Source organism: Aeromonas popoffii (assembly GCF_000820025.1).
GTDB classification, from domain to species: domain Bacteria; phylum Pseudomonadota; class Gammaproteobacteria; order Enterobacterales; family Aeromonadaceae; genus Aeromonas; species Aeromonas popoffii.
The window spans coordinates 344941-399379 of sequence record NZ_CDBI01000014.1; the positions used below are offsets into that span (position 1 = coordinate 344941).

At 60.1% G+C, this 54439-nt stretch carries 51 protein-coding genes, 2 pseudogenes and 1 riboswitch; of the genes and pseudogenes, 16 read left to right on the forward strand and 37 right to left on the reverse strand.

Going from position 1 to position 54439, the window contains the following annotated elements; translation table 11 throughout:
* The first annotated feature begins 111 nt into the window (after positions 1 to 111).
* A complete protein-coding gene (pepT, locus tag BN1129_RS03830; RefSeq protein ID WP_042034585.1) occupies positions 112 to 1335 on the forward strand; it encodes a peptidase T in 1224 nt (407 codons plus the stop codon).
* A gap of 114 nt (positions 1336 to 1449) precedes the next feature.
* On the opposite strand, the gene BN1129_RS03835 is transcribed toward pepT, so the two are convergent.
* The 4 genes from BN1129_RS03835 to BN1129_RS03850 all read right to left on the reverse strand — a co-directional run bounded on the left by BN1129_RS03835 (position 1450) and on the right by BN1129_RS03850 (position 4454).
* Entirely contained in the window at positions 1450 to 1758 is a 309-nt protein-coding gene (locus tag BN1129_RS03835) for an Rdx family protein (protein ID WP_042034586.1), read from the reverse strand.
* An 88-nt stretch (positions 1759 to 1846) separates the two neighbouring features.
* On the reverse strand, positions 1847 to 2968 hold the full coding sequence (locus BN1129_RS03840) for an adenosylhomocysteinase (protein WP_042034587.1): 1122 nt from the start codon (positions 2966 to 2968) through the stop codon (positions 1847 to 1849).
* A 188-nt stretch (positions 2969 to 3156) separates the two neighbouring features.
* Complete coding sequence (locus BN1129_RS03845) at positions 3157 to 3894, reverse strand: hypothetical protein (protein WP_042034588.1); 738 nt, start codon at positions 3892 to 3894, stop codon at positions 3157 to 3159.
* On the reverse strand, positions 3894 to 4454 hold the full coding sequence (locus BN1129_RS03850) for a YceI family protein (RefSeq protein ID WP_042034589.1): 561 nt from the start codon (positions 4452 to 4454) through the stop codon (positions 3894 to 3896). The genes BN1129_RS03845 and BN1129_RS03850 overlap by 1 nt, the downstream gene beginning before the upstream one ends.
* A 110-nt stretch (positions 4455 to 4564) precedes the next feature.
* On the opposite strand from BN1129_RS03850, the gene BN1129_RS03855 reads away from it, so the two are divergent.
* Positions 4565 to 5467, forward strand: a complete 903-nt coding sequence (locus BN1129_RS03855) for a LysR family transcriptional regulator (RefSeq protein ID WP_042034591.1) — start codon at positions 4565 to 4567, stop codon at positions 5465 to 5467.
* 14 nt (positions 5468 to 5481) lie between these two features.
* Here BN1129_RS03855 and BN1129_RS03860 read toward each other — a convergent pair whose 3' ends face one another.
* A complete protein-coding gene (locus BN1129_RS03860; protein ID WP_042034594.1) occupies positions 5482 to 5919 on the reverse strand; it encodes a hypothetical protein in 438 nt (145 codons plus the stop codon).
* A 66-nt stretch (positions 5920 to 5985) separates the two neighbouring features.
* On the opposite strand from BN1129_RS03860, the gene BN1129_RS03865 reads away from it, so the two are divergent.
* On the forward strand, positions 5986 to 7716 hold the full coding sequence (locus BN1129_RS03865; protein WP_042034595.1) for a formate--tetrahydrofolate ligase: 1731 nt from the start codon (positions 5986 to 5988) through the stop codon (positions 7714 to 7716).
* A gap of 326 nt (positions 7717 to 8042) precedes the next feature.
* On the opposite strand, the gene folE is transcribed toward BN1129_RS03865, so the two are convergent.
* The gene (gene folE, locus BN1129_RS03870) at positions 8043 to 8699 is read right to left on the reverse strand and encodes a GTP cyclohydrolase I FolE (protein WP_042034596.1); all 657 of its coding nucleotides are present in this window, start codon (positions 8697 to 8699) and stop codon (positions 8043 to 8045) included.
* 308 nt (positions 8700 to 9007) lie between these two features.
* Here folE and moeA point away from each other — a divergent pair, with 308 nt between their 5' ends.
* Together moeA and moeB are read left to right on the forward strand one after the other, a co-directional pair.
* Positions 9008 to 10234, forward strand: coding sequence for a molybdopterin molybdotransferase MoeA (gene moeA, locus BN1129_RS03875; RefSeq protein WP_042034597.1), 1227 nt, complete (start codon positions 9008 to 9010; stop codon positions 10232 to 10234).
* Positions 10231 to 10986, forward strand: a complete 756-nt coding sequence (gene moeB, locus BN1129_RS03880; protein WP_042034598.1) for a molybdopterin-synthase adenylyltransferase MoeB — start codon at positions 10231 to 10233, stop codon at positions 10984 to 10986. Before moeA ends, moeB begins: the two co-directional genes overlap by 4 nt.
* Before the next feature lie 66 nt (positions 10987 to 11052).
* On the opposite strand, the gene BN1129_RS03885 is transcribed toward moeB, so the two are convergent.
* The 17 genes and pseudogenes from BN1129_RS03885 to moaA form a co-directional block, all read right to left on the reverse strand.
* Positions 11053 to 11829, reverse strand: coding sequence for an alpha/beta fold hydrolase (locus BN1129_RS03885; protein WP_042034599.1), 777 nt, complete (start codon positions 11827 to 11829; stop codon positions 11053 to 11055).
* Positions 11830 to 11958: 129 nt separating this feature from the next.
* Complete coding sequence (gene modC / locus BN1129_RS03890; protein WP_042034601.1) at positions 11959 to 13044, reverse strand: molybdenum ABC transporter ATP-binding protein; 1086 nt, start codon at positions 13042 to 13044, stop codon at positions 11959 to 11961.
* A complete protein-coding gene (gene modB, locus BN1129_RS03895) occupies positions 13041 to 13721 on the reverse strand; it encodes a molybdate ABC transporter permease subunit (protein ID WP_042034602.1) in 681 nt (226 codons plus the stop codon). Before modB ends, modC begins: the two co-directional genes overlap by 4 nt.
* A 223-nt stretch (positions 13722 to 13944) precedes the next feature.
* Positions 13945 to 14673: a molybdate ABC transporter substrate-binding protein gene (gene modA, locus BN1129_RS03900; protein WP_042034604.1), complete on the reverse strand. Its 729-nt coding sequence runs from the start codon at positions 14671 to 14673 to the stop codon at positions 13945 to 13947.
* Between the two features lie 87 nt (positions 14674 to 14760).
* Positions 14761 to 15234 carry a molybdopterin synthase catalytic subunit MoaE gene (gene moaE / locus BN1129_RS03905; protein ID WP_042034606.1) on the reverse strand — a complete coding sequence of 158 codons (474 nt, stop codon included), beginning with the start codon at positions 15232 to 15234 and terminating at the stop codon, positions 14761 to 14763.
* A 100-nt stretch (positions 15235 to 15334) separates the two neighbouring features.
* The gene (gene moaD / locus BN1129_RS03910) at positions 15335 to 15580 is read right to left on the reverse strand and encodes a molybdopterin synthase sulfur carrier subunit (RefSeq protein ID WP_042034607.1); all 246 of its coding nucleotides are present in this window, start codon (positions 15578 to 15580) and stop codon (positions 15335 to 15337) included.
* A complete protein-coding gene (gene moaC / locus BN1129_RS03915) occupies positions 15577 to 16071 on the reverse strand; it encodes a cyclic pyranopterin monophosphate synthase MoaC (protein WP_042034608.1) in 495 nt (164 codons plus the stop codon). The genes moaD and moaC overlap by 4 nt, the downstream gene beginning before the upstream one ends.
* Before the next feature lie 50 nt (positions 16072 to 16121).
* Positions 16122 to 16628: a molybdenum cofactor biosynthesis protein B gene (moaB, locus tag BN1129_RS03920; RefSeq protein WP_042034609.1), complete on the reverse strand. Its 507-nt coding sequence runs from the start codon at positions 16626 to 16628 to the stop codon at positions 16122 to 16124.
* A gap of 250 nt (positions 16629 to 16878) precedes the next feature.
* On the reverse strand, positions 16879 to 17469 hold the full coding sequence (locus BN1129_RS03925; protein WP_042034610.1) for a cytochrome c3 family protein: 591 nt from the start codon (positions 17467 to 17469) through the stop codon (positions 16879 to 16881).
* Between the two features lie 11 nt (positions 17470 to 17480).
* Positions 17481 to 17936, reverse strand: coding sequence for a nitrate reductase cytochrome c-type subunit (locus tag BN1129_RS03930; protein WP_042034611.1), 456 nt, complete (start codon positions 17934 to 17936; stop codon positions 17481 to 17483).
* Entirely contained in the window at positions 17936 to 18811 is an 876-nt protein-coding gene (napH, locus tag BN1129_RS03935; RefSeq protein WP_042034612.1) for a quinol dehydrogenase ferredoxin subunit NapH, read from the reverse strand. Before napH ends, BN1129_RS03930 begins: the two co-directional genes overlap by 1 nt.
* Positions 18808 to 19542: a ferredoxin-type protein NapG gene (napG, locus tag BN1129_RS03940; RefSeq protein ID WP_042034613.1), complete on the reverse strand. Its 735-nt coding sequence runs from the start codon at positions 19540 to 19542 to the stop codon at positions 18808 to 18810. Before napG ends, napH begins: the two co-directional genes overlap by 4 nt.
* Before the next feature lie 16 nt (positions 19543 to 19558).
* Complete coding sequence (napA, locus tag BN1129_RS03945; RefSeq protein WP_042034614.1) at positions 19559 to 22048, reverse strand: nitrate reductase catalytic subunit NapA; 2490 nt, start codon at positions 22046 to 22048, stop codon at positions 19559 to 19561.
* A 76-nt stretch (positions 22049 to 22124) separates the two neighbouring features.
* Positions 22125 to 22223: pseudogene (locus tag BN1129_RS03950) on the reverse strand (chaperone NapD); the annotation flags it as partial.
* Positions 22224 to 22258: 35 nt separating this feature from the next.
* Positions 22259 to 22522: a chaperone NapD gene (locus BN1129_RS03955; protein ID WP_042034615.1), complete on the reverse strand. Its 264-nt coding sequence runs from the start codon at positions 22520 to 22522 to the stop codon at positions 22259 to 22261.
* A 29-nt stretch (positions 22523 to 22551) separates the two neighbouring features.
* Positions 22552 to 23094: a ferredoxin-type protein NapF gene (gene napF / locus BN1129_RS03960; RefSeq protein ID WP_042034616.1), complete on the reverse strand. Its 543-nt coding sequence runs from the start codon at positions 23092 to 23094 to the stop codon at positions 22552 to 22554.
* A gap of 239 nt (positions 23095 to 23333) precedes the next feature.
* The gene (gene moaA, locus BN1129_RS03965) at positions 23334 to 24329 is read right to left on the reverse strand and encodes a GTP 3',8-cyclase MoaA (RefSeq protein ID WP_042034657.1); all 996 of its coding nucleotides are present in this window, start codon (positions 24327 to 24329) and stop codon (positions 23334 to 23336) included.
* Positions 24317 to 24456, reverse strand: a riboswitch (molybdenum cofactor riboswitch). It overlaps the preceding gene by 13 nt.
* A 79-nt stretch (positions 24457 to 24535) precedes the next feature.
* On the opposite strand from moaA, the gene narQ reads away from it, so the two are divergent.
* From narQ to BN1129_RS03980, 3 genes are all read left to right on the forward strand, one after another.
* A complete protein-coding gene (gene narQ, locus BN1129_RS03970; protein WP_042034617.1) occupies positions 24536 to 26248 on the forward strand; it encodes a nitrate/nitrite two-component system sensor histidine kinase NarQ in 1713 nt (570 codons plus the stop codon).
* Positions 26248 to 26886 (forward strand): two-component system response regulator NarL, encoded by a 639-nt coding sequence (narL, locus tag BN1129_RS03975; protein WP_042034618.1) that lies wholly within the window; start codon positions 26248 to 26250, stop codon positions 26884 to 26886. Before narQ ends, narL begins: the two co-directional genes overlap by 1 nt.
* Positions 26887 to 27525: 639 nt before the next feature.
* Positions 27526 to 28101 carry an LON peptidase substrate-binding domain-containing protein gene (locus BN1129_RS03980; protein WP_042034619.1) on the forward strand — a complete coding sequence of 192 codons (576 nt, stop codon included), beginning with the start codon at positions 27526 to 27528 and terminating at the stop codon, positions 28099 to 28101.
* Between the two features lie 228 nt (positions 28102 to 28329).
* On the opposite strand, the gene BN1129_RS03985 is transcribed toward BN1129_RS03980, so the two are convergent.
* Entirely contained in the window at positions 28330 to 30426 is a 2097-nt protein-coding gene (locus BN1129_RS03985; protein ID WP_042034620.1) for a hybrid sensor histidine kinase/response regulator, read from the reverse strand.
* Between the two features lie 20 nt (positions 30427 to 30446).
* Positions 30447 to 31631, reverse strand: coding sequence for an FIST signal transduction protein (locus BN1129_RS03990; RefSeq protein ID WP_042034621.1), 1185 nt, complete (start codon positions 31629 to 31631; stop codon positions 30447 to 30449).
* Positions 31632 to 31744: 113 nt separating this feature from the next.
* Between BN1129_RS03990 and BN1129_RS03995 the strand changes: the two genes are divergently transcribed.
* On the forward strand, positions 31745 to 32656 hold the full coding sequence (locus BN1129_RS03995; RefSeq protein ID WP_042034622.1) for a gluconeogenesis factor YvcK family protein: 912 nt from the start codon (positions 31745 to 31747) through the stop codon (positions 32654 to 32656).
* 49 nt (positions 32657 to 32705) lie between these two features.
* On the opposite strand, the gene BN1129_RS04000 is transcribed toward BN1129_RS03995, so the two are convergent.
* From BN1129_RS04000 to lpcA, 3 genes are all read right to left on the reverse strand, one after another.
* The gene (locus BN1129_RS04000; protein WP_042034623.1) at positions 32706 to 33041 is read right to left on the reverse strand and encodes an Hpt domain-containing protein; all 336 of its coding nucleotides are present in this window, start codon (positions 33039 to 33041) and stop codon (positions 32706 to 32708) included.
* Between the two features lie 322 nt (positions 33042 to 33363).
* Positions 33364 to 34146 carry a class II glutamine amidotransferase gene (locus BN1129_RS04005; protein WP_042034624.1) on the reverse strand — a complete coding sequence of 261 codons (783 nt, stop codon included), beginning with the start codon at positions 34144 to 34146 and terminating at the stop codon, positions 33364 to 33366.
* Positions 34147 to 34294: 148 nt separating this feature from the next.
* Positions 34295 to 34873, reverse strand: a complete 579-nt coding sequence (gene lpcA / locus BN1129_RS04010) for a D-sedoheptulose 7-phosphate isomerase (protein WP_005309841.1) — start codon at positions 34871 to 34873, stop codon at positions 34295 to 34297.
* Between the two features lie 245 nt (positions 34874 to 35118).
* Between lpcA and fadE the strand changes: the two genes are divergently transcribed.
* Together fadE and BN1129_RS04020 are read left to right on the forward strand one after the other, a co-directional pair.
* Positions 35119 to 37575 (forward strand): acyl-CoA dehydrogenase FadE, encoded by a 2457-nt coding sequence (fadE, locus tag BN1129_RS04015; protein WP_042034625.1) that lies wholly within the window; start codon positions 35119 to 35121, stop codon positions 37573 to 37575.
* Between the two features lie 165 nt (positions 37576 to 37740).
* Positions 37741 to 39258: an HD domain-containing phosphohydrolase gene (locus tag BN1129_RS04020; protein WP_042034626.1), complete on the forward strand. Its 1518-nt coding sequence runs from the start codon at positions 37741 to 37743 to the stop codon at positions 39256 to 39258.
* A gap of 81 nt (positions 39259 to 39339) precedes the next feature.
* Here the strand turns inward: BN1129_RS04020 and BN1129_RS04025 are convergent, their stop codons facing one another.
* Both BN1129_RS04025 and dnaQ read right to left on the reverse strand, forming a co-directional pair.
* On the reverse strand, positions 39340 to 40596 hold the full coding sequence (locus tag BN1129_RS04025) for a TIGR03503 family protein (RefSeq protein WP_042034627.1): 1257 nt from the start codon (positions 40594 to 40596) through the stop codon (positions 39340 to 39342).
* Positions 40593 to 41327 (reverse strand): DNA polymerase III subunit epsilon, encoded by a 735-nt coding sequence (gene dnaQ, locus BN1129_RS04030; RefSeq protein ID WP_042034628.1) that lies wholly within the window; start codon positions 41325 to 41327, stop codon positions 40593 to 40595. Before dnaQ ends, BN1129_RS04025 begins: the two co-directional genes overlap by 4 nt.
* A gap of 75 nt (positions 41328 to 41402) precedes the next feature.
* Here dnaQ and rnhA point away from each other — a divergent pair, with 75 nt between their 5' ends.
* The gene (gene rnhA / locus BN1129_RS04035) at positions 41403 to 41867 is read left to right on the forward strand and encodes a ribonuclease HI (protein ID WP_042034629.1); all 465 of its coding nucleotides are present in this window, start codon (positions 41403 to 41405) and stop codon (positions 41865 to 41867) included.
* Positions 41868 to 41935: 68 nt separating this feature from the next.
* On the opposite strand, the gene BN1129_RS04040 is transcribed toward rnhA, so the two are convergent.
* Positions 41936 to 42658 carry a class I SAM-dependent methyltransferase gene (locus BN1129_RS04040; RefSeq protein ID WP_042034630.1) on the reverse strand — a complete coding sequence of 241 codons (723 nt, stop codon included), beginning with the start codon at positions 42656 to 42658 and terminating at the stop codon, positions 41936 to 41938.
* Positions 42659 to 42729: 71 nt separating this feature from the next.
* Between BN1129_RS04040 and gloB the strand changes: the two genes are divergently transcribed.
* Positions 42730 to 43494, forward strand: coding sequence for a hydroxyacylglutathione hydrolase (gloB, locus tag BN1129_RS04045; protein ID WP_042034631.1), 765 nt, complete (start codon positions 42730 to 42732; stop codon positions 43492 to 43494).
* 69 nt (positions 43495 to 43563) lie between these two features.
* A pseudogene (locus BN1129_RS04050) lies at positions 43564 to 45115 on the forward strand (lytic transglycosylase).
* Between the two features lie 68 nt (positions 45116 to 45183).
* Here the strand turns inward: BN1129_RS04050 and BN1129_RS04055 are convergent.
* On the reverse strand, positions 45184 to 46029 hold the full coding sequence (locus BN1129_RS04055; RefSeq protein WP_042034632.1) for an endonuclease/exonuclease/phosphatase family protein: 846 nt from the start codon (positions 46027 to 46029) through the stop codon (positions 45184 to 45186).
* Positions 46030 to 46139: 110 nt separating this feature from the next.
* Between BN1129_RS04055 and BN1129_RS04060 the strand changes: the two genes are divergently transcribed.
* On the forward strand, positions 46140 to 46364 hold the full coding sequence (locus BN1129_RS04060; RefSeq protein ID WP_042034633.1) for a hypothetical protein: 225 nt from the start codon (positions 46140 to 46142) through the stop codon (positions 46362 to 46364).
* A gap of 6 nt (positions 46365 to 46370) precedes the next feature.
* Here the strand turns inward: BN1129_RS04060 and yciA are convergent, their stop codons facing one another.
* The 5 genes from yciA to BN1129_RS04085 form a co-directional block, all read right to left on the reverse strand.
* The gene (gene yciA / locus BN1129_RS04065) at positions 46371 to 46769 is read right to left on the reverse strand and encodes an acyl-CoA thioester hydrolase YciA (protein ID WP_084204563.1); all 399 of its coding nucleotides are present in this window, start codon (positions 46767 to 46769) and stop codon (positions 46371 to 46373) included.
* A 137-nt stretch (positions 46770 to 46906) separates the two neighbouring features.
* Positions 46907 to 47719, reverse strand: coding sequence for an NAD-dependent epimerase/dehydratase family protein (locus tag BN1129_RS04070; protein WP_042034636.1), 813 nt, complete (start codon positions 47717 to 47719; stop codon positions 46907 to 46909).
* A 260-nt stretch (positions 47720 to 47979) separates the two neighbouring features.
* On the reverse strand, positions 47980 to 48978 hold the full coding sequence (locus tag BN1129_RS04075; protein WP_042034637.1) for a LacI family DNA-binding transcriptional regulator: 999 nt from the start codon (positions 48976 to 48978) through the stop codon (positions 47980 to 47982).
* Between the two features lie 179 nt (positions 48979 to 49157).
* Positions 49158 to 51074, reverse strand: a complete 1917-nt coding sequence (locus tag BN1129_RS04080) for a transglycosylase SLT domain-containing protein (RefSeq protein WP_042034658.1) — start codon at positions 51072 to 51074, stop codon at positions 49158 to 49160.
* Positions 51075 to 51156: 82 nt separating this feature from the next.
* The gene (locus BN1129_RS04085) at positions 51157 to 53664 is read right to left on the reverse strand and encodes a putative bifunctional diguanylate cyclase/phosphodiesterase (protein WP_042034638.1); all 2508 of its coding nucleotides are present in this window, start codon (positions 53662 to 53664) and stop codon (positions 51157 to 51159) included.
* Positions 53665 to 54035: 371 nt separating this feature from the next.
* Here BN1129_RS04085 and hpf point away from each other — a divergent pair, with 371 nt between their 5' ends.
* Positions 54036 to 54377 carry a ribosome hibernation-promoting factor, HPF/YfiA family gene (gene hpf, locus BN1129_RS04090; RefSeq protein ID WP_042034639.1) on the forward strand — a complete coding sequence of 114 codons (342 nt, stop codon included), beginning with the start codon at positions 54036 to 54038 and terminating at the stop codon, positions 54375 to 54377.
* The last annotated feature ends 62 nt before the right edge of the window (positions 54378 to 54439 follow it).

Here is a 54439-nt window from a genome sequence, read left to right on the forward strand (position 1 = left end):
CGCTTCACACCACATCTTCGCCAAAAAATGTGACAAAAACTGCGCTGACGCAATAAGCGCCCCGGCAAGATTGACCACAATGGTCCTTCATCACAGGTTTGAGGCTTGCCAATGGATACCCTGCTTGAGCGCTTTTTGCGTTACGTGACGTTTCATACCCGCTCCGATGCGACCAATCCCGCCTGCCCCAGCAGCGAAGGCCAGCTGATCTTCGCCCGTGCCCTGCAAGATGAGATGCAGCAGATGGGGCTGACCCGGGTCACCCTGGACGAGCACGGCTACCTCACCGGCTGCCTGCCGGGCAACCAGCCGGATGCCCCCGCCATCGGCCTGATTGCCCACATGGATACCGCCGACTACGAAGCCGAGCAGGTGGTCCCCCAGCTTATCGAGCACTATCAGGGAGGGGACATTTGTCTGGGCAAGGGGGATGAGGTGCTCGCCATCCGTGACTACCGTTTCCTGAAAAATTACCTGGGCCAGGATCTCATCACCACCGACGGCACCACACTGCTGGGCGCCGATGACAAGGCGGGCATCGCCGAGATCCTCAGCGCCATCGCCCATCTGCAGGCCCACCCCGAGATCCCCCGTGGCGACGTCTGGGTCGGCTTCACTCCGGACGAAGAGATCGGCCGCGGCGCAGATCGCTTCCCGCTGGACCGCTTCCCGGCTCGCTGGGCCTATACCGTCGACGGCGGTGAGCTGGGGGAGCTGGAGTATGAAAATTTCAACGCCGCCAGCGCCAACCTGCGCTTTGTCGGCAACAACGTCCACCCCGGCACCGCCAAGGGCAGCATGATCAACAGCCAGACCCTGGCCGCCCGCTTCCACGCCGCCATGCCCGCCGAGCAGACCCCTGAGTGCACCGACGGGTATGAGGGCTTCTTCCATCTGGCCCAGATGAGCGGCACCGTGGAGGAGAGCACCCTGCACTACATCATCCGTGACTTCGACGACGAACATTTCGCCGCGCGCAAGGCCGAGATGCAGAGCCGGGTCGCCGCCATGCAGGCCGAGTATCCCAAGGCCCGCATCGAGCTGACCCTGACTGACAGCTACCGCAATATGCGCAGCCAGATTGAGCCGCACATGCACATAGTCGAGCTGGCCCGCGCCGCCATGGAGGCCGCAGACGTGGAGCCCAAGATCAAGCCGATCCGCGGCGGGACCGACGGTGCCCGCCTCTCCTTTATGGGCCTGCCCTGCCCCAACCTCTTCACCGGTGGCCACAACTTCCACGGCAAGCACGAGTTCATCCCGCTGCAATCCATGGAAAAAGCGGTCGCCACCCTGGTGGAGCTGGTGCGCCTCACCTCCGCCTGGCGCGCATAAGGTTATTGCCACATCCCCGCAGGCGGGAAACTAAACAAGGAGAGGGAGGCCATGGCCTCCCTCTCCTTTTTCTATATTGCTGGCAACCTTTGCAGGCGATATGCCAAGTTGACGCTACTCGGCCGCCTTGCGATCCGAGTGGCCCAGATCCCGCTGTGGGGCGATGACATCGCGCACCCGCTGCTTGATCTCTTTGGCCTCGGGGAAGCCCTCGTCAGCCACCCGGTCCCACACCAGCACGCCATTTACCAGAATACGGAACTCCCCCTTGCTGGCGGGCACCAGCGCCACTTCGCCAAGATCGCTGTCGAAGGTTGAGAGCAGCTCCTGCGCCAGCCAGGCGGCGCGCAGCATCCAGCGACAGAGGGTGCAGTAGCGGATCTCGATGCGGGGCTTGCTGATGGGGATTAACGACTCTGTCATTGGGTGACTCCATACAAACCGGCCAGCGGGGAAGGGGGATAAAGATGACCCGCCATGTCTGCTGCTCTAGCCAAGAGTGCAGCCTGGCTCACTGGCTGACCCCGTGGAAATCGCTTAGCCAGTGACGGGCTATGGTACGCATGGTTGACTGCGGCAGATCGAACAGGCCAGGGGCCAGGGGTTGCTGCGCCAGCTGACGCACCCCTTCGATGATCTCCGCCAGCACCAGATAGACATATTCGCCGATGACAGCGCCGTGGACGAAATTGACCGCCTCCCCCCGGTTGAGCAGGAAGATGGTGCTGCCATCGGGCCGGGTCAGTGCCAGCACATGGGGGCACACCTCCTCGCTCGGCCAGGGCAGCCGAGAGAGACAAAATGCGAATTCGTCATCGGCCGAGGTGACCGAGGCCAGCATGGCGCCAGGGCGCAACTGCTGCAGATCGGCCAGGTCCAGCGCACCGTTGCCAGTGGAGCAGATCACCAGCTCGGCCCGACTGAGCGCCTCGGCCTTGCCCACCAGCTTGAAGCCGTGGGAGAGCGCCTCCACCTGACGCAGCACGTCTGTCTCCACCAGCTCCAGATGCAGGTTGCGGCACCTGAGCTCGCGGGCGATGCTGCGCCCCACCTTGCCATAGCCGAATAGAGCGGCCTGACAGACGTTGAAGGTGCGGTTTAGCGTACGTGCCAACGACTCGGCGGAGTAGACCACGCTCAGACCAATCTGGATATCCTCGGCCTGCTTGAGAGGGCTGCGCGCCACCGAGATGACAGGGGTCACCAGCACCTCCTGTTGGTAGCGCTGATGGCCGTTTTCGGTCATCTCCACCACCCCGAGGAAACGGGAGCCGAAATACTCGCTCAGGGTCGCCTGGGTTTTAGCAAAGTAGCCACCTATGTCCAGAATAATCAGCCGTTCATGGGGGGCCACCAGGGGGGCTATGTGCTCTATCACCCCCTGCGGCGTATTGGTCCACTGGCGGTTAAGCGGCAGCACGGGGTAATGCTGCTGGGCCCAGGTCAGGGTCGGGCCGTGCACTGACTTGGGTTTGGGCAGGATGGCGCCGATCCGCCCGATGTGATCGAGGGCCTGGATAAACTGGGGGCGATCGGGAAGCAGGTGGGTAACCAGCAGGATACAGAGACCCTCGAGGCGGCCCTGCTCGGTGAAATGGCGAAAAAACAGATGCTCAGATCCTTGACTGCGCAACTGTGGCCTCCTTAGCGCGCCGCAAACAAGCAGGCAAACAGAACCCGGTATCACCGGGTTCTGTTTGTGTGTCCAGATAATTGAAAAACCTTTTTATCTGAATCCACAGGGGGGCTCAATCTTTATCTATACAGTCTATGACGAAGTCGTCAACTTTCGGGTTAATCGACTGTTTTTTATGCTAAAAGTCAGTACAAAGAGGCCTCTGGCCATACCTTCCACAGACTCAATCCAGTGCCCACTCCCGCCAGCAGGATCAGCACAACCCAACGCTGGATCCAGGGCTTGTTGCGCAAGGCCCACTCCAGCAGTGGCAACAGCCAGACCGGCAGCAAGACCGCAAGCGGCACTTCCACGTATTGCCAGGCGAGCATCTGCATGAAGGCCAGTGCCAACCCGAGCGCGGCAGGCGCCGCCTTAATGCCGGCAAAGGCGCCGAGCAGGGCGCGGAAACCGGCAAAGGCAGCCAGGGCACCCGCCAACTGGGCAATCAGCAAGCTGCCGTCGATGCCGATCACCAGCGCAAGCCAGATGAAGCCAAGGGCAAAGCCCAGCCCTTCGCGGCAGTCACCACGCAGCTCGGTCCACCCCAACCAGGCAATGGCGGGCAGCAATGCCAGCCAGATGCGCGGCTCACTGCTCAGCACAGAGGCCATCCCCTGCCACCACACCAGGGCGGAGAGCGCCGCGAACAGCAACAAGGCGGCCCGCTTGTCCGCCAGTTGCGCCGCAATCGCCGGCACCAGCAAGATCAGCGGCAGCCATTGCCACGCCTTGGCTGGCAGCCCATAGGCGCCACCCAGCAGGCAGCCCACCAGCCAGAGCGCCAGAGCGCCCCACAGATACCCCAGTCGCGGCCAGCGCCATGACAGCAAAGCGGCCCCTAAAGGAGCCGCCAGGGTTTGTAGCAGGAGTGCTGCGCCCATTACTTGCGCACGCCTTCGACGAACAGGTTGATACTCATCTCGTCCGGAATGCCGGGCAACATGTAGCTCACACCGAAGTCACTGCGCTTGATGGTGGTGGAGGCGTTGAAGCCGCTGCGATAGCCGCCCCAAGGATCCTTGCCCTCGCCGATCTTGACCAGATCGAAGGCCACCTCTTTGGAGACGCCGTGCAAGGTCAGGGTCCCTTTCAGTACGCCTTTATCCGTGGTGCCCTCATAAGCAGAACTGACGAAGGTCATCTTGGGATACTGCTTCACGTCCAGAAAATCGGGGCTGCGCAAGTGTTTGTCGCGGGCCTCGTGGTTGGAGTCCACGCTGGCGGCATCCACTTCGAAGCTCGCCCTGGCCGCAGCCGGATTGGCATCGTCCATGCTGAAAGTGCCGCTGAAGGTGTTGAAACGACCGACCAGCTCGGAGAAGCCGAGGTGCCCCACCTTGAACTGGACAGTGGTGTGAGCCGCATCGACGTCGTAATCGGCCGCCATCAGGGGGGCCGCCATAAACAGGCAGGAGGCCAGCAGGGCCTTGGTCATTTTCATCCGTTCGTTCCTTCATATTGGGGGTTCACAACAACAACCAAGATGCTAACCTCCATAGCGGAATAGATAATCAGCGATTTATTAAAATAATTATCAACTGAGAGTGAAAGATGGACCAGATAGCCGCCATGCGCACCTTCATCAAGGTGGTGGAGTGTCAGAGTTTTACCAAGGCCGCCAACCAGCTCGGCATCTCGGTCGCCATGGCCTCCAAGCTGATGCAGCAGCTGGAGGAGTCTCTCTCCACCCGTCTGCTGTCGCGCACCACCCGTCAGGTCAACCCCACAGAGGCGGGCCAGTTCTACTACCAGCGATCCCAGGCCCTGCTGGCAGAGCTGGAAGAGACCCACAGCCAGCTCACCCGCAACAACCAGCAGCCTCAGGGCACCCTCAAGCTATCGGTGCCGATGGACTTTGGCTACCTGCACCTCTCCCCCGCCCTGCCGCTGTTTCGTGAACGCTTCCCGGACCTGAAGCTGGAGATAGAGTACAGCGACCGGCGAGTGGCCCTGGTGGAAGAGGGGTTCGATCTGGCGCTGCGCATCGGCAACCTGCCAGACTCCTCTCTGGTGGCCAAACCGCTGGCCATGATGAAGCTGGAGGTGTGTGCCAGCCCCGCCTACCTGGCCCGCAAGGGCGCGCCAGAGAGCCCGGAGGATCTCAAGCAACACGACTGCCTCATCTACACCCTGACCCAGCCGGACTGGGTCTTCAAACGGGATGGTGAGCAACTGAGCATTCGCCCGCAGGGGTCGCTTCGCGCCAACAACGGTGTGGCCCTGACCCGGGCCGCCTGCGATCATCAGGGCATCATATTGCAGCCCACCTTCATCGTCGGCGATGCACTGCGCTCGGGGGCGCTGGTGTCACTGCTGCCGAAGTGGGAGAAGGGGCAAGTGGGGCTCTATGCCCTCTATCCGCACCGCCGTTTCGTGTCGGCCAAGGTGCGCTGTTTCATCGAATTCGTGCAGGAGCGTTATCTTGCCCCCCACTATTGGGATCGCAAAGAATAAGCCCGAGCCGGGATTTATGATGTGGAGGCGCCAGACGGTGGCGACCCAGGTTCGGCTGGCTGCGGCAGTTCGGCCACCAACAGCTGATCGGTCTGCATTATTTGCCAGCGAGGCAGGCGGCGCCGCAAGGTGGCAATTTGCTCTTCGCTCAAGACATAGGGCAGCCTGATGTGCAGGCAGTGACAATCGAGCATGCCGGCCAACTGCAATATCAGGATGAGATTGGCCTCGTCCGTCTTGTGTTTGTTGATGCGTTTGCCCAGTTCGTGACGAAAGTGGGTCTCGGGATCCTGGATCATCGCCTGCCAGCCATAACCGAACAGCGGCATGAAGGCGCTAACGATGCCAAGGGCGGTGAGCGGCCGCTTGGGCGGGTGGTAGAGGGCGTTGAGATCCAGCAGTATGGGCGTTAGATGCAGCTCACGACTGCCGGATAAAATGTTATTACTCATTGGATAACCCTGTTGATTCCACTAGACTGCGCCGCATATTTGACCTGACATGCCAACGAGGTGCTGATGCTAAGCGATATCGAGATCTCCCGCCAGTCCCCCCGTCTTCCCATCCAGGTGCTGGCCGAACACTTGTGCATCCCGGCTCACCTGCTCAGTCCTCACGGTCACCACAAGGGCAAGCTCAACCTCGGCCTGCTCAACCAACCTGCTGGCAAGGCGGGCAAGCTGGTACTGGTGAGCGCCATCACCCCGACGCCCCTCGGCGAGGGCAAGACGGTCACGACCCTCGGTCTCTCCATGGGGCTCAACCACATAGGCCAGCCCAGCATCGCCACCATACGCCAGCCGAGTCTCGGCCCGGTATTCGGGGTCAAGGGGGGCGCCGCCGGCGGTGGCCATGCCCAGGTGGTGCCGATGGAGGAGATGAACCTGCACCTGACCGGCGATTTTCACGCCCTCACCGCCGCCCACAACCTGGCCGCCGCCGCGCTGGATGCCCGCTTGTTCCACGAGCAGAAACTGGGCGATGAGTTCACCGCCAGAACCGGTTTACAGCGGCTAGACATCGACCCTGCCAACATCCTCTGGCCGCGTACCCTCGACATGAATGACCGCGCCCTGCGCCACCTCAGCATCGGTCAGGGTGGCCCGGGCGATGGGGTGGAGCGCACGGATCGTTTCGTCATCACGGCCGCCTCCGAGCTGATGGCCATTCTGGCGCTGGCCGGCGACCTGAAAGACTTGCGCACCCGCATCGGTCGCATCCAGCTGGCCCTCGATAACCGGGGCAACCCCATCACCGCCGAGCAGCTGGAAGTCGCGGGCGCCATGACGGTGCTGCTCAAAGACGCGCTGCAACCGACCCTGATGCAGACCACGGAGCAGACCCCGGTACTGGTGCACGCGGGCCCCTTTGCCAACATAGCCCACGGCAACTCCTCGGTGATCGCCGATCGTATGGCGTTGCAACTGACCGACTATGTGGTGACAGAGGCGGGTTTTGGCTCCGACATGGGGCTGGAGAAGTTCTTCAACATCAAGAGCCGCCAGTCCGGTATCACGCCGGCCTGCGTGGTGCTGGTGGCGACGGTGCGCGGCCTCAAGGCCAACAGCGGACTGCTCGACATCCGCCCCGGCCAGCCCCTGCCCGAGAGCCTGCTGGAGGAGGACTTGCCCACCCTTGAGCAGGGGTGCACCAATCTCGCCTGGCATATCAACAATGCCCGCCGCTATGGCGTACCCGTGGTGGTAGCGGTCAACCGCTTCCCCACCGATAGCCAGGCCGAGCTGGCGCTGCTGATGCGCGAGGCACTGCGGGCCGGTGCCTGTGGCACCGCCATCTCCCACGCCTTCACGCAAGGGGGCGCGGGTGCCAGCGAACTGGCCCAGGCCGTGGTCGCCGCCTGCGAGATGCCAAGCCAAATCCAGCTGCTCTATCCCGATGAGATGAGCCTGTGTGCCAAGCTCACCACCCTGGTGGAGTGCGGCTATGGCGGACGCGGTGTCCTGCTCTCTGACAAGGCACGCCGACAGCTGGCGGCGCTCTCGCGCGCAGGCTGGGATCACCTGCCCATCTGCATGGCCAAGACGCCGCTCTCCATCAGTCATGATCCCGCCAGGAAGGGAGTACCGACCGATTTCGAGGTGCCCATCGACGAGGTGAGGTTGTGCGCTGGCGCCGGTTTTGTCTATGCGCTGGCAGGTCCCATCATGACAATGCCGGGGCTCGGCAGCCTGCCAGCCTACCGTCATATCGACATCGATGATGACGGCGAGATCGTCGGACTGAGCTGATGGAGGATGGTGACTGGCAGCAGCAGGCCAAGTCACCACCCCGGCAGCCTGCCACCGGTTATCGCCATATCGATATCAACGAGGAGGGCGAGATAATCGGGTTGAGCCTCCACGCTCAAGATCGTCAGACACGACAAGGCCCCGCCAATTGGCGGGGCCTTGTGTTATGACAGCGATCACCCGTTCAATCACGGGTTGACCGCACCGGTCCATCCCTGAAGGACATTGACGGATGACACAGGAGAGATGGCCGACGGGCCCCATGAACAAAAGAGGAAGGAGGAAGAAAGGAGGCATACCGCCATGGCAGCATGCCTCCTGACAGATCAGCCTTTCAGGCCGCCCAGAAACTCGGCACGGGTGTCGGGCTGGGTCTTGAACACGCCACCGAGAGAGGTGGTCGTGGTATAGGAGGTGGAATCCATCACCCCACGCGCCTTCACGCAGAAGTGGGTCGCCTTGATGCTGATGGCCACATCTTTGGTGCCGAGCAAGGTCTGCAACGCCAGCAGGATCTGCTGGGTGAGCCGCTCCTGCACCTGGGGACGGCGGGCGAAAAACTGCACGATGCGGTTGATTTTCGACAGCCCGATCACCTTGCCACGGGGGATATAAGCCACGTGGGCCTGTCCATCGATAGTGACGAAGTGGTGTTCACAGGTGCTGGTGAGGCTGATATCCCGCACCATGATCATCTCGTCCACCTTCATCTTGTTCTCGATGACAGTCACCTTGGGGAAGGTGCTGTAATCGAGGCCGGAGAAGATCTCGTTCACGTACATCTTGGCGATGCGGTGCGGCGTCTCCGCCAGGCTGTCATCAGTTAAATCCAGCCCCAGCGTCTCCATGATGGCGCGCATGTGGCCTTCGATCTTCTCTTTCTTCTGCTGACCATTCAACGTATTGGCCACCAGAGGTGTCTCGAGGCCCTCGGTCTCGAGGGCTGCCCTGACCAACAGGGCTTCCTGGCTTAAGCTCGTCATCTTGTTCCTCTCCCACGCTCATTAACTGTGATGGCCGCCTTGTCTGTGACGGCACTTTGTTGTGGCGCAATAGTAAACGGCGATTATTGCCATAATTCAAGCTAACTCAAGTCCGCCACCTGACTTTATGCCAATCCGTCGGGTTTTGCCCCTTGATGGCCGCCCCCATACGGGGAGGGTTGCAACAAACAAGTCATCTTCCGCCATCCCCGGTGCCAGGCAGCGTGGTATCAGCCCCTGATAAGCCTGCCCATCCACCGTGATTTTTGGGATAATCTGCCTTCAACCACACCAAAGAGGTAATGACGATGGGATTTGATACCAGCGGACTACTCCCCCTGAGCGATGCCCTGCAAGGGATGCTGGACCAACTCGCCTGCTGCTGCGACACCGAGCAAGTTCCCCTGCCCCACGCCCTTGGCCGGGTGCTCGCAGCAGATATCGCCTCCCCCTTGTCAGTGCCTCCGTTCGACAACGCCGCCATGGACGGTTACGCCGTACGGCTCGCCGATCTCGCAACCGGCACCCCGCTCATCATGGCAGGCAAAGCCTTCGCCGGGCAGCCCTATCAGGGAGAGTGGCCGGCGGGCCACTGTGTGCGGATCATGACGGGCGCGCCCGTGCCAGAGGGCACAGACGCTGTGGTGATGCAGGAGGAAACCCGGGCAGACGGTGACAAGATCGCCTTTCTGGTACCGCCCATTCCGGGCCAGAATATCCGCCGCCGCGGCGAAGATATCCGCGAGGGGGCCAGCGTGCTCAGCAGCGGTACCCGGCTCACCCCCCGCGAGCTACCGCTGCTGGCATCCCTCGGCATCGCCACCATGCCGGTGCACCGCCCGCTGAGAGTAGCCATCTTCAGCACAGGGGACGAGCTCAAACCGGTCGGCACCCCGCTCGCCCACGGCGACATCTATGACTCCAACCGCTACGGGGTCAAGGCCATGCTGGCGCGCCTTGGCTGTGAATGCCTCGACCTTGGCATCATACCGGACGACCCCGCGCAACTGCGCGCCGCCTTCCAGCAGGCCGACCGCGAGGCCGATGCCCTCATCACCACGGGAGGCGTCTCGGTCGGTGAGGCAGACTTCACCAAGCAGTTGCTTGAGGAACTCGGCGAGATCGGTTTCTGGAAGCTCGCCATCAAGCCAGGCAAGCCATTCGCCTTCGGCCGCCTGCCCAACGCCTGGTTCTTCGGCCTGCCGGGCAACCCTGTCTCCGCCATGGTCACCTTCGATCAACTGGTGCAACCTGCGCTGGCCAAGCTGGCCGGGCAGCAGTTCGAACGACCGCTGCAACTGCAAGCCATCGCCAGCGAGCCCCTGAAAAAAGCGCCGGGTCGACTCGACTTTCAGCGCGGCATCTTGCGCATGGGGCCAGACGGCCTCGAGGTGCGCAGCACAGGCTCCCAGGATTCCGCCGTGTTCAGCTCACTGTCGCGGGCCAACTGCTACATCATTCTCGAACGTGAGCGGGGCCGCGTTGCTGCGGGCGAAACAGTCACCGTCGAACCATTCGGGGGATTGCTGCTGTGAGCGACATTCTCTCGGATGCCGAGCTCTTGCGCTACAACCGCCAGATCATCCTCAAATCCTTCGACTTCGAGGGACAGGAGGCGCTCAAGCAGGCCAAGGTGCTGGTGATCGGTGCCGGGGGCCTTGGCTGCGCCGCCAGCCAGTATCTGGCGGTGGCCGGTATTGGCCAACTCACCCTGGTAGATTTTGACAAGGTGGAGCTCTCCAACCTGCAACGTCAGGTGCTGCACACGGATGAGCGCATCGGCCAGTACAAGGTGGACTCTGCCGCCCAGTCGCTGCGCGCGCTCAATCCCTGGCTCAAGGTGGAGACCCATGCCGCCATGGCCGACGAGGCGCAGCTCGATGCCCTGCTACCTCGTCATCAGCTGGTGCTCGACTGTACCGACAACCTGACCATCCGTAATCTGCTCAACCAATACGCGCGCAAACACAGGGTGCCCCTGGTCAGCGGCGCCGCCATCCGGCTGGAGGGACAGCTGTGCAGCTTCACCTGGCAGGAGGATGAGCCCTGCTACGCCTGCCTCAGCGCCCTGTTTGGGGAGCAGGCCCTTACCTGCGTCGAGGCAGGTGTGCTCGCCCCCGTGGTCGGTCTGGTGGGCAGCCTGCAGGCGCTGGAGGCGATAAAATTGCTGGCAGCCACGGGACGTAGCTATAGCGGCCGCCTCTTGATGATCGATGGCCTCACCGGTACCTTTCGCGAGATGAAACTGCCCAAGCGCCCCGACTGCCCGGTTTGCTCCCATCCTTGAACCCGAGCGATACCCACAAAAAAGCCGAACCTGCTGGTTCGGCTTTTTTGTATCCCCGACCCCCGTTCAGTGGGTGGTGAGGATCCGCTGCAGCAAATGATTGAACCCTGAGGGATCTTCTGCCGGCCAGGCGTGGTGGCCGTTGGGGGTGTGGATGGTGGCGTTGGGCAGGGCGGCAAACTGCTCGACTCGCTTGGCGAGCGGCAGGTAGTCGTGACTGGTGGATATGATGGCCACCGGCTGCCAGATAGCGCCGAGCCGGGCGCGCACCGACCAACCGGGCAAGGCGTCGAGCAGCGCCTTGTAGACCCGCTTTCGGTTGCGCACGAAGCGCAGCCGGAAGGTGTGGCGCACCCGGGCGAGATCCGGGCCCGGGAATAGCTCGCGACCGAGCCACCAGGCAACCGGGCGCATGCCAAACCAGCGCAACCACTTGAGGCGCTGGGCGTAACGCTCCTGCTCCTTCGGCGTTTCCAGCAGAAACTCGCTGACGCCGTTGACCAGTACCAGACCTCGCACCTTGTGAGGAAGTTGCAAGGCCAGCTCCAGCGCCACCATGGCTCCCAGCGACAAGCCCACCACCCAGGCAGGCTCCGGCTGCTCATCGAGCCAGTTCACCACGTCGGCGGCCAGAGTGGCCACGTCGAATGGCCCCTCCTGCATGCTTTGGCCGTGGCCGCGCAGGTCAAGGGCCACCACCCGGTAATGATCGGAAAAACGTTCGATCTGCGCCTGCCAGTCGAGACTGGAGGAGCCCAGCCCGTGCAACAGCAACAGCAAGGGGCCCTCCCCCGCACTGCGCAGGGCAAGACCGTTGGATTTCATCACCTGATTGCGACGCATCAGCTCATTGCCTCTCGACTCATCGTCTGAACCATGCCTTGTTTATCCCGATTGTAACCAACCCGCTTGCGGGCATACCCCGGCACCCGCCGGGCATGTCGCACCACAATGTATCAGAACGACGCAGACTCAGCCCTCGCTGACCAGACTGACCGCCTTGATATAGGCGTATATCTGCTGCTCGGGCGCCAACGCCAGACGCTTGGCGGAGCGGCTGGTGATCCGGGCCAGCAGTATCTGCTCACCCAGCGCCAACTGCAACAGGGTCTGGCCGGGGCGCACCTCGTGCACCGCAAGCAAGCGCGTGACGAGGCAGTTGGAGAGGCTGGAGTGCTCGATGGGGGCGGTGGCGATCACCACGTCTCGCCCCGCCACCTTGATCTGCAAGGGGCCGCTCTCGTCCGGCACATGGGTCATGGTGACCCGCAGACGCTGCTCGCCGAGCAGCAGGGTCGCCATCTGCTCATCGTCATCGTAGTGGGCCAGGGTGGCATCCAGCATCACCCCGGCATCGTCGCGACTGGCGAGCGAGAGATCGGTGCGGGCGAAGATCTCGCTCGGCCGCCCCTGCGCCTCCACCCGGCCCCCCGCCAACAGCACCAGCTGATCACACAGCAAACTCACCTCCTCCATGGCGTGGCTGACGAAGATCATCGGCATACCACTCTCCTGCTGCAATCCCTTGAGCACATGGGCCTGATGGATGCGGCTACGCCTGTCCAGCGCAGAGAAGGGCTCATCGAGCAGCAGCAGATCGGGCTCCGCCAGCAGGGCCCGAGCCAGCGCTACCCGCTGACGTTGACCACCGGAGAGGCCATGGGCTGGCTGCCCCAACAGATCGGCAAAGCCGAGCCGCGCGGCCAGCACTTCGGGTTGCCAGCCCCCTCGCCCCTTGCGGGCCGCCAGTTGCAGATTGCCGAGCACCGTCAGATGAGGGAAGAGCCGCGAATCCTGAAACACCAGCCCGATACGGCGCGCTTCGGGTAGCAGCGCTGCGCACTCCCGCCCGCGCCAGCGCATGCGATCCCCGCTTTGGCGATCGAGCCCGGCGATGATGCGCAGCAGGGTACTCTTGCCGCAGCCAGAGGGGCCAAACAGACCGATAATCCCCCCCAGCTCGAGCGTCAGTGCACAATCGAGGGTAAAGGGGCCGAACGCGCGCCGGGTCGTGAGGTTCAGGGAATTGCCCTGCGCCATAGTGGCTGGCTGGTTCATCCGAACAGTCTCCGCTGCCTGCGCTGCAACACCCCGTAGACCAGTACCAGCATCACCAGCGAGAAGCCCATCAAGCCCCCCGCCAGAATATGGGCGTTCTGGTAATCCATCGCCTCCACATGATCAAACAGGGCGATGGAGAGCACCTGGGTCTCGCCGGGGATATTGCCGCCAATCATCAGCACCACGCCAAACTCCCCCAGGGTATGGGCAAAGCCGAGGGCTGCCGCCATCACGAAGCTGGGCAGGGTCATCGGCAAAATGATGTGGAAGAAGCGCTCCAGCGGGCCGAGCCCCAGCGTGGATGCCGCCTCCAGCTCCTTATTGCCCATGTTGACGAAGGCGGAGGTGAGCGGTTGTACCACAAACGGCAGCGAATAGAGGATGGAGGCAAGCAGCAAGCCGAAAAAGCTGAAGGCGAGCGGGGCGCCGAAGGTGTCCCGCCACCAGGCGCCGAAGCCATATTCAGGGGAGAAGGCGAGCAGCAGATAAAACCCCAGCACAGTGGGGGGCAACACCAGCGGCAACGCCACCAGCGCCTCCACCAAGGGGCGCAGCCGGTTCTGACTGCGCGACAGCCACCAGGCCAGCGGCGGCGACAACAGCAAGAGAATGCCGGTGGTACTGGCCGCCAGCTTCAGGGTGAGCCAGATGGCCAGCAGATCCCCTTCACTCATCGGACTCACTCCCAACGCCAGGTCCAGCACCAGACACTGCGAATGAGCCACACTCCCGGTAGAGCTGATCCCGAGTTAGACAAGTCATTGCCAGCAGATCTCTTTCAATACTCATCGCCACGCTCCCGGTTGAAATCAGCCAACGGCATGGTGTGCATCCTCATTGCAAAGAGTGGCCGACCCTAAGGCCGACCACTCAGGGTGTTGCGTCAGCTCCCTGCCCTTATTGGGGCAGGGCATAGCCCGCGGCCTTGATCTGCACCTGACCCGGCCCCTTGAGCCAGGCGACCAGCGCCTCCACCGCAGCCCCTTTCTTCAATACCAGCCCTTGCTGCTCGATGGGTGGATAGAAGCTCGCAGGCACCGCCCAGGCTTCGCCGGTCTTGCCCGCTTCCACCAGATTGGCCCAGGCCACGAAGCCCAGTTCGGCATTGCCGGTATCGACAAACTGCCAAGTCTGGCTGATATTGGCGCCGGTCAGCAGCCGGTACTGCTTGGGATCGATCTTGAGATGCTCGAGGGTCGCCATGGCGGCAGCACCATAGGGAGCAGTGCGGGCATTGGCGATGGCGAGGTTGCCTTTCCAACTGCGCAGGGTCGCCTCGTCAGGGGCTGGGCCGCCCTTCTTCCACAGCCCCAGCTGGCCGATGGCGTAGGTGAAGCGATCGCTGCCCTTGCCCGCTTTTTCCAGCTTCTCGGGAGTCGCCACATCGGCGGAGAGGAAGAGATCGAACGGCGCGCCGTGGCTGATCTGGGTGTAGAGCACCCCGGTGGCGGCAGACGAAATGGCCAGGGTATGGCCGGTCTTGGCGGTGAACTCCTTGCCAATGCGCTCCATGGTGCCCTTGAAGTTGGCCGCCACGGCCACCTTCACTTCATCGGCCTGCACGGCACCGGAATGCAAGGTGGCGGCGCAGACCCCTGCGATGACAACAGATAACAGCGGTTTCATTCCCTTTCTCCTGATGGGGCCCGCACATCCGCGCCCCGAAACGGGGCCGTGGTTCCCGTTGAACCTGCGCCCCTCGTGATGAACAGGTCAGGCTTGCCAGCGGGCGGCGGCCGTGTTGTCACTCTCCTTGGCCTCGACCCAGCGTTGCACGCCCTCGGCGGTCAGCTCTTTTTTCCAGAACGGTGCCCGGGTTTTCAAGAAATCCATGATGAAGTGACAGGCATCAAACGCCGCATCGCGGTGGGCACTGCTCACCGCCACCAGCACAATCTGATCGCCAAGCCACAGCTCGCCGATACGATGAATGAGGGTACACTCCTGCAGCGGCCAGCGCTCGCGGGCCTCCTGCACGATATCGGCCAGCGCCTTCTCGGTCATGCCGGGGTAGTGCTCGAGGGCCAGCCCCTTCACCGCCTCCCCCTGATTGAAGTCGCGCACCTTGCCAACGAAGGTGACGATGGCGCCACTGTCTGGGCGGGTGGCGAGGCGGGCATATTCGTCCGCCAGCGAGAAGTCCTCCCGCTGCACCAGAATGCGATCTGTGATGGTTACGTCGCTCATCTTTAACCTCCGGTCGTTACTGGAGGGAAAGGGAAGAAGGCCACTTCATCGCCATCGCACAGCTCAGTGGTACGATCCACGGTCATTATCTCATTCATTCTCAGCCTCCGGTCACCGGTGGGAAGAAGGCAACCTCATCGCCATCATTGATAGGCGTATCGAGGGGCACCAGCATCTGGTTGACCGCCACCAGCAGTTTGCCCGCCTCAAGGGCCAGTGCCCACTTGTCGCCGCGCTCACTTAAGTCGCAGCGCAGCTGCTCGGCGGTGGCGTAGTCGCACGGCAGGCAGAGCTCATCACAGGCCACCAGCTCTCTTACTTGCGCAAAAAACAGTACCTTGATCATGCTTGCTCCCCGCTATTTGACCCCAGTTGGAAATGACCGGACTTGCCGCCCTTTTTCTCCACCAGTCGCACCTGCTCGATCACCATGTCCTTTTGTACCGCCTTGCACATGTCGTAGATGGTCAACGCCGCCACCGAGGCCGCGGTCAGCGCCTCCATCTCCACCCCTGTCTTGCCAGAAAGTTTGCAGAGGGTACGGATATGAACCCGATGCTGTTCGGGCAGCGGCACTATCTCCACCTCCACCTTGGTCAAGGCCAGCGGATGGCAGAGGGGGATAAGATCCGCCGTTTTCTTGGCCGCCATGATGCCGGCAATGCGGGCGGTGGCGAACACGTCCCCCTTGTGGTGCTGACCGCTCAGGATCAGCGCCAGGGTTTCAGGTGCCATGGCGACGAAGGCCTCGGCGCGGGCCTCACGTTCGGTGACCTGCTTGTCGGTCACGTCCACCATATGGGCTTCGCCGCTTTGGTTGAGATGGGTCAGGTTCATCACGCTCCCCTTGAAGGCTGAAATAGTACCGGGATCAATGGCTCGTGCTCTCAGAGATGGGTCACGAAGTTGCAGGGCTGGGTACGGGCATCGAGTTGATCCCGGATCAGCTGCTCCCAGCCCAGCTGGCAGGCGCCGGGAGAACCGGGCAGACAGCAGACCAGAGTACGGTTGGCCAGCCCGGCCAGGGCACGGCTCTGCATGGCCGAGCCGTCGATCTCGGCAAACGAGAGCTGACGGAACAGCTCGCCAAAGCCCTTGACGGTGCGGTCAAACAAGACGCCGACCGCCTCCGGTACCCAGTTCTGATCGGTAAACCCCGTGCCGCCATTGACCAGCACCACCTGGATACCCTCATCGGCGATCCACTGGCTGACCCGAGAGCGAACTTGATAGAGGTTGTCGGCGAGCAGTGCCCGATCGGCCAGCTGGTGACCGGCGTCGGTCACGGCCGCGACCAGATAGTCGCCCGCGCTGTCATTGGCGCTGGTACGACTGTCGGAGACCGTCAACACGGCGATCTTGAGGGGAATAAATGCGGTCATGTTCTGTCCCATGGGCAGCTCCTGATAACAAAGGACCGTGAGCAAAGAGAAGACGGATCCTGGTGTGCAGCGCTTGATTTGGGGGGATCCATACCTGCGCAGGCATGGCCCTTGCCACATGGTCACTCGCTGCGACTCACGGCGGCCCGATTCTACCAAAACTCGTGCCATAGGGGGGATTAAAAGGACACACAAATGCCGTTTTGGTTAGGCTGGCTGCAATATGAACAGGCCGGGCAAGCCCGGCCTGGATCTGGCTACCCTAGAAGCCCTTCACCCCTGTCATGTCAGGCAGCTTGTGAGCTATACCCTTGTGACAGTCGATACAGGTGCTCTCGCCACTGGCCAGACTGGTGGAGTGCATCTGCGCCCCTCGCTTGCCTTGCAGGGAGAAGTCCATGTACTCGAAGTTGTGACAGTTGCGACACTCCCTCGAATCCGTGTCCTTCATGCGCTTCCACTCCCGCTCGGCCATCTCGCGGCGGTGGCTCTCGAACTTCTCGGGGGTATCCACCTTGCCGGTCAACATGCCCCACAGCTCCTTGGAGGCCTGCACCTTGCGGATGATCTTGTAGCTCCACTCGTGGGGCACATGGCAATCGGGGCAACTGGCCCGCACGCCGGAGCGGTTGGCGTAGTGGATAGTGTCGCGGTACTCCTCGAACACGTTGTCCTTCATCTCGTGACAGCCGGTACAGAACGCCTCGGTATTGGACGCTTCCATGGCGGTGTTGAAACCGCCCCAGAAAATCACGCCGCCAAAAAAACCCATCATCAGCAGCACCCAAAGGGCTGCCTTTGACGGTGACTTGAAGGTGGTCCACAGACGCTGGATAAAACCGGGTAATTTCATCTATGGATTCCTCAGTTCAGCGCTTCAACTGGCTTAAAGGTATTCTCCACCAACGGCTTGGCATCCGCTTGCGGCACGTGGCACTGCAGACAGAAGTAGCGACGAGGCGAGACGTCACCCAGGGTCATGCCGTCACGGGTCTCGAAGTGAGTCGGACTGATCTTGGGGGCCTTCATGGCACTGGCGTTTTTAAAGCTGTGGCACGCCAAGCACTTGTTGACCTTGGTATCCACCTCGTAGTTGCGGATGTCGTGGGGGATCAGCGGTGGCTGGTGCATGTATTGACGATCATACGGGGCGCCATCCTTGCGAAAGTTTTTCAGCGGCGCGGCAGTGGCATCGGTCACCAGATCAGTGGCGCCACGCTCGGACTTGAGCCCACCGGTACTGTTGGTGATCTCGGGGGCTGCTGCCATCAAGGTTCCCGCCATCAGGCAGGCCAGCATTGCTCCAATCAGCTTTTTCATTATTTTTTCTCCGACGTTTTTTCTGCCGTGACGGCAAAACCTACAGTGATTTCAAAAACTTGTTCCGCGCAGACATCGATGCAGCGGCCACAATTGGTACACTCCTGAGCCGCAATCAAGGGCCCGTGACCGCGCTTGGCACCGTGAACGGGGCCGCGCAGAATGGGACGCTCGGGACAGACCGCATAACAATCCATGCAGTTGCTACACCGCTCGCGCCCCTTGGCAGAAATCTTGATAAATCCGACCCGGTTGATCAGCGCATAGAAGGCCCCTACCGGACAGAGATGACCACACCAGCCCCGCTCCACCACAAAGAGGTCGAACAGGAAGATCGCCGCCAGCAGGGCCCAGCCCGCCCCCATACCAAACAGCAGACCGCGCAAGGTGAGCGAGACCGGATTGATCAGCTCCCACACCAGCACGCCCGCGATGACCGGGGCCACCAGCACCATGGCCAGCAGCCAGTAGCGCGTATTGCGGTTGAACTGACCGTTGCCCTTGAGACCAAGCCGGGCCCTGGCCCAAGCGACGGCATCCGTGATGAGGTTGACCGGGCAGACCCAGGAGCAGAAGACCCGCCCCCCGACCAGCCAGTAACCCAGCAGCACTATGGACGCCCCCAGCCAGAGGGTGGTGATGGGCCAATGGCCCGCCGCCACCGACTGCAACAGCGTCAGGGGATCGGTCAGCGGCACCGTCTCCAGCAACAGCGAGCTGGAGAGGTTGCCTTTGAGGATCCAGATGCCCGCCAGCGGCCCCAGCAAAAACAGCCCGAGCACACTCAACTGACTCAGCCGACGCAGCAGCAGGAAGCGATGTGACCGCCACCAGCCAAGCTTCGCCCGCGCCTCGGCTCCCGGATAACGACTCATAACCCCTCCGGCTTGCGGGTGGGCAGAGTGAGCCGCTCACCGATCAGCGACTTGCCCGCCTTGGCCTTCTCTTCCCAGCCGAGCCGGTAGTGATGACCCAGTTCACCTTTGGCGAGCTGGCGGGGCACCACCTTGATGGCAGACTCCTCCAGCACGCAGGCGTGCTCGCACTTGCCGCAGCCGGTGCAGGCATCGCTGTGTACCGTGGGCAGAAACATGGCGTGCTTGCCGGTGCGCTGGTTATGCTGCAAATCAAGGGTGATCGCCTTGTCAATCAAGGGGCAGACCCGATAACAGACATCGCAGCGCAGGCCCAGATAGTTGAGGCAGGTCTCGTGATCGATGAGCACTGCCACCCCCATCCGCACCTGATCGATATCGGTCATCTGCTGATCCAGCGCCCCGCTCGGGCAAGCCACCACACACGGGATGTCGTCACACATCTCGCACGGCACGGCGCGCGCCTTGAAGTAAGGTGTGCCGGTGGTCACCGGATCAAACAGCCGGGCAAGCTTGAGGGTGTCGTAGGGGCAGGCCTGGGCGCAGAGCCCACAGCGCACGCAGGCGCTGAGAAACTCAGCCTCGTCGAGCGCAGCAGGGGGACGCAGCGCCTGGGCAGGCAGCGCTTGTGCCTGCTGGCGAGCCACCCCACCGAGCCCCACGCCAAGCAGGCCCACACCGCAGGCCCCTTTAGCCATGTCGGCCAGAAACTGGCGACGACTACGACTCATCTCTCGCTCCCCCGCCTTATGCCTTGACGACCTTGACGGCGCACTTCTTGTAATCCGTCTCTTTGGAGAGCGGATCGGTGGCGTCCAGGGTCAGCTTGTTAACCAGCTGGCTGGCGTCAAAGAAGGGCATGAACACCAGCCCCTTGGGCGGACGGTTGCGGCCGCGGGTCTCAACCCGGGTCTTCACCTCGCCACGGCGGGAGGAGACAATCACCTCTTCGCCACGACGTACGCCACGGGCCTTGGCATCGTCCGGGTGCATGAACAGCACCGCATCCGGGAAGGCGCGATAGAGCTCGGGCACCCGACGGGTCATGGTGCCCGTGTGCCAGTGCTCCAGCACCCGACCTGTGGAGAGCCACAAATCGAACTCTTGATCCGGTGACTCGGCAGCGGGCTCAAACGGCAGAGCGAAGATGACCGCCTTGCCATCGGGCTTGCCATAGAAGCGCACCCCCTCGCCCGCTTTGACATAAGGGTCGAACCCTTCGCGGTAGCGCCACAGGGTCTCCTTGCCATCGACGACCGGCCAGCGCAGACCGCGCGCTTCGTGGTACTGATCGAACGGCGCCAAATCGTGACCATGGCCGCGACCGAAGGTGGCGTACTCCTCGAACAGCCCCTTCTGGACGTAGAAGCCGAAGTGATCCGCTTCGTCGTTGAGCACGCCCTTGCTCTGCTCTTTCGGGAACTGATCGACCTGACCGTTGGCATAAAGCACATCAAACAGGGTCTTGCCCTTTACTTCCGGCATCTTGGCGATGAGCTCGCTTGGCCATACCTCTTCCACCTTGAAGCGCTTGGAAAACTCCATCAATTGCCACAAATCGGACTTGGCCCCTTCCGGCGCCTTCACCTGCTGGTGCCAGAACTGGGTGCGGCGCTCGGCGTTGCCGTAAGCCCCCTCTTTCTCCACCCACATGGCGGTGGGCAGGATGAGGTCAGCGGCCTGGGCGGTGACGGTCGGGTATGGGTCGGAGACCACGATGAAGTTGCGCGGATCGCGGTAGCCAGGCAAGCGATCAGCATTCATGTTGGGACCGGCCTGCATGTTGTTGTTGCACATCACCCAGTAGGCATTGAGCTTGCCATCTTTGAGCATGCGATCTTGCAGCACGGCGTGGAAACCCACCTTGTCGGGAATGGTGCCTTCCGGCAGTTTCCAGATCTTCTCGGCAATGGCACGATGCTTGGGATCGGTCACCACCATGTCGGCTGGCAGACGGTGGGCAAAGGTGCCCACTTCGCGCGCGGTACCGCAGGCGGAGGGCTGACCTGTCAGGGAGAAAGGACCATTACCCGGCTCGGAAATCTTGCCGGTGAGCAGGTGGATGTTGTAACAGAGGTTGTTGGCCCAGACACCGCGGGTATGCTGGTTGAAGCCCATGGTCCAGTAGGAGACCACCTTCTTGCTCGGGTCAGCATAGATCTTGGCCAGTTTCTCCAGCTTCTCTTTGGAGACGCCGGAGAGCTTGGAGACCGACTCCACATCGTAGTCTGCCACGAACTTGGCAAACGCCTCGAAGGTCATCGGAGTGGCGTCACCGCTGTCCGGGTTCTTCGCTTTCTGCTGCAGCGGATCAGTCGGGCGCAGGCCGTAACCGATGTCGGTGACCCCCTTCTTGAACACTGTGTGCTTGTTGACGAAGTCCCAGTTCACCTTGTCGTTCTGGATGATGTAGTTGGCGACATAGTTGAGGATCGCCAGATCGGTCTGCGGGGTGAACACCATGCCGTTGTCCGCCAGCTCGAAGCTGCGGTGCTCGAAGGTGGAGAGCACATGCACCTGCACATCCGGGTTGGAGAGGCGGCGATCAGACATCCGCGACCAGAGGATGGGGTGCATCTCGGCCATGTTGGAGCCCCACAGCACGAAGGCATCGGCCTGCTCTATGTCGTCGTAGCAGCCCATCGGCTCATCCATACCGAAGGTGCGCATGAAACCAACCACGGCCGAGGCCATGCAGTGACGGGCATTGGGATCCAGATTGTTGGTCCGCAAACCCGCCTTCATCAGCTTGGCCGCGGCATAGCCTTCCCACACAGTCCACTGGCCAGAGCCAAACATGCCGACGGCGGTCGGCCCCTTCTCTTTCAGGGTCGCCTTGAACTTCTCGGCCATGATGTCGAATGCCTGATCCCAGCTGATGGGAGCAAAGTCGCCATCCTTGTCGAACTGGCCGTTCTTCATCCGCAGCATGGGCTGGGTCAGCCTGTCCTGGCCATACATGATCTTGGACAGGAAGTAGCCCTTGATGCAGTTCAGGCCACGGTTGACCGGCGCATCGGGATCGCCCTGGGTCGCCACGACGCGCCCATTCTGGGAGCCCACCAGCACGGAACAGCCGGTACCGCAGAAGCGGCACGGAGCCTTGTCCCAGGTGATGGCGGTCTTGTCGGTGCTGGTGATCAGGTTGGCCGCCAGCGCTGGGGCACTGACACCGGCCACGGCAGCGGCAGCAGCCACCGCATTGGCCTTCATAAAGTCGCGTCGATTCAGCTTCATGACATTTCCTCGCATTGCTTAATCACATCAATGACAGCCATTGTGACGAGCCGCTCTGGCTCAGCCTCATGGCGCTTTATTCTTTGCATTCGACATCAAGCTCATCGAACTGGTGGTAAATCAGGGCGGCGGACAACACGCCCGGCATGGCATTGATCGCATCTATGGCTGCCATCATACGGAGTCCCGCTGGCTCAGCTTCATGGCGCTTTATTCTTTGCATTCAACATCAAACTCATCGAACTGGTGGTAAATCAGGGCGGCGGACAACACACCCGGCATGGCATTGATCGCATCTATGGCTGCCATGATGGGTCGCTGGCTGGGCCCTTCCAGGGTCACCACCAGCTTGCCGGTCTCACTGACGGCGTGGATCTCGGCCCCTTCAAGGGCACCAATCTGCTCGGCGAGCTGATGGCGCAAGGGGGGCTGGGTCAGCACCACCAGGCTCGATACATGGAACTCTTGGTTCATTTTGGCTCCTGTGTCACACGATTCCTGACTCATTCTGACTCCTGCTTGAGGGTGGGCTGGCCCGCACCACCAGATGTGGCACCTCGCCCATCGACCTTGATACTGCCAACCGGACAGTCCCGCACGCAGGCGCCGCAGCCGTTACAGCGATCCGGCTCGACCGTCGGGGTGGGCACGCGCCCCAGCTGCGGAATAAAGCGAATGGCATTGGGCTCGCAGCTGTCCTGACAGCGCTGGCAGAACACCTGACCAGTGGCCAGACAGTTGGCCTCGATATGGGCCTTGTAGTGCCAGGGAGACTCGCTTGTCGGGCGAAATAGCGGCACCTTGCAGGCCGAGACACACTCGGCGCAGAAGGTGCACTCGCCACGCTGGAAATCGACCACCGGAAAACCACCCTCGCCAATCACCAGGATCTGCTCAGGGCAGGCGGCCAGGCAGTCACCACAACGGGTGCAGTCAGCGACAAATGCCGACCAGTTGACTGACCAGGGCAACTGCACCGGCGGTTCGGCGGTTCTCAGTCGTCCCCGAAACAGGCCACGGCGGGCAAGATCGATCTCATCCGGCATATTGACTCCTGTTATGGTGAGGAAGGGTGCAGCTCGAGTCCATGATTGGCATTTGTGATACCAATTATAAAAGTGGGGGTATATTGCGGTCCTGACACGGTCAGGGATATACCACCAGGGAGATAAACAGGGGGGAGACTTGCGCCAGATCAAAGCCTTGCAGCGCAATAAAAATGGAGGTATCGGTTAAAATACCTCCATGTGAGGATTGCTATTTAATCGTTGGCGATTTTTTGTGGTTAGCCGCCGATAGAGGCGAGATGAGGGGTCATGCCAGCATTCCCCTCATGGAGGCGGTGGGTGGCACTCTTGCCCGCCAGCGCGGCACGAATGCGTTGTTGCAGCGCATCCTGCTGGTTGTCTGCCGCCAGCAAGTCTCGCAGCGCCACCCCGTTGTCACCGAACAGGCAGAGATGCAGCTTGCCTGCGGAGGAGACCCGCAGCCGGTTGCAACCGGCACAGAAATCCTTGCTGTAAGGCATGATGAGACCAACCCTACCCTGCGAGCCGGGGTGCATGAAGACCTGCGCCGGGCCATCATCCTTGCCCCGCAACTGCTGCGCCCAGCCGCTCTCCAGCAGGCGCCGCTTGATCTGCTCGCCGCTCACATGGTGGTCGCGAAACAGGGTATCCATCTCGCCGGTCTGCATCAGCTCGATAAAGCGCAGCTCAATCGGCTTGTGTTTGATCCAGCCGAGAAAAGCATCCAGCTGGTGGTCGTTGAGCCCCTTGAGCAGCACCGCATTGATCTTCACCGATTTGAAACCGGCGGCCAGCGCCGCTGCGATCCCCTCCATCACCTCTACCAGCTTGTTCTCACCGGTGATCTGGTGAAACTGGCGCGGGTCGAGACTGTCGACACTGACATTGAGGGCGGTGAGACCCGCATCGAACCACGCCTGGGCACGCTCTTTCAAACGGTAGCCATTGGTGGTCATGGCCACCTTCTCTATGCCTGGGGTATTGGCCACCGTCTCTATGATGGCGGTAAAATCCCGGCGCAGGGAAGGCTCACCCCCGGTCAGGCGCACCTTGCGGGTGCCCATGGCGGCGAAGCCTGAGACAATGCGGCGGATCTCGTCCAAAGAGAGAAACGCATTGCGCCCCTCTTTGCTCCCTTCCGGGGGACGATAGCCATCGGGCAAACAGTAGGTACAACGAAAATTGCACACATCGGTGACCGACAGGCGCAAATAGTAAAAACGACGGGAAAAACCATCTTGCAGTGGCAACATAAACACCTTTCCAAATACGGGAGGCCAGGGCATTTCTTTCCTGACCCTTTCAGCTCGAACATCGGCTGACGGCGGTTTTCCCCTATCGCAAGGACTTAGGCAAAACAGCTCGGAGTTCATCTAGTTTTTCGATGCTAGCACAAGTTGGAGTACACTCCCATGCTACTTTGTGGGGTCATTGTCTGATGCGAAGGAAGACGATCGGGATGGAAAAGTGGTTCAAAGTGCATTCGGTCAGCAGCGCCATCGGACGCTCCATGGTACTCATCCTGTTCATGGCGAGCCTGATCGCCTTGGTGGCCATGGTGACCCTGTTCTACTCGGTGCCCGATGCCAAGGCGATCAACCTGTCGGGTTCGCTGCGGATGCAGGCCTACCGCATGGCCTACGAGATAGAGCAGGGCCAACCAGTGCTGGGACGGCTCGATCAATTTGAACAGACGCTGCATGCCGCCGAGTTGCAAGAGACCCAGCGCTGGATCACCCCCGCCTCCCTGCGCCGTACCTATGGCGAGGTGTTGCTGCAATGGCAGGTGATGCGCGAGCACATCGAGAATGCCACCCCCAGACGCTACACCGACAACACGGAGCAGTTTGTGGCGGCCATCGACGACTTCGTCAACCAGATGCAGTACCACGTGGAGTTCAAGGTGCGCATGCTGGCGCTGGCGGAAGGGCTGGGGCTGCTCTCCATCATCACCATCGCCTGGTTTACCGTGCGGTTTACCCGCCAGCAGGTGGTGGCACCGCTCAACCAGCTGGTCTATTGCGCCCGCCAGATCCAGCGCCAGGAGTTCGATCTCACCCTGCCCCCCCATTGCGAGAACGAGCTGGGGGAGTTGTCCGGTGCCTTCGTCACCATGGCCGATGAGCTGGGCAAACTCTATCGGGAGCTGGAGAGCAAGGTGGAAGAGAAGACCGCCAAGCTACAGCAGGCCAACGACACCCTCTCCTTCCTCTACAGCACCGCCCAGAAGCTGCATGCGGCGCCACTGAGTCGGCGCACCCTGCTCAAGCTACTGGAGCGGGCCGCGGCCCATCAGCACATAGACCACATACGGCTGACCCGCTTCGAACACAATGCCATGCCGGACTACATCACGGGGCGCAAGGGTTGGCCGGGCGATCTCGACTCTATGGTGAGCTTTCATCTGCAGATGGATGAGCAGGAGTACGGCCGGCTTGACGTGATCAGCAGCCACCCCATAGACGAGCGGCTGATGAAGAACTTCTCCATGCTGCTGGCCCAGGTGCTGCACAAGGATCAGACGCTGTTGCAACATCAGCGACTGCTGCTGATGGAAGAGCGGGCCGTCATCGCCCGCGAGCTGCATGACTCGCTGGCCCAGGCGCTCTCCTATCTCAAGATTCAGTCCACCCTGCTCAAACGTGCCTTCGCCAAGGGGGAATCCGGCAAGACAGAAGCCGCCATGCAGCAGATCGACGAGGGGCTCAGCAGCGCTTACACCCAGCTGCGTGAACTGCTCGGCACCTTCCGTCTCAGTATCGGCGACGCCAATCTGGGGGAAGCCATCAGGGTCATGCTGGAACAGCTCAAGCCACAGACCCAGGCCGAAATAGGGCTCCATTACGGCCTGACCGATACGGATCTGGAGGCGGGCCAACATATCCATATTCTGCAGCTGATCCGTGAGGCAGTGCTCAACGCCATCAAACATGCCAACGCACAAGTGATTGCTGTTAGCTGTGAGACGCTCGCCAATGGTAACATTCAGGTTCAGATTTCAGATGACGGTGTGGGAATAGGGATCGCAAGTTCGGCGGTCAACCACTATGGCCTTAGCATCATGAATGAGCGCGCCAGCAAGTTGCATGGTCTGCTGACCATCAGCGAGCAGCCGCCCAGAGGCACCTGCGTACATCTGACCTTTCCCACCAGCCTAACAAGAGATGCCTGATGGACGAGATGAAATATAGTGTTCTGGTCGTGGATGACCATCCCCTCATGCGCAAAGGGATTGTGCAACTGCTGGCCCTGGAAGAGAACATAGAGGTGGTCGGTGAGGCGTCCAACGGCACCGACGCCGTCGCCATGGCCAAGGAGTCAGAACCGGACCTGATCCTGCTCGACCTCAACATGAAAGGCCTCTCCGGTCTGGATACTCTCAAGGCGCTACGCACCGAAGAGGTTACCTCACGGGTGGTGATCCTGACCGTCTCGGACGCCCGCCAGGACGTGGTCGCCCTGCTCAAGGCCGGCGCCGATGGCTATCTGCTCAAGGATACCGAGCCAGAGATGCTACTCGCCCAGCTGGCGGACGTGATGACCGGCAAGCAGATCCTGAGCGAGCCGCTGCGCCCCTACCTCGAGAACATCTACGAGCTGGACCATCTGCAACAGAAGCTGGAGAGCTTGACCCGTCGCGAGATGCAAATTCTGCGCGAGATTGCGAAGGGCCTCTCCAACAAACAGGTCGCCTCCGTACTGCATATCTCCGAGGGTACGGTCAAGGTTCACGTGAAAAGCCTGCTGAAGAAACTCGAGGCCCAGAGCCGCGTGGAAGCGGCCGTCATGTACCTGGAACAGCGCAAATAACCCGCTTTCCCTCTCAAGGCGCTGCAGTTCTGCTCTGCATGCCGGGAGAGATGCTCAACGCATGCAACAACAAGAGTCTTGTTTCGTTCTATATCCATGCCTTGACCAAATTGAGAAAAAACCAAAGCCCCGCATCGTCGGGGCTTTCCTTATTTGCACGGACCTCGGCCGGCCCGAGACTGCCGCGCCCCCCTTTGTATCTACAACAAGCAAGACGGGCGGCCCGCACAATCCCGCTTGTATGGAAAGGGTATTCACCCACCGACTCACCGCATCGCCATAGCAGCGACACACTTCTATCTGCCCGTCCTCAAACCGCCGCGCCAAGGGCAAGGCATAGCGCCATCAGCTACGTCTCTACCGTTCTCTCACCATGCGCATTTTGCGCTTGGCTCTTTGCAAGATGCGATGCGCTTCAATTCAGGACGCGAAGAGAGCAGGAGCCAAGTAACAAGAAACCGGCCGTATTCAGCTGACTACGGGATCGCCACCACAGAAAAAATAAAAACATAACCAGCTGATTATTAATAGATTTTTTCTCATTCCGGATGGCTGACGCCCCTATTCTGGGGCTTTTTTTATCCTCTGGCATAGTCGCTGCATTGTCCTAGTCAGACACTACTCAATGGAGGACGGAACATGAAACTTCAACCTTTGGCATTGTTCCCCTTGCCTTCCCACGTACTGCCAGGTGGCAAGCTTCCACTGCGTTTGTTTGAACCGCGCCACCTGCAGATGCTCAAAGAGTCATTCATCAATGACCAGGGTTTCGGCATAGTGATGGAAGAAGCGACCACCACGGGCAAGTCCGGGCGCATCCTGCCGGTCGGTACCCGGGTGAAGGTGACCGATTTCTACACCCTGAATGACGGCCTGCTCGGCGTCACAGTGCTCGGCATGGAACGTTTCTGCATCCATGAGATGGAAACGGACGAGATGGGATTGCGCCGGGCCAAGGTCGAAGCGCTGCCCAACTGGCCGAGTGCCCACTCAAACTTCAGTGACAAACAGTTGGTCATCCGGCTGCGGGAAGTGTTCGAGCAGTATCCGGAGCTCGACGAGCTCTACCCGGACAAGCAGTTTGACGATGCGACCTGGCTCTGCCAACGCTGGCTCGAAATTCTGCCCATGCCCATCTATGAGAAACAGATGTTGATTGCCAAACAAAATAGCGAAGCGGCTCGTCAATTCTTGCGCCGACTGATCACACAGTGAGTCAAAAAGAACATTGCAAAATGCGAATATTCCCATAATGAAAATAACAATTTCGCATTTTGCAAACGTCGGCGATAGATAACAGCAATAACACAGCCGCAAGCCGCATAAACAGGTTCTGAAAAGTTGGCACGACTTTTTCATATAGAACCGTACAACCCGATTTATCCCGTGCTCTCTTCAGTATTTGCTGAAGAATTGGTCAACCACCCAGGTTGACCATTTTTTTTACCTGCGATCCGCCAGCGCGGGGCTGATATGACGCTGCAGGCACTCTCTCAGTCGCATCAGACTGATGGGCTTGGCCAGAAAATCATCCATTCCCTGAGCCAGACAACGGGCCCTGTCTTCGGCCATGGCATTGGCCGTCAAGGCCACTATGGGCACCTTGCAACCCAGTTCCCGCAAGCAGCGAGTCGCCTCCAGTCCATCCATCTGCGGCATCCGCATATCCATCAGGATGAGGTCAGGCTGCTGCTCCGCTACCTGCGCCAGCGCCTCCAGGCCATTGGCTGCAAGCCGTACCCGGCTTACCAATTTTTGCAACATGAGGGACACCACCAACTGGTTGACCGGGCTGTCTTCCACCACCAGCACATCCAGATCCTGAATGGGCAGTTGATCCGGCTCGGGCCGGCTGCTGCACTCGCACGGCAGTGCCATGCCGGGCAACTCGAACCAGAAGCAACTGCCCTGACCAGGAGCGCTCTGCAGACGGATCTCCCCACCCATTAACTCCACCAGCCGTTTGCTGATGGCCAGCCCCAGCCCTGTCCCGGAGAAACGGCGGGTCGCCGAGCTGTCAACCTGGGAGAAGGGCTCGAACAGAAGCGCCTGATCCTCGGCCGAGATGCCGATCCCGGTATCGGTGACCGACACCCGCAACCGTTGCTCGTGCCAACTCAGTTGCAACAAGACGCTGCCCTGGCTGGTGAACTTCACCGCATTGCCGAGCAGGTTGCTGATCACCTGTGACAGCCGCACAGGATCCCCCTGCAGCTGGGGTGGCACCGCCTCATCCACCCGCCAGCGCAGGACTATGCCCTTGCTCCTGACACGCTCTTGCAGCGGTTCGATCAGGGATTGGCACAGCTGGGCAGGGAGCAGGGTCTCGCAATGAAACTCCAGGGTATGGGATTCTATTTTCGAGAAGTCGAGCACATCGTCGATGATGGTCTGCAGCAGACGAGCCGAGTGGGTGGCATGTCCGAGCAGGGTCTGCTGCTGAGGCTCGAGCTGGGCATGTTGCAACAAATCCAGCATGCCCAGCACCGCATTCATGGGGGAGCGGATCTCGTGGGTCATCATGGCCAGGAACTGCGACTTGGCGCGGTTGGCCGCCTCTGCCTCATCCCGTGCCCGGGCCAGCTCCTGCTCGCGGCGGATCTGGTTGCCCACATCCCGCGCCGTGCCCCGATAGCCGATGAAGATACCGGCAGTGTCGAAGCAGGGCTCGGCATTGATCTCCATCCAGCAGGGCCCGCTGGCCAAGCTGACCTGGGCTCGCACCGCCCGCACCGGCAGATGCTGCTCGATGAGGCGGCGGTACTTGCCCCACTCGGGATCCCGCCGATCATAGACGTAATCGTAGAGACTCTGACCGGGCGGATGCGCTTTCACATCCCCCTGATAGCCAGGAGCCGACACATAGCTGAGCCTGTGCTCTGTGTCCGTCTCCCAAAACCAGTCGGAGGCCATTCCGGCGAAGCTGCGAAAACGCTGCTCGCTGGCCTGCAGTGCCAGCGTCTTGAGCTCGACCTGCTCCTGCAAGCGGGCACGATAGGCGATGTTGACCAGCGCCTGGGAGATGAGCGGACGGCAGCGTTGCATCGCCGCCTTGCTCTTGAGATCGAAGGTGCCCATCACAGCGTGACGACAGATGAGGACGCCGGAGAAACCGGGCGCGCGCAGCCCCGTCATCATGACGCTGGCCCAGCCGGCTACATCGGCCAGTGGCGCCAGCTCAGGCAACTGGGTCGGATCATAGATGACCAGGGTCTCACCCTCGATGGCGCGAGAGAAGAGCGGGGTCAGCGGCCAGTGTCGCCCCACTTCACCATCCTGGGTGCTGAGGTGGGTGATGCCGTCGCCAGCCTCCCAGGCCACCACATCCGCATGTTCGAAACCAATGAAGGGCTTGAGCACCTGAATAAGGCTGTCCAGCACCTGCTCCAGGGTCTGGGCATCGGCCAGTGTTGCGACCCCGCACAGCAGGGTCTGCGACTCCTGGCGGTACTTGACCTCGCGTTCCCGACAACGCACCAGCTCCACCAGCGTGGTCTGCAGCTTGTCACCCAGGGCTTCCAATTCCGTATTACCTATCATCTTGTTTCCAGCGCCATATATCAGCTGTCGAGGAAGATCACACTCGATACCATCAGGTTGCCGTGTGCCAGCTCACCGTGGGGCAGACGCCCCTGCTCACCGAAGGTAAACGGGGTAATGAAGGGGATGTCCCCCAGCCGAGTGTGAAATTGATCGACAAATTGGCATAAACTATCACCAAGAGCCAAGCGACAACCAGCACAAAAGATCACAAGGGCCCCGAACGGCTGCATCTCAGCGCTCATGCCGTACTCGGGTTCGATGTGGGTCGCATTCAGACTGCGCTGCAGCAGCCCCTCCTGACTGCTGTACATCAGCAAGAGTCGCTCGCCGAGCTGGATATCGGTAAAGAGGCGCAATCCGCCACCTTCTGTCACCACCTCGGGATGGGATAGCTTGTAATAGGGCATGTCGTCCAGGGTGCCCACCTGGCGGGCCAGCGGCGAGAGGGTGGTATCCCGCAATATGGGGCCCACCGGCCAGGCAGTGGTTCGCCCGGTCCAGCGAGCGTAGACCTCAGCGGCGGGCTCATGATCTATGGTGAGGATCTCGCGCCCCGCCAGGGCTGTGATGGTGCCGCGATGCTCGGTCGGGACATAGCCCGAATGAAACTGAAACGCCAGTTGGCAATCGGGATAGAGCACCGCCAACACGACTCCCTCACGGGCACTGCCCTCATCCCAGCACAGCTGCCAATCGCCGCTGACACTGTTGTCAGCTGCCGAGCCTCCCACGACAGGGACGCTCGTTCCAAGCTCTGCTTCAATGCTGGCCAGCATCGCCTCCTCCTGGCCCGGGCTGGCGTGCAACAGGATGAGCTGAGGCAGCTCGCCGGGACGCCCGCCATCGGCGATGGCGGCACGCAGCAACTGGCGAATATCCACGTCCTCCCCCGCCTGCCCTGCCACCCCGTAGGCGCCCTTGCCATCGTAGAGAGCGGCCACTGCCAGCCCTATCCCCTGACGGGCGTGGTGGCCAACCTGGGTCATGACGCCGCCGCAGGAGCTACAACCGATCAGTCGGGTCGTCGGAAACTGTTGCTTGAGGTGACGACGCAGTTCCTCGGCATCGTGCGCTTGGGTAAAATAGACCAATAACAGTGAAGGGGAATGGGGCGATTGAGCGAGCAGCCGCTCACTGACCTGCCGGGCAGCCAGCAGGGGGGTCTCTTCAAGAGAGTGAGCCGTCAGAAAGTTCAACACCATCTCCTAGTTGTTCGTGATGCTAGGGGTAAGCAAAAATCATACCTTTATCAAACAATTATCTGACTTTATGGGCTAGAATGGCCCTCAAATGAGCCCAACCAAAGGACTGCTGCATGTGGCAGAAAAACATCAATGACTTTGATCGGGTCGTCGCCATCGGTGGCGGCCACGGCATGGGCCGCGTGCTCTCTTCACTCTCGTTTCTCGGCCAGCGGCTGACCGGCATCGTCGCCACCACGGACGATGGCGGATCCACCGGGCGCCTGCGCAAGAGTCAGGAGTGTATCGCCTGGGGAGATCTGCGCAACTGCCTCAATCAACTGGTGACCGATCCCAGCATCGGCAGCCTGTTATTCGAATATCGCTTCGCCGGCCGCGGCGAGCTGGCGGGTCACAACCTCGGCAACCTGATGCTGCTGGCGCTCGACAACCTCTGCGTGCGTCCCCTTGATGCTATCAAGCTCATCAGTGACATGCTGAAAATAGAGTCACAATTGTTACCCATGTCAGAGTTTCCCACCGACCTGTGTGCCCACACCGTCTGTGGCAAGCAGATCCTGGGAGAGGTTTCCATCGATCAGCTCGATACGCCCCCCCTCTCCCTGAGTCTGAGCCCGGAAGTGCCGGCGACTCGTGAGGCGGTGCAGGCGCTGGCTCAGGCCGACATGATCATACTCGGGCCAGGCAGCTTCCTGACCTCCATCATGCCTCCCCTGCTGCTGGCCGAGGTGGCACAAGCCATCAATGAGAGCGATGCCATGCTGGTGTTCATCTGCAATCTGGTGGCCGAGAGCGGTCCTGCCAGTCAGCTGAGTCTGCTCAACCAATGGCGCTGGCTGGAGTCACGAGTCGGTACGGGTCGCGTCGATGCTATTCTGGCGCCCGCTGGGGAATATCCGGCCGAGTTGGCCAGTCGCCTGATCCAGGCCGAGCTGGGCGAGGCCGAACTCCCCCACCGCCACGACAGACTGAAGCTCAAGCTGGCGCTGGATCGGGTGATCCAGCAACTGGTCAATCAACGCTAATGACAGCTATGCGCAGCGGCGAACCGGCTGGTTCCCCTGCGCAGCAAGCTCAGTGGTAGTTGGCAAGGTGAGAGAGCACCTGGGGCAAAGATTGCTCCAGCTGGGTCAGTAGCCGGGCGACGTCGTCGGCATCTTCATGTTTGCAGGCCAGCTCCAGTGCCGCCACCTGCTGGTAACTGAGCTGTGCGCCGTAGCTGCCACAGGAGGATTTCATGCTGTGGGCAAGCCGCGCCAGTGCGGGCCAATCCTGCCGCTCATAGAGTGGGCGCAGCTGGGCGAGCTGCTCACCCACCTCCTCGATAAACACCGAGATCACCACAGGCATCATCTCCTCGCCAATGTCTTCCGCCAGCTGTCGCAGCACCTTTTGATCCAACCATTCCATCCCTCAGCCCTCATTTGGCGGTATTCAAACAGAACATACTATAGATGCCTGGCGTGACAACGTCACTCCTCGCTCGCCTTCTGCTTGTCGACCGGCGAACGGCCGCAAAAACGAAAAGTGTGATCCGGTTCTAGGAATGTGGCAATAGGTAGACCAGATTGAAACATAAACGTTGCCAATAAATTAACATTTATACAACACTGGCGGCAGTGAGAATGATGCGACTCAGCAACACCTCTCTCATCCCTTTTGCCTGTATGGCTGCTGCGAAGAACCAGGGTAGGATTCTACCCTGGTATTTTTTTATATTTAAATCAGCTAATTACCGAGTCTGACTGCCACATACGTGCTCACCCAGCCGAAACAGGCTGAACTCGCCGGGTGCCATCCTGACCCAGTTTTCATTGCCGGTCAGTGGACGGGTTGCGATCAGGGTCACCACGTCATCCGGGGTCGTCTCACTCTGGAAATCGATGGCTACATCTTCATCCAGCAACCTCGCCTCGCCAAAGGGCGCCCGCCGGGTGAGCCAGTGCAGGTTGTTGCTGCAATAGGTCATCACAAACTCCCCATCCGACAGCAGCATGTTGAATACCCCGAGCCCGCGCAACTCGTCACACAGGGTGGACAGATAGCGAAACATGGCGGGGAAGTTGGCGGGACGCTTGGGGTATTTCTGCTCCAGCCGGTTGAGTAGCCAGCAAAATGCATGCTCGCTGTCGGTGTCCCCCACCGGGCGGTGCCGCCCGGTGGCGAGTCGCTTGTAACCAGTCAACTGGCCGTTGTGGGCAAAGGTCCAGTAGCGGCCCCACAGTTCACGGGTGAACGGATGGGTATTTTCCAGCGACACGCAGCCCCGGTTAGCCTGCCGGATATGGCTGACTACAGCGCGGCTCTTGATAGGCAACGCCTGTACCAGCTTGGCTATCGGCGACTGGGCGCTGGGCTCGGGATCCTTGAAGGTGCGAAAACCCCTCCCCTCATAGAAGGTAATCCCCCAGCCATCCTTGTGGGGCCCCGTCTTGCCGCCGCGCAGCATCAGACCGGTAAAGCTGAAGCAGATATCGGTCGGCACATTGGCACTCATGCCGAGCAGTTCGCACATAACCAGCGGACTCCTTATTACTGGGCATCTTTTTTCAATCAGCAGGACCAGCCCGATGCGAAGCACCGCCGATCCCACCGCTTATCAGGGCAGGTACAACCGAAATATGGCCTGGTGAGGCTCGCACATCCCGGCTGACGATACTTCCTTACTTGGCCATCTCTTTTTCGACCAGCTGGATCAGGATATGGATCACCTTGATATGCACTTCCTGAATGCGGTCTGCATAGCCAAAATGCGGCACCCGGATCTCGACGTCGGCCAGACCCGCCATCTTGCCACCATCCTTACCGGTCAGCGCTATCACCTTCATACCCTTGGCATGGGCAGCTTCGATGGCCTTGAGGATATTGCCCGAGTTGCCGCTGGTGGAGATACCAAGCAGCACGTCACCACGACGGCCGACCGCTTCCACATAACGGGAGAACACGTAGTCGTAACCAAAGTCGTTGGAGACGCAGGAGAGGTGGCTGGGATCCGAGATGGCGATACCGGCATAGCCAGGACGATTCTCGCGATAACGGCCGGTCAGCTCTTCGGCAAAATGCATGGCATCGCAGTGGGAGCCCCCGTTGCCACAGGAGAGCACCTTGCCTTCCTGCTTGAAGGAGTCGGCGAGCAGCTTGGCAGCGGCTTCAATGTTTTTCAGATTCTGTTCATCTGCCAGGAACGCCTGGAGCACGCCGGCAGCTTCGGTCAATTCATTGCGGATCAGTTCTTGGTACATGATGTCTCTTCCAAAATGTGGGCGACGCCATTGTCGCACAAGCCAATCCAATCGTCGCCCCCCGCCCCTCAAGATGCCGCCGGCAGGACGTTATGCCGATCACATAGCCAAAGTAACGAGCTTGTAAACATCTTGATAAGTTTGTGCGTATGAATTACAACATGGGCCATGTTCAACAGGTCAGACCTCTGAATCAGTTAACCCACTTTTCACCCAACTTCGGCAACTCATGCAAGGAGCGAAATATGACGACGACACTCACTCTGCTCGGGGTGATCCTGGTGATCGGCGCCATGGCTTATCGCCGGGCGTCTCTGTTCACATCCACGCTTGCCACGGCAGCCGCACTTATCGCCGGCACATTCTATGGCCATGCCCCCCTGCTGGTGTGGGTACTGTTCGCCGTGATTGCCATCCCCCTCAATCTGGTGGATTTTCGCCGCAATCAGCTGACCAAGCCGCTGTTCAAGATCTACAAGTCCATCATGCCGGAGATGTCCCGCACCGAGAAGGAAGCCATCGAAGCGGGTACCACCTGGTGGGAAGCAGACCTGTTTGCCGGCAACCCGAACTGGAAGAAACTGCACGCCATCCCGGTCAGTACGCTGTCAGCCGAAGAGCAGGCCTTTATGGATGGTCCGGTCGAGGACGTGTGCCGCATGGTCAACGACTGGGAAGTGACCCACGAGCGGGCCGATCTCTCCCCCGAGGTGTGGCAATACCTGAAGGACAACAAGTTCTTCGCCATGATCATCAAGAAGAAATACGGTGGTCTGGAATTCTCCGCCTATGCCCAGTCCTGCGTACTGCAAAAACTGTGTGGCGCCAGTGCCGTGCTGGCTTCCACCGTGGGCGTACCCAACTCGCTCGGCCCGGGCGAACTGCTTCAGCACTACGGTACCGATGAGCAGAAAGACCACTACCTGCCCCGTCTGGCGGTCGGCAAAGAGATCCCCTGCTTCGCCCTGACCAGCCCGGAGGCGGGTTCTGACGCCGGTTCCATCCCCGATTTCGGTATCGTCTGCAAGGGCCAGTGGGAAGGGGAAGAGGTGCTCGGCATGCGGCTGACCTGGAACAAGCGCTATATCACCCTTGCGCCCATCGCCACCGTACTGGGGCTGGCCTTCAAGCTGCGCGACCCGGATCATCTGCTGGGTGAAAACGAGGAGCTCGGGATCACCTGCGCCCTGATCCCCACTCACATCAAGGGTGTTGGCATTGGCCGTCGCCACTTCCCGCTCAACGTGCCGTTCCAGAACGGCCCGACCCAGGGCAAGGATGTGTTCGTCCCGCTCGATTTCATCATCGGTGGCCCGGCCATGGCCGGTCAGGGCTGGCGCATGCTGGTCGAGTGTCTGTCGGTCGGTCGCGGCATCACACTGCCCTCCAACAGCACCGGCGGCGTCAAGATGCTGGCCCTGGCGAGCGGTGCCTACAGCCGCATCCGTCGCCAGTTCAAGCTGCCCATCGGCAAGATGGAAGGGATTGAAGAGCCGCTGGCCCGCATCGGCGGCAACGCCTACATCATGGGCGCCGCCGCCAACCTGACCGTGACCGGTATCGACCTTGGCGAGAAACCTTCGGTCATCTCCGCCATCGTCAAATACCACCTCACCGACCGGGCCCAGAAGTGCATCATCGATGCCATGGACATCCACGGCGGCAAGGCCATCTGCATGGGCCCCAACAACTATCTGGCCCGTGGCTATCAGGGTGCCCCCATTGCCGTCACGGTGGAAGGGGCCAATATCCTGACCCGCAGTATGATCATCTACGGTCAGGGCGCCATCCGCTGTCACCCTTATGTGTTGCCGGAGATGCTGGCGGCTAGCCACCCTGACAAGGATCAGGCGCTGAAGGACTTTGACAAGGCGATGTTCAGCCACATCGGTTTTGCCATCAGCAACCTGGTGCGCAGCTTCTGGCTCGGTATCACCGGCGCCCGCTTTGCCTCTGCACCGTACAAGGATCAGACCAAGGGCTACTACCAGCAGCTCTCCCGCCTCTCGGCCAACCTGGCCTTCCTGTCAGACATGGCGATGGGCACCCTGGGTGGCGAGCTCAAGCGCAAGGAGCGGGTCTCCGCCCGTCTCGGCGACGTGTTGAGCCAGCTCTATCTGGCTTCCAGCGCCCTCAAGCGCTATCAAGACGAGGGACGCCAGCAAGCCGACCTGCCGCTGCTGCACTGGGCACTGCAAGATGCCATGTTCAAGGCACAAGAGGCGATCGACGAGCTGCTGCGCAACTTCCCGAACCGCTGGATTGGCTTGGCGCTGCGCGTCATAGTGCTGCCCCTTGGCCGTGACATGAAGCGTCCGAGCGACAAGCTGGACAGCCAGGTTGCCCGTCTGCTGCAAACGCCAAGCGAGACGCGCAGCCGTCTGGCTCAGGGCCAATACTTGACCCGCGAAGAGGGCAACCCCTTCGGTCTGCTGGAACAGGCGCTCGATGACGTGCTCTCTGCCGAACCGCTGTTTGATAAAGTATGCAAGGCTGACGGTATCAAGCGTCCGTTTATGCAGCTGAACAAGGTGGCGGATGCAGGTCTGACGCTGGGAGTGCTCAACCAGACCGAGGCTGACTTGCTGCGCCGCGCCGAAGAGAGCCGCCTGCGCACCATCAACGTCGATGATTTCGACCCCATAGATCTGGTTGCCAACAAGGCCCTGTTCGAGCCTTCTGCCTATCACAGAGCAGCCTGACACACAGAAAAGTCGTCAAACGCCTCCCGTTGGGGGGCGTTTTTTATGGGCCCGGATCACGATAACAACAAAGAGATTTCATAGATCAAATTTTATTTCTCAATAAGTTTCCTATCCTTAGTGAAGCAGTTAATGTAAGCACAGGATCCCAAACAGGATTGCATGATGGATGACCAAATCCTGATTATTGACGATGACGATCTGCCCCTTCTCGATAACCAGCAGGCTGGATGGAAGGTGATGATTGTGGACGATGAACCCGAAGTGCATCGCATCACCAAGATCACCCTGAGCAAGTTTGAATTCGATAACAAACCCATTGAATTTTTGCATGCTTATTCAGCCGCACAGGCCAAGGAGTTGCTCGCCCAGACCCCGGATGTAGCCCTGTTGCTGCTCGACGTCGTAATGGAAGTCGATCACGCCGGTCTCGATGTGGTCAAGTTCGTGCGCGAGGATCTGCAGAACAAGATGGTGCGCATAGTGTTGCGAACCGGACAACCGGGTCAGGCACCGGAAGATGATGTGGTCACCAACTACGACATCAACGATTACAAGGACAAGACCGAGCTCACCTCCCAGAAGCTGCGAACCCTGTTGCGGGCCAGCCTGCGTTCATATCGCGATATACGTACCCTGGAGAGCAATCGTCAGGGACTAGAGAAAGTCATCGAAGCCTCCAAGGGGATCTTTGAGAAACGGTCACTGCGCCAGTTTGTCGAAGGAGCTCAGGAGCAGCTCGATGCCCTGATCAATCAGGAAGAGTCCCAGATCTATGATGTAAAGCAGTTTACCTACGAGGTACGGGATCAGATCCTGGAGCCACTGCTGCCTGGCCATCCGTCTGTGCGGCTGGTCGATGCCCCTCTGATATTGCGCCAGGCCATGGCCAACCGGGCTACCGTCTATGACGGTAATCAGATGGTGCTCTACTGCCAGAATCCCCGTCATCACCTGCTGTTTCATATCGAGACGACCCGCCATCTCAGCCAGATGGACACGGGTCTGCTGAGCCTGTTTACTGAAAACATCATAGTGGCGCTGGAAAATATCCGGCTCAACGAAGTCATCGCCGACAACCAGCGCGAGATCATTTACCGCATCGGGGAGCTGGTGGAAACCCGCTCCAAGGAGTCTGGCCTGCACGTCAAGCGGGTCGCCCTCTACACCGAGCTGTTCTGCCTGTTGCTCGGTATGAGCGAAGAGCAGAGCGAGCTCATCAAACGCGCCTCTCCCCTGCACGACATCGGCAAGGTAGGGATCCCGGATGCCATACTGCACAAGCCGGGTAAGCTGACCCCGGAAGAGTGGGAGATCATGAAGACCCACGCCCAACTGGGGCAGGATATGCTCTCCGGCAGCGATCTGGCGCTGTTCCAGATAGGCGCCACCATAGCCGGCAACCACCATGAGAAATGGAATGGCAGCGGCTATCCCCGTGGCCTCAAGGGCGATTCAATACCGCTCGAGGGGCGTGTGGTGGCGCTGGCCGACGTGTTTGATGCCTTGGGATCGGATCGCTGCTATAAGAAGGCATGGCCGCTGGATAAGGTGCTCGCGCTGATTGAAGAGGAAAAGGGGCAGCACTTCGATCCCCAGCTGGTGGATCTGATGCTGGCCAATCTGGACAAGTTCCTCAAGATCCGCGATCAGCACAAGGATATCTACGTCGGGGATCACTGATCCTCCCTCACGCCAACCGGCCAGCAGCCACAAATGACAAAGCCGCCTCAACAGGGCGGCTTTGTCATTCAAGGCAGACTCTTACTGCTCGGGCAGGTTCAAGTCCAGCTTGGCCTCGGATTTGGCTCCCTCATTTTCTGCCTTCTGCGCAGCCATCGCCTTTTGCAATGCCCGGCGTTTTTTCAACAGGATGAACCCCACCCCACCGAGCAGAGCCACCAGGATACCGACGCCGCCCAGCAACCAGAGCAACCAACCGCGACTCTCTTTCTCCTCAAATTTCACCTGGATGGGTACGGCTGCTGAGGCAACGGACGCGGCTGAAGGGGGCTGCGCCAGCACAGGCAAGATGTTGAATGACTTGGCCGGCAGAGTGACCTGGATCTCGCGGCCCAAGCGGGTAGTTCCGAACAGGGTGGCGGTCACATCATACTGGCCAACCTCCTTGATGGCGGAGAGATCGATCTCCACTCTGGGCTCGGTCGCCACCGCGCTGAACGCCATGCTGGCTCCTACGGTATTGGCAGCCTTGCCCTTGATGATCACGGAGGCGGGATCCAGCTCATCGCTGTCAATCAGGAAGGAGAGCCTGGCACCGTACTCTTTTGACGGCACCGCCAAGCTATAACCGACCGGTAGCGGGTAGATCAGCACATCCTGATGACGGGCCCGTGAGAAGACCTGATTGCCGGTGCTGTAGAGTGCTCTATACTTGCCGGCCGGGACATCCAATACCGCCTTGGCGGTCATGATGCCATCACCAGGCACCTCGTCGAGCCCCTTGCCATCATCGCGATAATGTCCAAGTAGCTCATCCAGAATGGGCTCGCCCTGCTGCTGGGTATCGTTGAAGCGCTGCAGCTTCACCGTCATGCCGAGATCCGTGAGGTAGTAACCCTCTTTGGGCGGGGCATCGTCGATCAGCAACCAGGACTTGAGTTTGACGACTTCCCCCTGATAGAGCTGAGTCGGCAGCAGATCGGTTTCCAGTTTGATATTCGACAGGATCCGCACCCTGTTTTCAGGATCCACCTCGCCGATGGCCTGCCAGGGGCCCGGCATGGGATCACGGATGGTGATGAGATCCTGATCCTTGAGTGCCAGCCAGCCCACATCGGGCGGGGTTACCTTACCGACATACAGCTTGCTGCCATCGGGCCTCACCAGTATCACCGAAGGGGTGCCCAGCTTGCGCGTCACGATAAAAGTGATCTCCTTCACCCCGTAATCGATGCGAAAGCGGTTATCGAGCAGGGGAATGTCAGAGGGGGCAAACACCTCGTTGGCTGTGACCGTCAGTGAGGTCAGCAGCAGCAGGCCACTCCATAGCTTACTCATTGCCGCCACAGGCAGGCTCCTCCTTTCTTCTGGACCAGATCCAGCCTCGCCTCGTGCACGGCTTCGATGTCGGCACCGGCACGCACTACCTTGAGTGGTGGACGGTTGCTCTCCAATCGACGGATGCTGGTGTCCTGGTTGCGCTCGTTCTCCTGGCTTTCGGTGGCCAGGTTCAGCTTGGTCTGGCCACCAGTCATCAGCAGGTAAACGTCGGCCAGGATCTCCGCATCGAGCAAGGCCCCGTGCAAGGTCCGGTGGGAATTGTCTATGCCGTAGCGATCGCACAACACATCCAGGTTGTTGCGTTTGCCCGGGAAGAGATCCCGCGCCATCGCAAGGGTATCTGTGATGCTGCAGATATCCTTGGTCTTGAAGTTGAGTCCGAGCTTGCCGAACTCATAGTCCATGAAGCTCACGTCAAAGGGCGCGTTGTGGGCGATAAGCTCGGCGCCACGAATGAATTCGATGAAGTCGTTGGCGATCTGGCTGAACGGGGGCTTGTCGACCAGGAAGGCATCCGTGATGCCGTGCACCTGGATGGCCTCGGGATCCACCAGCCGATCCGGCTTGATATAGACGTGGTAGTGATTACCGGTCAGCTTGCGGTTGATCACCTCCACACAGCCGATCTCTATGATGCGGTGCCCCAGATAGATGGGGCCACCGGCGGTGTTCATACCTGTGGTTTCAGTATCCAGAATGATCTGGCGATTCAGTTGGGGTGTGTTCATGATCCAATCTATGTCAAACTTCGGCCTTACCCGCTAGTTTACCCCAAGACTCATGCTAAAAAAGATCGATTGCTCATGTTAAAACACATTGATTTATACACGGATGGTTCCTGCCTAGGCAATCCTGGCCCGGGTGGCTATGGTGCTGTTCTGGTCTATGGCGATCACCGCAAGGAGATTTCCGGTGGTTTTCGGCTGACCACCAATAACCGGATGGAGTTGATGGCCGCCATCATGGGGCTGCGCACTCTCAATGCAGCCTGCCAGGTACGGCTCACCACCGACAGCCAGTATGTGCGCCAGGGGATCACCCAGTGGATCATCGGCTGGAAAAAGAAGGGATGGATGACCTCAAACCGCCAGCCGGTCAAGAACGTCGATCTCTGGAAGGCGCTAGATGCGGAAGTGGCCCGCCATCAGATAGAGTGGCTCTGGGTCAAGGGACACTCGGGTCACCCCGAGAATGAACGCTGCGATGAGCTGGCGCGAGATGCGGCCAGTGGCAAGCAGCTCGCCGAAGACACCGGCTATCAACCCTGATCCCTCTCTCAAGGGGTGACGAGCGTCTTTGACCCGAGAGGTCGAGAGTCGCTCGTCGAGGGTATGGGTTACCAGCCCTGACGCGCCATGCCCGGTGCCGCAATCGACTCAGGCAAACGCCAGCGACGGCGCACCGGGATGAGTGGAAAACGCCGTTTGCGCGCCGCTATCACATAGACAGATGAAAAGGGTCTGCAGTAATCCCGCCCCACACTCTCCCGCCACCAGCCAATCCGGCTCTGCTTGCCCATAAACGAATAGCCAAAGCGCTCATCAAACATCACCTCGCAACCAAGCAGGTGCAACCAGTCGGTGACCCGCGCCGGGGTGAACATGCGAGCCGACCAGGGCAGATGTTGACGCAGGAAAGGCAGACAATGACCGATACCGACCAGACTGAGCGGGTTATAACCGCTGACGATGAGCCAGCCATCGTCGGTCAGCACACGTTCGGCTTCACGCAGCACCTGATGGGGGTCGGGCGAGAAATCGAGGCAATGGGCGAGCAGACAGGCGTCCACGCTGCCGGTTCGCACCGGCAAGGCCACTGGATCGCCCTTGATATCCAGCAGCCGACCACTGGTCGCCACCCCTATCTGGTGGCGTATGGAAGAGCAGCCACAGGAGAGCTCGGCGCTCAGGGCGCCGACTTTAAGCAGATGATAACCAAACAGATGTGGGCACCAGTTGTCGAGCCGCTCCTGGATCTCGGCCGCCACCCAGTCCCCCATGGGTAATGCCGACCAGCTGGTCGGGATCTCGATTTGTTGTTCGGTACGTGCCACCTGCATAATAGGGCTCAACTTGGGGTTCGAACGCCATCCAGTTATATAAGATACCCTCCATAAAGAGAAGCAGACTCATGTATACCGTTATCACAGTTCCAGCCTTTAACGACAACTACATCTGGTTGATCCGACACGATAATCACTGTCTGGTGGTCGACCCGGGCGATGCGGTCCCCGTACTGGAGCGGCTGGCAGCGCTGGAGCTGCAACTCGACGCCATCCTGCTGACTCACCACCACCAGGATCATGTGGGCGGCGTCACTGCCCTGCTCACCCAGTTCCCTCACGCAAGGCTATATGGCCCCAAACATGATCCCATGCCCGAGCACCACGGTCAGTGGCTCGATGACGGGGATCAGATCAACTGGCATGGCCTGAGTCTGGATGTCATCCATGTGCCCGGCCATACCCGTGGCCACATCGCCTACCACGGCCATGGCATGCTGTTCTGTGGTGATACGCTCTTCTCCGCCGGTTGTGGTCGCCTGTTCGAGGGGACCCCGGCCCAGATGCATGACTCGCTGCAACGGCTCGCCGCCCTGCCCGACGACACCCTCATCTATTGTGCCCATGAGTACACCCTCTCCAACCTGCGTTTCGCCTACGCGGTCGAGCCTGACAACAGGGCGATCCAGCAGCGGATCGGGCTGATCAGCAAACTGCGTCAGCAGGGCCTTCCGAGTCTCCCCTCCCGGCTGGGGGATGAACGTGAGTTCAACGTTTTTCTGCGTTGCGAGCACGATTCTGTGAAATTTTCTGCTGAGAAATACGCCTTAAAATGCTTGGAAAATCCAGAGGATACTTTCGCCGTGCTACGCAGCTGGAAGGACGTTTTTTGAACAAACCTTGATCAGGGGGCCATTGCCCCTTATGATGCCAGCTGTTTTTCAAGAGATGACCTGAGCGAGATGAAGGTACGAACGGCCTTATTGACGGCGCTGTTTCTCAGCGGCTGCCAAAACCTGAGCCATCAGGATGACCGGGCGCTAACGGCAATCGAGCCGATCAAGTCCCCCCAAGTCAACAAAAAAGCGTATAAAAAACATTCTTCGCGCTTCTTGTTCGGTGACGAACAGATAGACGAACTGAATGACACCGAGAATCTGTGGGTGCGTATCAGCGAGGATATGCAGTTTGATCCACAGGATAACGACCGTGTCCGCCAGCAGCGTGATTGGTTGTTGCGCAATGATAAGCATCTGGCGACCATTGCCAGCCGGGCTGAGCCCTACCTGTATCTGATGGTAGAGGAAATCGAACGGCGTGAGCTGCCAATGGAGCTTATTACCATCCCCATGATCGAGAGCATGTTCGATCCCCACGCCCGCTCCCGGAGCAATGCGGTCGGGCTGTGGCAATTCGTCCCTGCGACCGGCAAGAACTTCGGCCTGCGCCACGACAACTGGTATGACGGCCGCCGCGATGTGCTGGCTTCCACCCATGCTGCGCTGGATTATCTGGAGTACCTGAACCGCTTCTTTGATGGTGACTGGCTGCAAACCCTGGCCGCCTACAATGCCGGTGAAGGGCGTGTGCGCAATGCCATAGTCCGCAATCAGAAGGCCGGTCGTCCAACCGACTACTGGTCCCTCGATCTGCCCCGTGAAACGCGCATGTATGTGCCCAAAATCCTGGCCATGGCGGACATGATACGCAACGCGGACAAATACAATGTCTCCCTGCCGGTACTGGCCAACAAACCTCAACTGCGGGTGGTCAACACCGGGGGGCAGATCGATTTGAACGTGGCCGCCCAGCTGGCGGGTCTGCGCCCGGCCCAGTTGAAAGAGGTCAATCCGGCCCTGAGCCGCTGGTCGACCTCTCCCCAGGGCCCTTATCGCCTGCTGGTGCCGGTCGAATATGCCGACACCCTGGAGCTGGCCCTGGCCGATCTGCCCCAGAGCGAGCGTATCCGCACCCGCTCCTACCAGGTAGCCAGTGGCGATACCCTCTCCCGCATCGCCCAGAACAACGGGGTGAGCGTGCAGCAGCTCAAACTGGCCAACAACCTGCGTGGCGACAACCTGCGCCGTGGCCAAACCCTGATGATTCCGACCGGTGGCAGCAAACAAGTCACCCGCCAGGCAGCCCAGAGCAAGTCGCAGCAGGTTGCCAGTCACAGCGGCAGCAAGATCCAGTACAAGGTACGTTCCGGTGACAACCTCTGGAGCATCAGCCAGGCTCACGGGGTGACTCATGATCAACTGGCCAAGTGGAATGGTCTTGATACCAAGTCGGCCCTGAAACCCGGCATGAAGCTGGTGGTCTGGACCAAGTAGGACAAGAGCAGCAACAAGTCCATGGGTTATCAGGTTGGTCGGTCGGGGTGACTCACTCCCCTCCATCGCCACCCGCTTTCAGGTCGCTGCGATGGATGTGATGCGCTGGAATCAGCCCGGCAAGAGCGATGACCTCAAGCCGGCTCAGGAGCTGACCCTGTTCGTGAAGAACAACCGCTGAGTGACCGTCACTTTATAAAAAAACACCCCGCACTTGGCGGGGTGTTTTTTTATCGGCGCCGAGGGCCATCAGGGAGTAATAGCCTGGGCTGCGAAGCGTGCAATGATGGGATTGTGATCCGAGGCGTCGGTCGCCGGACTGCTCACTTCCACCAGGTCCAGATTGCGGTAGTAGAGGTGATCCAGCGGACGGCCGAACGCGGTACGGCGCAGATCGGGCACCGGGATGGCCTCCTGCAGTCCCAGCTCGCCCACCAGCTTGTTCAGCCAGAATTCGCGCTTGTCGCTCCAGGTGTTGAAATCCCCCGCCAGAATGACAGGTCCCTGATGGCGATGGATGAGGGCGGTCAGATCATTGAGCTGCTCGCGAAAAGTGGCCATGCCCAGTTCGAAGTTGACCGCATGCAAGTTCACCACCAGCACACCGTCAGGATCGCCCTGCAAGGGGTACAGGCTGACCAGACCGGACTTTGGAATGCGTAGCAGAGGCTCTGGCGAACGAACGCCACAGACGAAGGCCTGTGGCGTTTTGGCGACCGTCATGACGCCAAACGAGACGCCACCCTGGGTGAACGCCTGCAACTGTTGCCACTGGAACTCACCAGCCTTGAGCCACTCCAGCATGTCCGGGTGGGTCGCCGACTCCTGCAGCAGCACCAGATCCTGGGATTTAGCATACTCGTCCAACCCCTCGCGCCAGTTTTTACGTTGACCCTTGTAGAGGTTCCAGACAGTGACGCCAAACTCGCGGGGCAAGGCGGTGGAGGCCAGCGCCACCAGTGGCGGCTGCTGGCAATTGACGCCGGGAATGATGCCCTGCGCCGTCACCATATGATCCTGATCCGGCACCTCGAAACAACCGACCAACCCCAACGTCAGCAACGACGTTCCCAGAATGCGATAACTATTTTTCATTGGCTAACAACCACCTGCCTCTGCATTGTGTCATGACCATCACAAATGTCATCGCAACCGACTAGGCTCATGAATCGTGTCCGGCCGGCGCATCCAGAAGGAATTCAACGATGGCGAGACAGTACCAGTACCGCGTGACATTTTATGATCAACAAGGAAATTGTCATCAAGTGGATCTTTCCACCGTCTACCAGATCAGACGGGATCCCCAATGCGATCTCTGCCTGTTCGACAGTGAGCATTGTGTCGGTTCGGAAGAGATGCTGGAACGCATGATACGGCAAAAAACCGGCTTTGAGCAGGAATTATCCATCATCAACGCCCGGCTTATCTGAGCCGGATCAGACTGGAACCGGGCGGGATTTGCCCTGATCGTCGATGGCAACGTAGGTGAAAATCCCCTCGGTCACACAGTAACGCTGGGCTTCGTTTGCACGAAGCACCGGCTTGACCCAGACCTCCAGTTTAAGGCGCATGGAGCTGCGGCCAATCTTCAGACAACGCCCATAACAACAAACCACATCACCGACTTTCACCGGGCTGTGAAAGGTCATGCCCTCGACAGAAACGGTACAAATACGTCCTTTTGCCAGCTCCTTGGCCATGATGCCCCCACCTATATCCATCTGGGACATGATCCAGCCCCCGAAAATATCGCCGTTGGGGTTGGTATCGGCTGGCATCGCCAGGGTTCTCAGCAACAGCTCCCCGTCAGGGTGACGTTTTGTATCTACCATCATTACCGCTCTCTCTATCATGGATGGCGGCATGATAGGGGGCGAGCCCCGCCTTGGCAAACCTCAATTACCCCACGGACCCAGCCCTGGCGCTGCATACCACCGCGCGGGAGACGCTCCGTGAGCAGGCCAGACGTACCTCAGTTGCCCCGTGCGGCCAGCTCGGCAAACCAGTGGGCCGGATCGGGCCAGCGATAGGCAAAACCGAGGCGCTGACAGATGAGGCTGCCCTCGACCGGGGCAAAGATCCCGGCAGGCTCGATGAAGACGGGGGCCGGCAAGCCGAGCTGGCGGGCCGCAAAGGGATAAAATTGCTCGCGGCGCGGATGAACGGGGGCGCTCAGGTTGTAGGCATCCCGGTTCTCGCCTTGCGCCAGCATCAGCTGGCAAGCGGCCACCACATCATCCAGATGCACCAGGTTCACCGCCTGCCCCCCCCCTTCCAGGGTCTTGCCCGCCAGGAAACGCCCGGGATGGCGCTCCGGACCATATAAGCCGGCCGGGCGCAGTACCATGGCACACTCCATACCTGCGTCCAGTACCGCCTGCTCGGCGGCCAGCATCCGCATACCACGAGCGTGGGCAGGGGCAGGCGGTTCATCCTCCCTTTGCCCCGGCGCCCATACAGAGGTGGCGCCCACGAACAGTACCCGCTGCACACCCGTAGCTTTTGCCAGCTGGCACAGGCGGGCGATGGCCTCAGGGTAATCCTCCGTCTTGCTCGGTGGCACGCAGATCACCAGCTCGCGACACTGAAACGGCAGTGCCTCCAGCTGGACCGACAGTTGCAGCGGCCAGGCCGGCACCCCTTCGGCCGTCAGACGGATGGCCTTCTCGGCCGAGCTGACCGTCACCACCACCGCCTTGCCTTGCGCCTGCAGCGCCCGAGCCAACGGCAGCCCCAGCCAACCCGCCCCCACTATCCCCGTCTGCTGTATACATTTTGTGGTCATTGGCAAAAATCCTGACAAAAAAAAACGGTCATCCATGATGACCGTCGAAAGTAACGAAGGAAATAGCTGGATTGACCAGTTACCTCCCACAGCGGGAAAATCGGGAGCGCAGGCTCCTAATTCGTGGGGCCTATGCTAGTGGCAGGCTGGCCAAAAAGCTTTGAAGCGGATCACAGTTGAAAAGGTTTTCTGAAAACGCTTTCAATTTTTGGGCTACGCATCGACGAAGAATTGGCCCATTCAGGGCCAATTCTGTCTCGTCAGGCGACGGATTCGCGTCTGACCAGCTCGGCTTCGAACTTGAGCACAAGCCCGTCGACCGGCTTGTGATCGAGCAGGCGCAGGGCCAGCTCCGCCGCCCGGCCGCCCATCTCCTCGATGGGATAACGTACTGTGGTGAGTTTGGGGTAGATGTAACGGGCGTAGGGGATGTCATCGAAACCCACCACAGAGATCTGCTGCGGTATCTTGTAGCCCCGCTCCAGCAGGCAGGAGATGGCCCCCGCCACCATGGCATCGTTGAAACCGAGCACGGCGGTAAACTCGACGCCTCGCTCCAGCAGCTCACCCATGGCTACATAACCGCCATTCTCATCGGCGAAGGCTCGCCCAATCAAGGCAGGATCCAGCGCCAAGCCGGCCCGCTGCAGAGCGTAACGGTAGCCCGCCATCCGCTGCTGACCGTCGACGAACTGTTCGTCATCCGAGGTCACGAAGGCAATCTTGCGGTGACCCGCATCCAGTAGATGCTGGCAGGCGGTGGTGATGCCTGCCTGGTTATCCAGCCAGACACAACGATCCTCGGCACCCGGCACCTGGCGGTTGATGAAGACGATAGGGGTATTACCGGCCACCAGCTCGCTCAGCTCCTCGTCGGGCAGCGCCTTGCTGTGCAGGATCAGCGCATCGCACTGACGCTGCAGCAGCGCCTGGATGGCATGACGCTCGCGCACCGCATCGTGGTTGCCGGACATGACGATGGTGAACTTGTCCGCCTTGTCGACCATGGTCTCGATGCCGCGCATCATCTGGGCGAAGAAGGGGCCACCACACAGGTCCCCCACCAGAACGCCGATGCAGTTGGACCGCTTACTGACCAGCGCTTGGGCAAAACTGTTGGGACGAAAATTCAGTTCCTTCATGGCCGCCAATACGGCCTCACGCTTTTCTGGTGCCACCTGAGCCGTGTTGTTGATCACCCGCGACACAGTTGAAATGGACACATTAGCCAACCGAGAAACGTCTTTAATCGTTGCCACTATCAATTCCTTTGTTGGGGAAGCCGGTCTGTGTTGATCGGGCGATGATATCGAGCCTGTCAGACCAAGACATGGCGCCCGATCACCTGACAGGCTTCCTTTTGTCACAAAACCTTATGGGATAATAACCATTTTGGGGGAGGAAAGGGAATTGGGCAGCCGCCGCCGCGGCTGCCATCTCAATAAGCGTGACTCAGCTCGCGTTCGGACATGAAGCGCAGCGGTTGTTGCAGTTTGTGCTGATAGATGAGATCGAACGACAGCACGTTCTGCACGTAGTTGCGCGTCTCCTTGTAGGGGATGCTCTCGACCCAGACATCCATTGGCTTGTCAGTGCTCTGATCGCGCCAGCGTTTGACCCGGCCAGGTCCGGCATTGTAAGCCGCCGTCGCCAGAATGCGATTACCGTCATACACATCCAGCAGCCGCTTGAGATAGGCGCTGCCAAGGCGGATGTTCATGGCGGGATCGAACAGCTGCTGCTCGTTACGATAGGGCACCCCCAACTTGCTGGCGGTCTCCTTGGCGGTGGCTGGCATCAGTTGCATCAGACCACGCGCACCCACCGGCGATTCTGCCCGCGGATAGAGGGCGCTCTCCTGGCGCGATACCGCATAGAGCAAGCTCATATCCACCGAGCGCTCCCGCGCCATCTGGCTGAAGGTCTGCTTGTAGGGTTTGGGGAAACGCAACTCGATCGCATCCCAGGCTTCGGCACGGATGCTGGCCAGAATAGCCAGCTCATGCCATCCCTGATTGAGCGCTATGTGGCCAAACTCGATACGCTGGGCCACCGGGTTGCGATCCATGTTGTGGACCCACTCAGCGCGCGCCGCCGTGATTTCATTCATATCCAGCAGCTCACGCACCCGCAGCAAGAAGGGCCAATGCTGAGTTGCAGTACGCCAGTCGGGTACCTTGGTGCCGGCGCTCTGGTTCTTGATCCGATATGGCACCCCCGTGCGCTGAGCGGCCATGAAACCATAGAAACCGCGCAAGTTGGCCGTTTCCAGATAGAGATCCCACGCCGGTTTCTTTTGCCCCTGTACTTCCAGCGAGCGCGCCAGCCAGTAACGCCAGCGATCCTCTTTCTGCAACGCCATCGGCATGCGCTTCACCCAGCCGGAGAGCCCGTGCCAGTCCTGCTCCCAGATGGCGAGCCGGGCACGCAGCTCCAGCAGATCGGGATCGGCCAGCCGCACGACAGTGGCATCCACCCAACTGCGCTGGGAAGTGGATCGCGCCAACAGCAGGCGACGGGCCACGGCCCGCTCCACCGGCTCCAGCTCTGTGGTGGTCAACCCGAAGCGCGTGCGCATCGTGGGCAATTGGCCCAGCACGGATTCGGGCTGCTGATTGGCATAACGGGCCAAGCCCAGCAGCAACAGCCGCTTTGAGGGGGCTGTGGTGGAAAAATAGGCCGGGTTCATCGCCTTGGCGGGCTGCTCGAACAAGGCGATCATCTGATCGGCGTAAGGCCGCATGCCGCTGCCAAGTTGGGCGCCCAGATGGCGTATCAGGTTGGGGTTTTCCGCTTCAAACGCCAAGGTCATGCGGGTCCAGACCTTCTCCTGGGTACGCAATCCGGCCTGCTGCCAGAGCTGGAACAAAGGGGTACAGGCATCGGGACGGGATTGGCCGCTCAACCAGAGCTTGCCCGCCTCCTGCAAGGCCTGAGTCTGCTGCCCCGTGTAGTAGCGCGCCTGATAGTGCATGCAGAGCAGATCGGTGGAGCTCGGCTTGGCCGGGTAGAAACGCAGGAACTGGGACCACTGCTGACTCTGGGCCAGATAGGTGAGGTAACTGCGTTCCAGCCGGTTGGATTGGGGCGTGTCACCGTGATCGCGAATGAAGCTGACAACCTTGTCATAGTCTGCCGCCCCGGGCCGGAAGGCCAGCTGGTAGTAATCCAGATAGGGCAACAAAGGATAATGGGTCAAACGGGCGCGAATTTGCTGGAAACGGGCCTGATCGTTGGCTCTTACTGCCTCATGGGCCTGACGATAGAGGGACTGATCCATAGTCTGTGCTGCGACTTGCATCAGAAGTCCGGGCACGAACAGCGCCGATAATATGATTCCCTGCAGGGCTTTCACCAAAGACGTCTCCATTGCGCAGTAATACCACCGCCCGTTGGCGGTGGTGTCGTGCACTCATTCTACTCGTTAACGTGAAGGGCTACAGCTCGCTCACCACACTATTTTTCGCGCCTGAAACAACGCCATCACTGCGGGTAAGACGTTTGACATAACGTTCCAGATAAGGCACTGGCAACGGCTTGGAGGCCAGATACCCCTGATAGAAATGGCAGCCCTGTGCCTGCAAAAACTCCAGCTGCTGGCGTGACTCCACGCCTTCTGCCGTCACGTTGAACCCCATGTGGCGAGCCATGGCGATAACGGCCTCGACGATGGCCATGTTGTCGCCATCCTTGGGAATGTCCTGGATGAAGGAGCGATCTATCTTGAGTTCATCGGCCGGCAGCCGTTTCAAGTAACTCAGGGAGGAGTAACCGGCGCCGAAATCATCGATGGCGAAACTGATGCCGAGCACCTTGAGCTCGCTCATCTTGCTGATGGTATCTTCCGCATGGCCGAGCACCACGGATTCGGTGATCTCCAGATTCAGGCAGGCGGGATCCATGCCGGTGGCGGCCAGCACATCATGAATGCGCTCGACAAAGTCGCTGGCATGGAACTGCTTGGCACTGACATTGACCGAGAGCTGGGGGATGTGGATACCGTTCTCTTCCCACAGCACATACTGGGCGCACGCCTCGTGCAGCACCCAGTTACCGATGTCAACGATGAGATCCGTCTCCTCGGCAATGGGAATGAACTCGGCGGGAGAGACCAGCGCCCGCCCCGGCGGTTGCCAGCGGATCAGCGCCTCGACCCCTATGATGTCCCCCCCTTCTACCATGTGCTGCGGCTGGTAGTAGAGGGTCAGCTCCTGTTGGCTGAGGGCATTGCGCAGCTCGTTGTGAATGAGTAGCCGACGATCCGCCTGCTGCTGCATGGAGGCATCGAAGAAGCGGCGGGTCTTGCGGCCCGCCGATTTGGCCTGATACATGGCGGTGTCAGCCTGCTTGAGCAGATCGTCCACCCCCTGCCCACGGCCGGGGAAGAGGGTAATGCCGACGCTGGCGCCTATGTGCAGCACCTGCTGGCCATGGGTGTAGGGGGCGGCGATCTCGCTGATGAGCCGCTCGGTGATGATGTCGGCCTGCATCTCCGCCTGGGGCGGGCTGGCCGACAGCGAGGGCAGCAGCAGCACGAATTCGTCGCCACCCAGCCTCGCCAGGCAATCCCCCTGGCGTACCAGCCGTTTGAGGCGAGTGGCCACCTCCTTGAGCAGCCAGTCGCCGGTGGCATGACCCAGGGAGTCATTGATGGTCTTGAAGTGATCCAGATCGATGAACAGCAGGGCCCCTATCAGGTGATCGCGGCTTGCCTCGCGGAACGCCTGAGCCAGGGTCTCGTGCAACTGGCGGCGGTTGGGCAGACCGGTCAGCTCGTCGTAGTAGGCGAGATGCTGGATGCGACGTTCGGCCTCCTTGCGCTCCGAGATGTCTTCGAAACAGATGACGAAGTGGCTGATCACCCCTTTGTCATCCTGCACGGGCGTGACGATTTCCCACTGGGGATAGATGTGACCATCGACGTGCTGGCGCCGGGTCTCTCCCTGCCAGCGGCTCAAGGTATTGAGCTCATAGCCCAGCCCCCCCAGCCCTGACCAGAGGTCATTGCCAAGATGCAGCCCAATCACCCGCTGACTGTCAAAGCCGCTGATCTGGCTAAAGGCATGGTTGACCCGCAAAATCTTGAAGTCGGGATCCGTGATGATGATGCCCTCGTGGGTTTCGAAGGCCACCGCAGAGAGCCGCAGCTGGGCATCGCTCTGCAACCGCTCCAGCTCGGCCACCATGCGCACAGAGAAAATGGTCAGCACTGAATCCAGGTTGGGGATCTCGATCTCGCCAGAGAAGAGCAGTGCCAGATGGCCCAGGATCTGACCCTGTCTGTCAAACAGCGGCTGGGCGTAATAACGCTGCCCCGCTTTCAACTGCGGATTAAGCTGGCAATCGGCCTCGATGGTGACCACGCAGGCCTCACCACGCCGATAGAGCTGCTGGCAGGGCATGCCCGCGAGTTCGTACTCTTTGAGGTCGATACCGTGACAGGCCAGTACCTTGAGGCGGTCGCTGCTGGTGCGCTCTGCCAGCCATACCGCATCCGCGACCAGGATATGGGCGAGTTGGTTGATCAGGGTATCGAAAAAGTCGAGCCCGGTTCTGGCCGACAGCGCTTGGGCCAGCTGGGCCAGCAGGGGATCTTGCAACAGGGGGAGCTGCTGGGACAGTTCAGGCGTACTGCGGGTGGTATCCAGCGGGGCCAGCCAGCCACAGCATACTTGCTGGGCAGAGACGTACTGGCCGCTCCAGAGCACATGGCGCACCTCGCCATGCTCGTCCATCAGGTGACCGATGAACTGGGCTGGCTGGCGTGAGTGGTAGAGTCTGGAGAGAAAATCAGAGAAGCCGGGTTCATCGTCCACGGCCAGCTGACCGGCCCAGGGATGTGCCCCCTCCCCTTGCCATAACTGGTAAGAGGCATGATCGGACAGGCTCCACTGCTCATGTTGCCGATCATAAAACCACATCATCTGAGTGCCCTGCTGTTTCATCTACTACTCCAACACCACGACAACCACGTTCAATACCCTGACAACTTGATAGAGCCACACAATACCCTCTCGCACTACGGGCATAGCGCGATAGGTGAGGAGTGCGAAAGAAGCGAGACTATGCGGTGAAAACCGGACATGAGGTCGACATGCGGCGCTGCCAAGGGGGGACAGAAACGATCCAAGTTTCCCATACTGCCTGCCAGTTTCATGGAGCTCAAGTGCTTTTTGACGCAGAACGGGAAAAGATCACAATTTATAAGTCGCGTGATAGTAAAGGATTCATTTCGTGACAAAGATCACATTTCAATATTCTGCCATGAGTACTCTGAAGGTGAAGACACAAGCAAGACGACCCGAAGGGGGCCAATATGAAAATCGAAATTACCAGCAAAATCATCGACATCACCCCGGCTATCCGCGAGCGCATTGAATCCCGCTTTGAAAAGCTCGAACGTCTTCAGGTGCCTCTTATCACCCCCCATGTGATTGTCTCCAAAGAGCGCCTGATGTTTATCGTTGAAGCCAGTGCTGGCATCCCCAACGGCAAACTGTTTGCACAGGCAGAACACGAGGATATGTACGCCGCCATCACCGAACTGGGGCAAAAGCTGGAACGTCAGCTCAACCGACACATCGAGAAGCCCATCGCCCGTCGTGCGGCCGCCAGTACCAAGGAAGTCGTACCCCAAGTGGATGAAGCCGACGCATAACCTGCAGCACATCGCACGAATCAAACAAAAAGGCGGGATCTTCCCTAATGCCAGTCAGTTAA

What these genes read in the sequence shown, in the direction of transcription:
- pepT (WP_042034585.1), top strand. Translation starts at nt 112, where the DNA reads ATGGATACCCTGCTTGAGCGCTTTTTGCGTTACGTGACGTTTCATACC.
- BN1129_RS03835 (WP_042034586.1), bottom strand. Translation starts at nt 1,758, where the DNA reads ATGACAGAGTCGTTAATCCCCATCAGCAAGCCCCGCATCGAGATCCGC.
- BN1129_RS03845 (WP_042034588.1), bottom strand. Translation starts at nt 3,894, where the DNA reads ATGGGCGCAGCACTCCTGCTACAAACCCTGGCGGCTCCTTTAGGGGCC.
- BN1129_RS03850 (WP_042034589.1), bottom strand. Translation starts at nt 4,454, where the DNA reads ATGAAAATGACCAAGGCCCTGCTGGCCTCCTGCCTGTTTATGGCGGCC.
- BN1129_RS03855 (WP_042034591.1), top strand. Translation starts at nt 4,565, where the DNA reads ATGGACCAGATAGCCGCCATGCGCACCTTCATCAAGGTGGTGGAGTGT.
- BN1129_RS03860 (WP_042034594.1), bottom strand. Translation starts at nt 5,919, where the DNA reads ATGAGTAATAACATTTTATCCGGCAGTCGTGAGCTGCATCTAACGCCC.
- BN1129_RS03865 (WP_042034595.1), top strand. Translation starts at nt 5,986, where the DNA reads ATGCTAAGCGATATCGAGATCTCCCGCCAGTCCCCCCGTCTTCCCATC.
- folE (WP_042034596.1), bottom strand. Translation starts at nt 8,699, where the DNA reads ATGACGAGCTTAAGCCAGGAAGCCCTGTTGGTCAGGGCAGCCCTCGAG.
- moeA (WP_042034597.1), top strand. Translation starts at nt 9,008, where the DNA reads ATGGGATTTGATACCAGCGGACTACTCCCCCTGAGCGATGCCCTGCAA.
- BN1129_RS03885 (WP_042034599.1), bottom strand. Translation starts at nt 11,829, where the DNA reads ATGCGTCGCAATCAGGTGATGAAATCCAACGGTCTTGCCCTGCGCAGT.
- modC (WP_042034601.1), bottom strand. Translation starts at nt 13,044, where the DNA reads ATGAACCAGCCAGCCACTATGGCGCAGGGCAATTCCCTGAACCTCACG.
- modB (WP_042034602.1), bottom strand. Translation starts at nt 13,721, where the DNA reads ATGAGTGAAGGGGATCTGCTGGCCATCTGGCTCACCCTGAAGCTGGCG.
- modA (WP_042034604.1), bottom strand. Translation starts at nt 14,673, where the DNA reads ATGAAACCGCTGTTATCTGTTGTCATCGCAGGGGTCTGCGCCGCCACC.
- moaE (WP_042034606.1), bottom strand. Translation starts at nt 15,234, where the DNA reads ATGAGCGACGTAACCATCACAGATCGCATTCTGGTGCAGCGGGAGGAC.
- moaD (WP_042034607.1), bottom strand. Translation starts at nt 15,580, where the DNA reads ATGATCAAGGTACTGTTTTTTGCGCAAGTAAGAGAGCTGGTGGCCTGT.
- moaC (WP_042034608.1), bottom strand. Translation starts at nt 16,071, where the DNA reads ATGAACCTGACCCATCTCAACCAAAGCGGCGAAGCCCATATGGTGGAC.
- moaB (WP_042034609.1), bottom strand. Translation starts at nt 16,628, where the DNA reads ATGGGACAGAACATGACCGCATTTATTCCCCTCAAGATCGCCGTGTTG.
- BN1129_RS03925 (WP_042034610.1), bottom strand. Translation starts at nt 17,469, where the DNA reads ATGAAATTACCCGGTTTTATCCAGCGTCTGTGGACCACCTTCAAGTCA.
- BN1129_RS03930 (WP_042034611.1), bottom strand. Translation starts at nt 17,936, where the DNA reads ATGAAAAAGCTGATTGGAGCAATGCTGGCCTGCCTGATGGCGGGAACC.
- napH (WP_042034612.1), bottom strand. Translation starts at nt 18,811, where the DNA reads ATGAGTCGTTATCCGGGAGCCGAGGCGCGGGCGAAGCTTGGCTGGTGG.
- napG (WP_042034613.1), bottom strand. Translation starts at nt 19,542, where the DNA reads ATGAGTCGTAGTCGTCGCCAGTTTCTGGCCGACATGGCTAAAGGGGCC.
- napA (WP_042034614.1), bottom strand. Translation starts at nt 22,048, where the DNA reads ATGAAGCTGAATCGACGCGACTTTATGAAGGCCAATGCGGTGGCTGCT.
- BN1129_RS03955 (WP_042034615.1), bottom strand. Translation starts at nt 22,522, where the DNA reads ATGAACCAAGAGTTCCATGTATCGAGCCTGGTGGTGCTGACCCAGCCC.
- napF (WP_042034616.1), bottom strand. Translation starts at nt 23,094, where the DNA reads ATGCCGGATGAGATCGATCTTGCCCGCCGTGGCCTGTTTCGGGGACGA.
- moaA (WP_042034657.1), bottom strand. Translation starts at nt 24,329, where the DNA reads ATGTTGCCACTGCAAGATGGTTTTTCCCGTCGTTTTTACTATTTGCGC.
- narQ (WP_042034617.1), top strand. Translation starts at nt 24,536, where the DNA reads ATGGAAAAGTGGTTCAAAGTGCATTCGGTCAGCAGCGCCATCGGACGC.
- narL (WP_042034618.1), top strand. Translation starts at nt 26,248, where the DNA reads ATGGACGAGATGAAATATAGTGTTCTGGTCGTGGATGACCATCCCCTC.
- BN1129_RS03980 (WP_042034619.1), top strand. Translation starts at nt 27,526, where the DNA reads ATGAAACTTCAACCTTTGGCATTGTTCCCCTTGCCTTCCCACGTACTG.
- BN1129_RS03985 (WP_042034620.1), bottom strand. Translation starts at nt 30,426, where the DNA reads ATGATAGGTAATACGGAATTGGAAGCCCTGGGTGACAAGCTGCAGACC.
- BN1129_RS03990 (WP_042034621.1), bottom strand. Translation starts at nt 31,631, where the DNA reads ATGGTGTTGAACTTTCTGACGGCTCACTCTCTTGAAGAGACCCCCCTG.
- BN1129_RS03995 (WP_042034622.1), top strand. Translation starts at nt 31,745, where the DNA reads ATGTGGCAGAAAAACATCAATGACTTTGATCGGGTCGTCGCCATCGGT.
- BN1129_RS04000 (WP_042034623.1), bottom strand. Translation starts at nt 33,041, where the DNA reads ATGGAATGGTTGGATCAAAAGGTGCTGCGACAGCTGGCGGAAGACATT.
- BN1129_RS04005 (WP_042034624.1), bottom strand. Translation starts at nt 34,146, where the DNA reads ATGTGCGAACTGCTCGGCATGAGTGCCAATGTGCCGACCGATATCTGC.
- lpcA (WP_005309841.1), bottom strand. Translation starts at nt 34,873, where the DNA reads ATGTACCAAGAACTGATCCGCAATGAATTGACCGAAGCTGCCGGCGTG.
- fadE (WP_042034625.1), top strand. Translation starts at nt 35,119, where the DNA reads ATGACGACGACACTCACTCTGCTCGGGGTGATCCTGGTGATCGGCGCC.
- BN1129_RS04020 (WP_042034626.1), top strand. Translation starts at nt 37,741, where the DNA reads ATGGATGACCAAATCCTGATTATTGACGATGACGATCTGCCCCTTCTC.
- BN1129_RS04025 (WP_042034627.1), bottom strand. Translation starts at nt 40,596, where the DNA reads ATGAGTAAGCTATGGAGTGGCCTGCTGCTGCTGACCTCACTGACGGTC.
- dnaQ (WP_042034628.1), bottom strand. Translation starts at nt 41,327, where the DNA reads ATGAACACACCCCAACTGAATCGCCAGATCATTCTGGATACTGAAACC.
- rnhA (WP_042034629.1), top strand. Translation starts at nt 41,403, where the DNA reads ATGTTAAAACACATTGATTTATACACGGATGGTTCCTGCCTAGGCAAT.
- BN1129_RS04040 (WP_042034630.1), bottom strand. Translation starts at nt 42,658, where the DNA reads ATGCAGGTGGCACGTACCGAACAACAAATCGAGATCCCGACCAGCTGG.
- gloB (WP_042034631.1), top strand. Translation starts at nt 42,730, where the DNA reads ATGTATACCGTTATCACAGTTCCAGCCTTTAACGACAACTACATCTGG.
- BN1129_RS04055 (WP_042034632.1), bottom strand. Translation starts at nt 46,029, where the DNA reads ATGAAAAATAGTTATCGCATTCTGGGAACGTCGTTGCTGACGTTGGGG.
- BN1129_RS04060 (WP_042034633.1), top strand. Translation starts at nt 46,140, where the DNA reads ATGGCGAGACAGTACCAGTACCGCGTGACATTTTATGATCAACAAGGA.
- yciA (WP_084204563.1), bottom strand. Translation starts at nt 46,769, where the DNA reads ATGATGGTAGATACAAAACGTCACCCTGACGGGGAGCTGTTGCTGAGA.
- BN1129_RS04070 (WP_042034636.1), bottom strand. Translation starts at nt 47,719, where the DNA reads ATGACCACAAAATGTATACAGCAGACGGGGATAGTGGGGGCGGGTTGG.
- BN1129_RS04085 (WP_042034638.1), bottom strand. Translation starts at nt 53,664, where the DNA reads ATGAAACAGCAGGGCACTCAGATGATGTGGTTTTATGATCGGCAACAT.
- hpf (WP_042034639.1), top strand. Translation starts at nt 54,036, where the DNA reads ATGAAAATCGAAATTACCAGCAAAATCATCGACATCACCCCGGCTATC.